The 57,671-nt window shown below is 38.1% G+C and carries 32 protein-coding genes, 2 tRNA genes, 3 rRNA genes and 1 other annotated feature (2 of these 38 running past the window's edge); of the genes, 3 read left to right on the top strand and 34 right to left on the bottom strand.

The window, feature by feature from the left end; genetic code table 11:
• The 5 genes from AC3B5D_RS08900 to AC3B5D_RS08880 all read right to left on the bottom strand — a co-directional run.
• On the bottom strand, window positions 1–9,290 hold the 5' portion of the coding sequence (locus tag AC3B5D_RS08900; protein ID WP_489840380.1) for a DUF1542 domain-containing protein. The gene continues 1,987 nt to the left of window position 1, outside the view; the window shows 9,290 of its 11,277 coding nt (coding positions 1–9,290); the start codon lies at window positions 9,288–9,290; the stop codon falls past the left edge of the window.
• Window positions 9,291–9,874: 584 nt separating this feature from the next.
• A complete protein-coding gene (locus AC3B5D_RS08895; RefSeq protein ID WP_489840381.1) occupies window positions 9,875–15,664 on the bottom strand; it encodes a MucBP domain-containing protein in 5,790 nt (1,929 codons plus the stop codon).
• Between the two features lie 367 nt (window positions 15,665–16,031).
• Window positions 16,032–17,375 carry an LCP family protein gene (locus AC3B5D_RS08890; RefSeq protein WP_489840382.1) on the bottom strand — a complete coding sequence of 448 codons (1,344 nt, stop codon included), beginning with the start codon at window positions 17,373–17,375 and terminating at the stop codon, window positions 16,032–16,034.
• A 182-nt stretch (window positions 17,376–17,557) separates the two neighbouring features.
• Window positions 17,558–18,514 (bottom strand): thymidylate synthase, encoded by a 957-nt coding sequence (locus AC3B5D_RS08885; RefSeq protein WP_489840383.1) that lies wholly within the window; start codon window positions 18,512–18,514, stop codon window positions 17,558–17,560.
• 15 nt (window positions 18,515–18,529) lie between these two features.
• Complete coding sequence (locus AC3B5D_RS08880) at window positions 18,530–19,003, bottom strand: deoxycytidylate deaminase (protein WP_489840384.1); 474 nt, start codon at window positions 19,001–19,003, stop codon at window positions 18,530–18,532.
• A gap of 336 nt (window positions 19,004–19,339) precedes the next feature.
• Between AC3B5D_RS08880 and AC3B5D_RS08875 the strand changes: the two genes are divergently transcribed.
• Window positions 19,340–19,573 (top strand): Veg family protein, encoded by a 234-nt coding sequence (locus tag AC3B5D_RS08875; RefSeq protein ID WP_489840608.1) that lies wholly within the window; start codon window positions 19,340–19,342, stop codon window positions 19,571–19,573.
• A gap of 56 nt (window positions 19,574–19,629) precedes the next feature.
• Here the strand turns inward: AC3B5D_RS08875 and AC3B5D_RS08870 are convergent, their stop codons facing one another.
• From AC3B5D_RS08870 to metG, 7 genes are all read right to left on the bottom strand, one after another.
• Window positions 19,630–20,991 carry a hemolysin family protein gene (locus tag AC3B5D_RS08870; protein WP_489840385.1) on the bottom strand — a complete coding sequence of 454 codons (1,362 nt, stop codon included), beginning with the start codon at window positions 20,989–20,991 and terminating at the stop codon, window positions 19,630–19,632.
• Between the two features lie 228 nt (window positions 20,992–21,219).
• Window positions 21,220–22,602, bottom strand: a complete 1,383-nt coding sequence (locus AC3B5D_RS08865; protein WP_489840386.1) for a hemolysin family protein — start codon at window positions 22,600–22,602, stop codon at window positions 21,220–21,222.
• A 50-nt stretch (window positions 22,603–22,652) separates the two neighbouring features.
• A complete protein-coding gene (gene rsmA / locus AC3B5D_RS08860) occupies window positions 22,653–23,549 on the bottom strand; it encodes a 16S rRNA (adenine(1518)-N(6)/adenine(1519)-N(6))-dimethyltransferase RsmA (RefSeq protein WP_489840387.1) in 897 nt (298 codons plus the stop codon).
• Window positions 23,549–24,106, bottom strand: coding sequence for a ribonuclease M5 (gene rnmV, locus AC3B5D_RS08855; RefSeq protein ID WP_489840388.1), 558 nt, complete (start codon window positions 24,104–24,106; stop codon window positions 23,549–23,551). The genes rsmA and rnmV overlap by 1 nt, the downstream gene beginning before the upstream one ends.
• Complete coding sequence (locus AC3B5D_RS08850) at window positions 24,096–24,917, bottom strand: TatD family hydrolase (RefSeq protein WP_489840389.1); 822 nt, start codon at window positions 24,915–24,917, stop codon at window positions 24,096–24,098. Before AC3B5D_RS08850 ends, rnmV begins: the two co-directional genes overlap by 11 nt.
• Window positions 24,918–25,075: 158 nt before the next feature.
• A complete protein-coding gene (locus AC3B5D_RS08845) occupies window positions 25,076–27,025 on the bottom strand; it encodes a cation:proton antiporter (protein ID WP_489840390.1) in 1,950 nt (649 codons plus the stop codon).
• An 88-nt stretch (window positions 27,026–27,113) separates the two neighbouring features.
• A complete protein-coding gene (metG, locus tag AC3B5D_RS08840; protein ID WP_489840391.1) occupies window positions 27,114–29,114 on the bottom strand; it encodes a methionine--tRNA ligase in 2,001 nt (666 codons plus the stop codon).
• Between the two features lie 243 nt (window positions 29,115–29,357).
• Between metG and AC3B5D_RS08835 the strand changes: the two genes are divergently transcribed.
• Entirely contained in the window at window positions 29,358–29,957 is a 600-nt protein-coding gene (locus AC3B5D_RS08835; protein ID WP_489840392.1) for a MarR family winged helix-turn-helix transcriptional regulator, read from the top strand.
• Window positions 29,958–30,172: 215 nt separating this feature from the next.
• On the opposite strand, the gene rrf is transcribed toward AC3B5D_RS08835, so the two are convergent.
• From rrf to AC3B5D_RS08785, 10 genes are all read right to left on the bottom strand, one after another.
• Window positions 30,173–30,289 (bottom strand): 5S ribosomal RNA (rrf, locus tag AC3B5D_RS08830).
• A 74-nt stretch (window positions 30,290–30,363) separates the two neighbouring features.
• Window positions 30,364–33,279, bottom strand: a 23S ribosomal RNA gene (locus AC3B5D_RS08825).
• Between the two features lie 202 nt (window positions 33,280–33,481).
• Window positions 33,482–33,554 (bottom strand) — tRNA-Ala (locus AC3B5D_RS08820).
• 6 nt (window positions 33,555–33,560) lie between these two features.
• Window positions 33,561–33,634, bottom strand: a tRNA-Ile gene (locus AC3B5D_RS08815).
• Between the two features lie 78 nt (window positions 33,635–33,712).
• Window positions 33,713–35,287: ribosomal RNA gene (locus AC3B5D_RS08810) — 16S ribosomal RNA — on the bottom strand.
• Together the 16S, 23S and 5S rRNA genes with 2 tRNA genes alongside form the textbook arrangement of a ribosomal RNA operon.
• A gap of 598 nt (window positions 35,288–35,885) precedes the next feature.
• Window positions 35,886–36,587: an NAD-dependent protein deacylase gene (locus tag AC3B5D_RS08805; RefSeq protein ID WP_489840393.1), complete on the bottom strand. Its 702-nt coding sequence runs from the start codon at window positions 36,585–36,587 to the stop codon at window positions 35,886–35,888.
• 9 nt (window positions 36,588–36,596) lie between these two features.
• The gene (locus tag AC3B5D_RS08800; protein WP_489840394.1) at window positions 36,597–37,547 is read right to left on the bottom strand and encodes an IpaB/EvcA family protein; all 951 of its coding nucleotides are present in this window, start codon (window positions 37,545–37,547) and stop codon (window positions 36,597–36,599) included.
• Window positions 37,548–37,562: 15 nt separating this feature from the next.
• Window positions 37,563–38,828, bottom strand: a complete 1,266-nt coding sequence (locus tag AC3B5D_RS08795) for a hydroxymethylglutaryl-CoA reductase, degradative (protein WP_489840395.1) — start codon at window positions 38,826–38,828, stop codon at window positions 37,563–37,565.
• A gap of 197 nt (window positions 38,829–39,025) precedes the next feature.
• On the bottom strand, window positions 39,026–39,496 hold the full coding sequence (locus tag AC3B5D_RS08790; protein ID WP_489840396.1) for a MerR family transcriptional regulator: 471 nt from the start codon (window positions 39,494–39,496) through the stop codon (window positions 39,026–39,028).
• 138 nt (window positions 39,497–39,634) lie between these two features.
• Complete coding sequence (locus AC3B5D_RS08785) at window positions 39,635–41,806, bottom strand: LTA synthase family protein (RefSeq protein WP_489840609.1); 2,172 nt, start codon at window positions 41,804–41,806, stop codon at window positions 39,635–39,637.
• 156 nt (window positions 41,807–41,962) lie between these two features.
• Here AC3B5D_RS08785 and AC3B5D_RS08780 point away from each other — a divergent pair, with 156 nt between their 5' ends.
• Window positions 41,963–42,412, top strand: coding sequence for a GNAT family N-acetyltransferase (locus AC3B5D_RS08780; RefSeq protein WP_489840397.1), 450 nt, complete (start codon window positions 41,963–41,965; stop codon window positions 42,410–42,412).
• A 189-nt stretch (window positions 42,413–42,601) separates the two neighbouring features.
• Here the strand turns inward: AC3B5D_RS08780 and AC3B5D_RS08775 are convergent, their stop codons facing one another.
• The 12 genes from AC3B5D_RS08775 to dnaN all read right to left on the bottom strand — a co-directional run.
• Window positions 42,602–43,375, bottom strand: coding sequence for an acetoin reductase (locus tag AC3B5D_RS08775; RefSeq protein WP_489840398.1), 774 nt, complete (start codon window positions 43,373–43,375; stop codon window positions 42,602–42,604).
• Between the two features lie 261 nt (window positions 43,376–43,636).
• Window positions 43,637–44,608 (bottom strand): helix-turn-helix domain-containing protein, encoded by a 972-nt coding sequence (locus tag AC3B5D_RS08770; protein ID WP_489840399.1) that lies wholly within the window; start codon window positions 44,606–44,608, stop codon window positions 43,637–43,639.
• 106 nt (window positions 44,609–44,714) lie between these two features.
• The gene (locus AC3B5D_RS08765; RefSeq protein ID WP_489840400.1) at window positions 44,715–45,947 is read right to left on the bottom strand and encodes a polysaccharide deacetylase family protein; all 1,233 of its coding nucleotides are present in this window, start codon (window positions 45,945–45,947) and stop codon (window positions 44,715–44,717) included.
• 188 nt (window positions 45,948–46,135) lie between these two features.
• The gene (locus tag AC3B5D_RS08760) at window positions 46,136–46,999 is read right to left on the bottom strand and encodes a MetQ/NlpA family ABC transporter substrate-binding protein (protein WP_489840401.1); all 864 of its coding nucleotides are present in this window, start codon (window positions 46,997–46,999) and stop codon (window positions 46,136–46,138) included.
• 46 nt (window positions 47,000–47,045) lie between these two features.
• Window positions 47,046–47,720 carry a methionine ABC transporter permease gene (locus AC3B5D_RS08755; protein ID WP_489840402.1) on the bottom strand — a complete coding sequence of 225 codons (675 nt, stop codon included), beginning with the start codon at window positions 47,718–47,720 and terminating at the stop codon, window positions 47,046–47,048.
• Window positions 47,710–48,792, bottom strand: coding sequence for a methionine ABC transporter ATP-binding protein (locus AC3B5D_RS08750; RefSeq protein WP_489840403.1), 1,083 nt, complete (start codon window positions 48,790–48,792; stop codon window positions 47,710–47,712). The genes AC3B5D_RS08755 and AC3B5D_RS08750 overlap by 11 nt, the downstream gene beginning before the upstream one ends.
• Window positions 48,793–48,851: 59 nt before the next feature.
• Complete coding sequence (locus AC3B5D_RS08745) at window positions 48,852–49,622, bottom strand: acetoin reductase (RefSeq protein WP_489840404.1); 771 nt, start codon at window positions 49,620–49,622, stop codon at window positions 48,852–48,854.
• Window positions 49,623–49,981: 359 nt separating this feature from the next.
• Window positions 49,982–50,203, bottom strand: a binding site (T-box leader).
• Window positions 50,204–50,507: 304 nt separating this feature from the next.
• Entirely contained in the window at window positions 50,508–53,075 is a 2,568-nt protein-coding gene (gene gyrA / locus AC3B5D_RS08740) for a DNA gyrase subunit A (RefSeq protein ID WP_489840405.1), read from the bottom strand.
• 44 nt (window positions 53,076–53,119) lie between these two features.
• Window positions 53,120–55,066, bottom strand: a complete 1,947-nt coding sequence (gene gyrB / locus AC3B5D_RS08735; protein ID WP_489840406.1) for a DNA topoisomerase (ATP-hydrolyzing) subunit B — start codon at window positions 55,064–55,066, stop codon at window positions 53,120–53,122.
• A 23-nt stretch (window positions 55,067–55,089) separates the two neighbouring features.
• Window positions 55,090–56,241, bottom strand: coding sequence for a DNA replication/repair protein RecF (gene recF / locus AC3B5D_RS08730; protein ID WP_489840407.1), 1,152 nt, complete (start codon window positions 56,239–56,241; stop codon window positions 55,090–55,092).
• The gene (gene yaaA / locus AC3B5D_RS08725; protein WP_489840408.1) at window positions 56,241–56,474 is read right to left on the bottom strand and encodes a S4 domain-containing protein YaaA; all 234 of its coding nucleotides are present in this window, start codon (window positions 56,472–56,474) and stop codon (window positions 56,241–56,243) included. The genes recF and yaaA overlap by 1 nt, the downstream gene beginning before the upstream one ends.
• Before the next feature lie 196 nt (window positions 56,475–56,670).
• Window positions 56,671–57,671 carry the 3' portion of a DNA polymerase III subunit beta gene (gene dnaN, locus AC3B5D_RS08720; protein ID WP_489840409.1) on the bottom strand. Its footprint extends 130 nt past the window's final position, so 1,001 of the gene's 1,131 nt are visible here — the last part of the coding sequence; the start codon falls outside the window, past its right edge; it ends in the stop codon at window positions 56,671–56,673.

The raw sequence follows: 57,671 nt of genomic DNA, 5'->3' as shown, positions 1-57,671 counted from the left end.
GCGACATTAATTGTTGCCGTTAATGCCGTTTTCCCATTAGCTTCTGCTTGATTAATTGTTACCACATCTGTATCTGCATTTACTGCATCTTTTGCAGTAGCTAACGCTTGCGCCACTTCAGTCTTATATGCTGCTTTCTCTGCAGCTGTTAAGTTTGCATCTGCTTCTATCGCTGCATTCGCTGTATCAGCGGCTTCATCCAGTCTACTGTTAGCAGCATTCTTTGCATCTTGTAGTGCAGCAGTATCTATTATGTTATTAAGTGTTATTTCACCGATTATATTTGCTTGATCAATCGTTGCCGTATCTGTACCTGCATTTATTGCATTTTTTGCAGTGGCTAACGCTTGGGCAACTTCAGTTTTATACGCTGCTTTCTCTGTAACTGTTAAGTTTGCATCTGCTTCTATCGCTGCATTTGCTGTATCAGCAACTTCATCCAATCTATCATTAGCCGCATTTTTCGATTCCTGTAATGCTGCACTTTCTGTTGTTAAGTCATCTAATATTGCGTAGATCGCGGTTTGTCCTTCAGTGCCAGCTATTGTCGTTGCTGCCATAGTCGTTGCACTGTCAACATTATTAATCGCTGTATTGTATGCATCAGTGACTTCGGCAACTAATGCTGATTTACGTTCATCACTCAATGCTGAATTTTGAATTTGATCAACCACATCTGTGTGTGCAACTGCCAATGCTTTCATTGCTGCATTCTTTGTATCTTGTAACCTTGCATCACCAATTATTCCAGTAAATGTCGTTTTACCGTTAGCTTCTGTTTGATTGATTGTTGTCGTATCTGTATCTGTATTAATTGCATCCTTTGCAGTCGTCAACGCTTGCGTCACTTTTGCCTTATAAGATGACTTTTCATCAACCGTCAAATTAGTGTCTGCTTCAATCGCCGCATTCGCTGCAGTTGCGGCTTCATCTAACCTATTGTTAGCTTCATTTTTCGCGTCTTGTAACGCTGCAGTATGAATTGTCCCAGTAAATGTTGTTTTACCATTAGCTTCTGCCTGGTTAATTTCATTTATATCTGTACCCATATTAACTGTTTCTTGGGCTGTTGCTAGCGCTTGCGCCACTTCTGCCTTATAAGCTATCTTTTCGTCAACTGTCAAATTAGCATCTGCTTCAATCGCTGCATTTGCTACCGTTGCAGCGTCATCTAACCTGCTGTTGGCCGCATTTTTCGCATCTTGTAATGCTGCAGCATCAATTATTCCAGTAAACGTTGTTTCACCATTGGCTGCGTCTTGATTAACTGCATCAACTTCTGTACCCGCATTAACTGCTGCTTGAGCCGTTGCTAATGCTTGCGCTACTTCTGCCTTATAAGACGTCTTTTCATCAGCCGTCAAATTAGTGTCTGCTTCAATCGCTGCATTCGCTGCTGTGGCCGCTGTATCTAACTGACTATTAGCTGCATCTTTGGTTTCTTGTAGTATGGTACTTTCTGTCGTTAATTTATTCAAAACCGCATCAATGTCTGTTTGTCCCGCATTACCAGCTTTTGCTACCGCAGATATTGTTTTTGCAGCAGTGACATTGTTTTCAGCTGCATTATAGGCATCAGTCACTTCTTTAATCAAGGCTGTTTTACGGTCATCACTCAATGCTGATTTTTGAATTTGATTAACCACATTCGTGCGTTCGGTAGCCAATGCTGCTGTTGTAGCACTCTTTGCATTTTGTAACGCTGCTGTACCAACTATTGTATTAATAGTTGTTGTGCCATCAGTTATTACTTGATTAATGGTGTCTGAATCTGTACCTGCATTAACTTTATCCTGTGCACTGGTTAATGTCTGCGCCACTTCTTCCTTATAAGTTGTCTTTTCTGCATCTGATAAGTTTGTATCTGCATCTATCGCTGCATTTGCTACCGTTGCAGCGTCATCTAACCTGCTGTTGGCCGCATTTTTCGCATCTTGTAATGCTGCAGCATCAACTATTGTATTAATGGTTGTTGTGCCATCAGTTATTACTTGATTAATGGCGTCTGCATCTGTACCTGCATTAACTTTATCCTGTGCACTGGTTAATGTCTGCGCCACTTCTTCCTTATAAGTTGTCTTTTCTGCATCTGATAAGTTTGTATCTGCATCTATCACTGCGTTCGCTGCCGTTGCAGCTTCATTTAACTTGCTATTAGCAGCATTCTTCGCATCCTGCAACCCTGCAGCATCAACTATTGTATTAATGGTTGTTGTGCCATCAGTTATTACTTGATTAATGGTGTCTGCATCTGTACCTGCATTAACTTTATCCTGTGCACTGGTTAATGTCTGCGCCACTTCTTCCTTATAAGTTGTCTTTTCTGCATCTGATAAGTTTGTATCTGCATCTATCGCTGCGTTCGCTGCCGTTGCAGCTTCATTTAACTTGCTATTAGCAGCATTCTTCGCATCCTGCAATGCAGTACTTTCTGCTGTTAATTTATCAGCTACCGCATAAATTGCCGTTTTACCGTCACTACCAGCTGTTGCAATTGCTTCAGTTGTCGTTGCAGCAGTGACATTGTTTTCAGCTACATTATAAGCATCCGTCACTTCTTTAATCAAGGCTGTTTTACGATCATCACTTAATGCTGATTTTTGAATTTGATTAACCACATCTGTACGTGCGACTTTCAATTCTTTCAAAACTATATTTTTAGCATCTTGTAATGCTGCAGCGTCAACTATTCCAGTAAACGTTATTTTACCATTTGCTTCCGCTTGATTAATAGCAGCTGCTTCTGTACCCGCATTAACTGCTGCTTGAGCTGTTGCTAATGCCTGCGCCACTTCTGCCTTATAAGACATCTTCTCATCAGCTGTTAAATCAGCATCTGCTTCTATCGCTGCGTTCGCTGTCGTTGCAGCTTCATTTAATTTGCTATTAGCAGCATTCTTCGCATCTTGCAATGCAGCACTTTCTGCTGTTAATTTATCAGCTACCGCATAAATTGCCGTTTTACCGTCACTACCAGCCGTTGCAACTGCTTTAGTCGTTGTTGCAGCAGTGACATTATTTTCAGTTGCATGATAAGCATCAGTTACTTCTTTAATCAAGGCTGTTTTGCGATCATCACTTAATGCTGATTTTTGAATTTGATTAACTACATCTGTACGAGCATCCGTTAATGATTTCATTGTGGCATTCTTTGTATCTTGTAACACTGCAGCTTCTACCGTTTCAGTAAATGTAGTTGTCCCATCAGCTATTACTTGATTGATAGCATCTGCATCTGTACCCGCATTAACTTTATCCTGTGCATTAGCTAATGCTTGCGCCACTTCTGTCTTATAAGCTACCTTTTCCTCAGATGTTAAATTATGATTTGCTTCAATTGCCTTATTGGCTTGTGATGCTTCTGCAGCTAATTTGCTATTCGCTGCATTCTTCGCATCTTGTAATGCTGCGGATCCAACGATTGACGTAAAGGTTGTTTCGCCATTAGCTTCAGCTTGATTAATCGTTTCTGCATCTGTACCCGCATTGACTTTATCTTGTGCACTAGCTAATGCTTGCGCCACTTCTGCCTTATAAGACGTCTTCTCGTCAGCTGTTAAATTAGCATCTGCTTCAATCGCCACATTCGTTGCTGTTGCTACTGCAGCTAACTTGCTATTCGCTGCATTCTTTGCATCTTGTAATGCAGCGGACCCAATGACTGAAGTAAAGGTTGTTTCACCATTGGCTTCAGCTTGATCAATCATTTCTGCATCTGTACCTGCATTAACTTTATCCTGTGCACTGGCTAATGCCTTCGCCACTTCTGCCTTATAAGCTGTCTTTTCGTCAGTTGTCAAGTTTGCATCTGCCTCAATCACGGCATTAGCCGCCGTAGCTGCTGCAGCTAATTTACTATTCGCTGCATTCTTTTTATCTTGTAATGCTGCAACACCAACTGTTTCAGAAAACGATGTTGTTCCAGAGGCCAACGCTTGATTAATACCGTCTACATCCATACTTGCATTGACTTTATCTTGTGCACTAGCTAGTGTTTGCGCCACTTCCGCCTTATAAGACGTTTTCTCGTCAGCTGTCAAATTAGTATCTGCATCAATCATTGTATTCGCTGTGGCAGCTGCTGTCGCTAATTTACTATTCGCTGCATTTTTCGTATCTTGTAATTTTGCATCACTAACAGTTGTTGTAATTGCTGTTTTACCACTTGCTTCCGCTTGATTAATCGTTTCTGCATCTGTACCTGCATTAACTTTATCCTGTGCACTGGCTAATGCCTTCGCCACTTCTGCTTTATAAGACGTCTTCTCGTCAGCTGTCAAATTAGCATCTGCTTCAATCGCTGTATCTGCTACTGTTGCCGCTGCTTCCAACCTACTATTTGCTGCATCTTTGGCTCCTTGCAATGCAGCACTTTCTGTTGTTAAATCATCCAATACTGCATAAATTGCTGTTCGCCCTTCACTACCAGCTGTCGCAACCGCTTTAGTCGTTGTTGCAGCAGTGACATTGTTTTCAGCTGTAGTATAAGCATCAGTCACTTCTTCAATCAACGCTGCTTTACGGTCATCACTTAATGTTGAACTTTGAATTTGATCAATAACATCTGTACGTGCCGTTGCCAATGCTTTAATGGCTGCGTTCTTTGTCCCTTGTAAAACAGCGACATTAACAGTTGTAGTAAAGGTTGTTTTACCATTTGCTTCTGCTTGATTAATTGCATCAACATCTGTACTTGCATTCACTGCTGCTTGAGCCGTTGCTAATTTTTGTGCTATTTCAGTCTTATAAGCGATTTTTTCATCATCTGTTAAATTGGTATCTGCTTCAATCGCTGCATTCGCTGCACTTGCTGCATCATCTAACTGATTATTTGCCACATTTTTCGCATCTTGTAACATTGCTGCACTAACGACTGTAGCAAGTGCTGTTTCACCATTTCCTTCCGCTTGATTAATCGTTTCTGCGTCCGTACCCGCATTAATTTTACCTTGGGCTGCCGCTAATGCTTGTGCCACTGCTGATTTATAAGTTGTCTTTTCGTCAGCTGTCAAATTAGCATCTGCTTCAATTGTTGCGCTTGCTGTGGCAGCTGCCGCAGATAATTTGCTATTAGCTGCATTCTTCGCATCTTGTAATGCTGCAGATCCAACAATTGACGTAAATGTTGTTTCACCATTCGCTTCTGCTTGATTAATCGTTTCTGCATCTGTACCCGCATTAATCTTGTCTTGTGCCGTGGCTAATGCTTGGGTCACTTCTGCCTTATAAGACGTTTTTTCGTCAGCTGTCAAATTAGCATCTGCTTCAATCGTTGCATTCGCTGTGGCAGCCGCTATCGTTAATTTACTGTTGGCGGCATTCTTCGCATCTTGCAACGCTGCTGCACCCACAATTGACGTAAATGTTGTTTCACCATTTGCTTCCGCTTGATTAACTGTTTTAACGTCGGTACCGGCATTAATCTTGTCTTGTGCCGTGGCTAATGCCTGAGTCACTTTTGCCTTATAAGACGTTTTCTCGTCAGCTGTCAAATTAGTATCTGCTTCAATCGTTGCATTCGCTGTGGCAGCTGCTGCATCTAACTTGCTATTTGCCGCATCCTTCGCATCTTGTAATGCAACACTCTCTATCGTTAACTTATCTAACACTGCATCAATGGCTGCTTGACCATCAGTACCAGTTGTTGCAACGGTTGTTGTTGTCGTTGCATTATTAACATTATTAACTGCTGTATTATAAGCAGTAGTCACTTCATCTATCAAGGCTGTTTTACGTTCATCGCTTAATGATGCATTTTGAATTTGACTAATCGCATCTGTACGTGCTGTTGTCAATGCCGCTATAGCCGCATTCTTTGCATTTTGTAACGTTGCAACATCAACTGTTCCAGTAATCGCCGTTTCAGCATTTGTTTCTGCTTGTGAAATGATATCATTATCGATTGCATTATTAATTGTCGTTGTTGCGTTCGTTACTGAAGATTCTATTTGTGCAACGTACATTGCCTTTTCATCTGCCGTTAAATTAGCATCATTCGCAATAGCTTCTTTTGCTGTTTCACTCGTTGCTTTAATTTTTGATATTGCATTCGTTTTAGCTGCTTGCAACGTTGTATCTGCAATTTTCTGTGTCCCCGCTATTTTTGCTGTATCAATACTATCTTCGTCGACAGCACTATTAATAGACGTTGTCGTATCTGTTACAATTTTTTCAATTTCAGCATTATACTGTGCTTTTTCTTCATCACTTAGACTAGTATTATTAGCTATTGTTTCCTTAGAATTTTTTGCTGCTGTTTCAACTTCTATGATTGCATTTGCCTTACTTGCTTCCAATGCAACAGCCGTGACTGTTTCTTTACCATTAGTAATGGCTTGATTTAAACTATCTGTATCTTTCGCGTTAGCTATTTGTACATTAACAGCATTAACTGATTCATCAATCTGTGCTTTATAAGCATTTTTAACATCATCTGTCAAATTAACATTAGCGTCGATGGCATCTTTTGCTGCTGTTGCTGCTTGATTTAGTGCACTAGTATCTGCATCTTTATTACTTGTTAATTCATTAAAATCAGTAATATCATTATGCCATACATCATATGATTGACTAGCATCTGTATTACCCGTAGCATCATCAATATTTGCAGCAGCTTGTTTTGCAAGTTCATCTAATTGATTATTAAGGATGTTTCTCTGTTCATCTGTCAAATTGGTTAATTGTGACATTTGATTTTGCGCATCGACTTTTTCTTGTTCAATCTTTTCCTTAAGTTGATCTTTTGTTAGAATTTCCAGATCTTGACTAGCCACGTCACTATCAATAAAGTTTCTTGTTGCTAATAAATTAATATCTGATCCTGGTGTCAAATCACTAACTTCATCTGTTGGAATTGTAAAAGTGAACTTATAACCCTTACCAGAATCATCAGCTACTGTTGCTGATTGTGCGGCATATACAACAGTAGAATCGACACCATTTTCACGCCAATATGGACTCTCTAGTGCATTACCTTTTATCTCATCACCATTAACATCAGCATGAATATATGCACCTGCAACATCGGTATAACCTGTAATTGTTTTTGACCCATCCGAGTTAGTTGTGATCGTTATATCATCAGAAAGTGAAACAAAATCATTAGCCGCTACGAATTCTAGTTTTGCGGCACTTTCAGCTGTTCCCAAAGCATTCAATTTTGAAATTAAAGCTTGCTCATCGGCTTGTGTCAATCCAATAATTTTATCTTGATCTGTTGTTGATACTGTAATTTTACCATTTGATCCAGTAAAACTAATCGTCTTAAAGGGTCCAGTAATCCCTGTATCATCTTTTAAACGAGACTTACTAATAACAAATGATGCATCCTTTATCCATTGTGCATTTGTATTAGTCCCCGTATATAGTAAGAAATCATTTGGGTTATCAATTTCAACATTCTTACCCGTATCTAATAAAATAATTTTACCTGTTCCACTTGTAGCATCATCTAATGAGACTTTAAAGATACTACCAGTCAAAACAGCATTCCCGTTGATATGTACCAGTGTACCAGCAAAATCAGCCATATCATGCCCTAAGACATTAAATTCAGCATTTTTACCGATATTTAATTTACCATTAATATATATAGCTGTATTTGCTTCTTGACCCCAAGATCCATTTTTACTAATATTTCCCGTCACATTAATATTGACTTTAGCTCCATCTTCAATATTAACAACGGTATTAACATCTGTAATACTAATAGCTGCAATAGCATTTTTACTTGTTTCATCAGCATTAATATTAAGAGTACCACCAGATTCTACTGTCAGCGTACCACTTCCAGACATATAAATACCATTTGCTTTACTACTTCCTTCAGCATTTCCAGTAGTAAATGTGCCATTATCATGTGGTATCAAAGTAACCACCGCACCATCTTTAACGGTTATACTACTGTTTGCCCCAGTCATTTTAATAACATTGTCTTTATACGTCGAACCCTCAAATTGAGAATCCGTATCAAAAATTACGTGACTATTAGCAGCTGTAAATTCCATGACTTGCTGTGCATTTGCAACTGACACTGTTGTACCGTCTGGACTAGTGTACTCATTAACCGTATTAACGACATTATGTCCTTGGAAAATAGCGGTTGTATTCGCATTGGCATAGAATAACTGTGCACCAGTATATGTCATATCAATAAAAGTTAATGTTGCTGACTTACCTGCATTATTTTCATTTAATACTCCATAATAAGAAGTACTATAGATATCAATATTTTTATAAGTTAAATCTGTCTTTCCGGTAATATAATGACCACTAAAATCAACTTTATAACGACCATTATCATTTGAGCGAATAATTAAACCTGTATTAGCTGATGGAATATTTATAGAACCCGACCCTGTTCCAACAATATCATTATCTACAATGATCTCGTGTGTTGCTGCATTTGTTACAGCATTAGTAAATTCTTGCCATGTTGTCACATGTGTCGCTGTGGTATCATCATCTGCCTTTGTTAGATTATCAGTTGCTTTTGCACTCTGTACACGCTCATCATAGACTTCATGTTGATTTGCTTCATTCGTTTCAGAAACACTATCTATTGCTTGTGTAATTTCTACACCTGATTGATTGTCTGAATCACTTGTTGATTGATTTGAATCCGTATCACTACTTTCAACAGCAGTCTCATTATTTTCTAGACTAGAATCACTACTATCGTTTGGATTTACTGCAGTATTTGCTGATGAATCTATCGCAACACTAGTTGTCTGATTACCTGTTACTAAAATTTCATCAGTTGATGATGTATCAGTTTCCGATTTTGAATCTGTTGTGTTACTTTCCAACCCTGTTGGTACTGTATCTACATTATGTATCTCTGTTGTCACAACATTTTCTGCTGATGAAGATATGTCACTACTTGCTGAACTTGATAGTTCTGTTGAAGTAGCAGTATCTACTTTAGATTCATCATTGACATCATTCTTGTTAGATTCACTTGCCACTTCACTGTCATTAGATGACGAAATTACTTCGGTTGGTGTTGTATCTTCATTAGGGACTACCATACTAGATTCAGTACTGGTATTCTTGTCATTTTGTTCATTATTAGTACTCGTTACTGTCGAACTTTGCTGATTCTCCGATTCACTCTGATTATTATCAGATGTTGTACTACTATTTGATTTAATAACAGTGACATTACTGTTATTACCATCAGCATGTACTTCTCCCGTTAATGACATACCTGCCATCATAACTGCTATGGTTGAAATAGATGCAAAAACCCATTTTTTACCATCTTTATACATTTTATAGTGTTGTTTCATTGCCCATTTCTCCTTATGATAACCACATCTATTTGATCTAAAAATTTAACAAATTAAATTTTACTATTTAATCATATCATGACAATACATAGTTAGAAACTATAATATATATTAAGTATAATAATTCACTAACATATTATCAAATGTTGAAATTGAATTTATCAATTAAATGAATTTTAATATATTAATTTAAAATATTTTTTAAATATTAAAGATATCATCCAAAAAATAGATTTAAATTAAATAACTTTTAAATATATGAACTCATTACCCTTCGTGAAAAAATTACACTAACTTAATTAAAAAATTAAATGTCAATATATCATTTTTATTCTAATCAACTAGATACCAACAAAGTTTCAATTAGTTTCTTCTCTAATCACTAATATTTTCATTAAACTGTCGATTTTTAAATGTTGATTTATACATAAAAATCACCTTTAAAGACTATTTTTATTCACAAAGATATAAACAAAAAGCAACTAAATTTTTTAAAAATCCAGTTGCCTAAAACCATTCACTTAAATATTTGATACTATCAATATAATTAAATACTTATCGAATAATTATATGTTTATTAACGTTTAATTTTTATTTCCTTTCTTATTATATATACCCAAAATACTCAATAAACTACTTAATGCAACAAACAAACTGGCTACGATAACACCCATCAATTTATTCTGATTATCATTTACATTCGTTTGAGGTAATAGCGCTTTCTTATTATTAATATTTGAATGGTGAGCTTTATTATCTATAGCATCATTCGATATGCTAATATCATTAATATTTGCACCTTGGTCATCTACATTAACGTTATTATTTATAGTATTTTGATTATCATTCACACCTGTAACATCATTATTCGTTTGATCAGTATTTTGTACTAAATGATAAATATAAGTGATATCAATGTTGTTAGTTGCAAATTGCCCCTTAGCAGTATTTGGCACTTTGGTCAAAATATAACCTGGTATTTGCTTGCCTTGTGTTGTGTACATAGATCCTATATAGCCTGTTAAAATATCATCAGCTGCAATTGTATTACCATTTTGATCAACGTAATGAATGGTTACTTGACCGATAGTTTTATCCAATATGAAATTAATTATTGTATCCTTCGTTGGATTCGTTGGTGTTATGACCGTTCCTGACGCTAACTCATGGCCATCACTATCAACTGCCGTATAACCTGGTACTGCTGGCACTGTAACTGTTCCTACCTGGGTTGGATCATTGTCATCATTTGGATAAGTGACTGGCGTTTGCGCAGGGAAGTTAGGATCATCTGATGTTGCTACTAAGGCTCCAACTGGGGCATACGTATACGTCACATCTGTCTGACCTGTTGTCACTGTTCCCGTACTATTGGCAGGTGTCTCGACTAAGACATAACCATTGATAACTGGGGCTGTTGTCGTATAGTCGTCACCTTGATTGCTTGTCATTGTTGTACTTGGTGCTAACTCATTACCTGTAGCATCAACATAGTGCGTTACCACTTGCCCTGTATTAGTAACTGGTACGTAATTAATCGTGGTATCCTTCGTTGGATCCGTTGGTGTTATGGCCGTTCCTGGCGCTAACTCATGGCCATCACTATCAACTGCCGTATAACCTGGTACTGCTGGCACTGTGACTGTTCCTACCTGGGTTGGATCACTATCATCATTTGGATAAGTGACTGGCGTTTGCGCAGGGAAGTTAGGATCATCTGATGTTGCTACTAAAGCTCCAACTGGGGCATACGTATACGTTACATCTGTCTGATCTGTTGTCACTGTTCCCGTACTATTGGCAGGTGTCTCAACTAAGACATAACCATTGATAACTGGGGCTGTTGTCGTATAGTTGTCACCTTGATTGCTTGTCATTGTTGTACTTGGTGCTAACTCATTACCTGTAGCATCAACATAATGCGTTACCACTTGCCCTGTCTTAGTAACTGGTACGTAATTAATCGTGGTATCCTTCGTTGGATCCGTTGGTGTTATGACCGTTCCTGGCGCTAACTCATGGCCATCACTATCAACTGCCGTATAACCTGATACTGCTGGTACTGTGACTGTCCCTACCTGGGTTGGATCACTGTCATCATTTGGATAAGTGACTGGCGTTTGCGCAGGGAAATTAGGATCATCTGATGTTGCTACTAAGGCTCCAACTGGGGCATACGTATACGTCACATCTGTCTGACCTGTTGTCACTGTTCCCGTACTATTGGCAGGTGTCTCGACTAAGACATAACCATTGATAACTGGGGCTGTTGTCGTATAGTCGTCACCTTGATTGCTTGTCATTGTTGTACTTGGTGCTAACTCATTACCTGTAGCATCAACATAGTGCGTTACCACTTGCCCTGTCTTAGCAACTGGTACGTAATTAATCGTGGTATCCTTCGTTGGATTCGTTGGTGTTATGACCGTTCCTGACGCTAACTCATGGCCATCACTATCAACTGCCGTATAACCTGGTACTGCTGGCACTGTAACTGTTCCTACCTGGGTTGGATCATTGTCATCATTTGGATAAGTGACTGGCGTTTGCGCAGGGAAGTTAGGATCATCTGATGTTGCTACTAAGGCTCCAACTGGGGCATACGTATACGTTACATCTGTCTGACCTGTTGTCACTGTTCCCGTACTATTGGCAGGTGTCTCGACTAAGACATAGCCATTGATAACTGGGGCTGTTGTCGTATAGTCGTCACCCAAAACGCCATTAGTCGTCGTACTATTTTCAATTTCACTGCCATTTTCATCAACATAATGCGTCACCACAGTACCATCTGCTTTAACATAAGTTAATGGTGTATCCTCACCTGGATTATCAATCGCTACTACGGTACCTGGCGCTACTACGGTACCATTATGATCAATAGCAATGTAACCTGGTACATCCGGTACGGTCACTGACAACACCTTACTTGGATCATTTGGGTCATTTTCGTACGTCATGTCACCCGGATTTGGAAAATCAGAATCTGTTGAACTAATGATTACATGGCCAACTGGTTCATAAATATAGTTAACATCAACATTACCATTTTCAAACTTACCAGTACTGTTTGCAGGTATTGCTTTTAACACATAACCATTAATAACTTTAGCATCACTAGTGTATGCATCACCAGTTCCTCCTGTTGTCATATCTGAATCAGACAATTCATCACCATTTTCATCAACATAATGAACTGTCATTGTACCAGTATCACGTTGATAAATAATTGGTGTATTAACAGCTGCATCAGCTGGCGTAATAACCGTTCCTGGTGCTAATTTACTGCCATCGACATCATAAGCTGTGTAACCTGGTACTTCTGGTACCGTAACTGTACCAACCTGAGTTGGATCATTATCATCATTTGGATAAACAACATTATCTATATTTGGAAAATTAGGATCCGTTGAACTAGGCACCAATGCACCAACGGGCTCGTATACATATGTCACATCTGTTTCATCATTAGTAATTGATCCTGTGGCATTTTCAGGAACAGAATCTAAGACATAACCATTAATAACTTTAGAATCAGATTGATAATTGTCACCAGTATTCCCTTCGATAATGACAGAATTGTCAATACTATTGCCTGCTTTGTCTACGTAATGAACAGTCACTTTACCTGTATCTCGCACATAATGTATGTTCGTATTTTCACCACGATTTGCTGGTGTAATGACAGTACCTGGATCTAATTTATTACCATCAACACCATACGCTGTGTAACCTGGTACTTCTGGTATCGTGACTGTGCCAACTTTTGTTGGATCACTAGCATCATTAGGATATGGTACTGCGTCAACTCCTGGGAAATCAGGATCATCTGATGTGGCAACTAATGAACCAACAAGTGCATACTTATAGGTGACCGTTGTCCCCGCCTTATCAATAACACCAGTTGCATTTCCCGGCTGAGCCGTTAAATAATAGCCATTAATAACCGGAGATTGTGTTTCATAATTATCACCCGTATTTCCATTAATAATGGTTTGATCTTTTAATGAATTATCATCTTGATCGACATAGTTAACCGTGACTGTACCAGTATCACGTCGATAAATTATATTTGTATTTTCACCCGGATTAGTTGGTGTAATAACCGTTCCCGGTAGCATTTCATTACCATCAGCATCAAATGCTGTATAACCTGGTACTTCTGGCAACGTCACTGAACCGACAGTCGTAGCATAATTGGGATTATTTGGATAAGTAATTGTCCCTGCATTAGGAAAATCATCATCAGGTGAACTAATGACAACTTGACCAATTGGTTCATAAGTAACCACTTGGTTAGAGTCTTGACTATCCTCTGTCAAATCATTAACCGCATCAATCTTACTAGTATCCGCATAATAACCATCTACTACAGGAGATGATACTTCATCAAAAGAAGTATCATCATTAACTGCTTGCCAATCTCCTGTTGATAATATTTCTCCCGTAACTTTATCAACAACAACATCACGATTAAACGTCACAGCATCTTTAGCAGCAGGTGCTGCCGTCGTCCCATCAGCAAATTGATAGTTAATTGTCTGTGAAACATTATGGGATACAGAATTAAAATCCGTCCCAGAAGGATAAACTGGACTATTAGGATCATCCGTATTAATTGGATTACCAGGGACCACCGGATTAGCTGCATTAATTGTCACTTGTCCGTGAACTAAAGTAATATTAAATTCCTGATCTTCTAATTCATTATTATCATAAACTGTATCAGGTGTTAACTCGTTATTTTGCAATTCATATCCTTGATTAATATAATTATTAATTTTTTCACTTGCATCATAATTAATTAACTCATCTGGCAAACCACTAATTTCTTCAGTTTCTAATTCTTTACCTGTTGTACCATCTATAAAATGAACAAGTGCATCCTCACTACCATAATAGTCAAAACTAGTTATTTTAAATAAATGTAAATTTTTTGCCCAACCAGTTGAAGCAGACATCATAAAGGCTGCTAAATTATTATCATAATTATTAATGTCAATTGTTTTACGCCACGTCAAAACATTACTATTAGTATCATAGGTTATAACTAGTTCATGTGTTGTACCGTCATAATTCATTGTAAAATCATGATATTGTCCATCAACAGCATCATTACCAATGACTTGATATCCATCTTCACCTTCATTTTGGGCTGTTTCTGGCCACCATACTTCAGGATAAGCATCATTATCGTTTGGATGCTTATATGTTGTCGTAACAAAGCCACCAAATGGTTCACCATTCGTATTAGGATCTGCTGATGTTCCAAATTGATCTGAAGCAGAGGTAGCATCAGGATTAGGATCTGCAGCATCATTATGCCAAGTATCTAATTTAAACCCAACTGCATGTTCTAGATTTCCCATACCATTACTACCACCAGATATACCAATATCTGAGGTATTACCATTATGAAATGCCATACCGATTCCATCAGCACCATCAGAATCATCGCCCAAGTTAACTTGACCTACTAATTGAAAACTTTGATTTAAATCAATTTTATTCTTTAATGTGAAATTTCCAACCTTATCATTTTCATCTGGTACAAGAGTAACAACACCCGTTTCCGCATCATAGGTGGCATCCCCATCTAAATCAAAATAATCCAAAAAATTTTCTTTAGTCACATGTGTTATTTCATTAGCTCTAACACCCACTCTTTTTAAAAAGTCTTGGTATGAAACTGAAACTGACTTATTTCTTGAATTCGTTGGATTATTTTGTTTTACAACTGTCGTTGATACCGGATCTTGATTATCTTCACTCACAACTTCACTTGTTGCTGTTGATGATTCTGCTGACTGATTACTCTCACTCACGGCTTCACTTGTTGCCGTTGATGATTCTGCTGACTGATCACTCTCACTCACGGCTTCACTTGTTGCCGTTGATGATTCTGCTGACTGATTACTCTCACTCACGGCTTCACTTGTTGCCGTTGATGATTCTGCTGACTGATCACTCTCACTCACGGCTTCACTTGTTACCGTTGATGATTCTGCTGACTGATCACTCTCACTCACGGCTTCACTTGTTGCCGTTGATGATTCTGCTGACTGATTACTCTCACTCACGGCTTCACTTGTTGCCGTTGATGATTCTGCTGACTGATTACTCTCACTCACGGCTTCACTTGTTGCCGTTGATGATTCTGCTGACTGATTACTCTCACTCACAACACTATCAGAAATTAATATGTTATCTTGTCTATTTGAAAGATTACTAGTTTCATTTATCGATATATTAGCGTCTGCCTCAACATTACTATCTATCGTTATAATACCTATGCCCATGGACGCTGTCATAATAGCACCAAAAAACCAACGTTTACCAGCTTTATACATCTTATAATGTAGTTTTGTGTTCATTATCTACCCCTCCAAAAATCATAAGAATACGTATTACCTTAACTACAGCTTAAATATAACACTTTTCATTAATAAATAATACTTTAATGACTTAAATCACATCATGAAAGCGTATAACAAACAGTTAAACAAAATAATCTAAATATACAAATGCATATTAATAAAAATAAGTAAATAAATTTAATTGTTTTAAAACACATACTTTAAAATATCAAAATAATAACATTTATATTTTTAATTACACTATCAAAAAAGCAACCAAATCCATAGTGAATTCAGTTGCTTAATGCTTAAGTTATTCAATTAAATAATTTTGCTATTAGTAATATTTAGCAATGGTATTAAAATCGCTTTATTTAAAATCTTCCTAATAACCAACACCTGCGCCTGCACCACCATTTGGATCCATAGTCGCACCACCGCCATAATTGCCAGCACCAGTACCAGTACCAGTAGTACCATATGTACTATCACTAGTTGTGCCATACGTACCCGCAGTACTAGTTGTTGTATTCGTTGAAGAAGACGTATTTTCTGACGGTAATCCATTTGCCGTTAATGTTGATTCTGCAACATGACCACCATAAAGTGATCCTGTTTTCTTATGCTTTAGGCCTAATGATGACCTCAAAACATTTGTGACACGTTGCTTTTCACTTTGTGTAATTAACTCTGAAGAACCTGATGTTAAGGTCACCTCAGTCCCTTGTGCATGATCTGTTTTGATTGTTTTTGTCGCACTGAGATACTTTGACGCAATCGTCAACATATCACCAAAAGTTAAGTCTGTTTTGGTTGAGTCCGAAATGGTACTCAAGAACTTTTGGTTAACCAAAGTTGTTGGATTACTCTTTGCTTTTTTCACAATTGCTTGCAAAACCAATCGTTGTCGTGCTTGACGACCATAATCACCTTGTGGATCATCATAACGCATTCGTGAAAATGCTAACGCAGCGGCACCATTCATCTTTGTATAAGTCTTTGTTGATCCACTCTTTGTTAATGTAAACGTAGAAGATCCTTTAGTAAAGTTATAAATAACATCACCCGTATTATGTGCAGTATATGGATTATAACCAAATGTTAATGGTGACTTGACCTGTACACCACCAATCTGATTAATAACTTTCTCCAAACCACCCATATTAACCAAGGCATAATAATCAATTGGGACATTCAACCACTTTTGAATCGTTTGAATGGTTGTCTTTGCTGATCCAAACTCATAAGCTGCATTTAGCTTTTGTGGGAATTGATTTTCATAGCCAATTGGTGCAATAACAGAATCACGTGGTAACGACATGATCGTTACTTTTTCCTTTTTGGGATTAACTGTCACTAACATCAAAGAATCAGTACGTCCTTTATATGTTCGATCGAGTTCTCCGGTATCGGTCCCCAACAATAAAATAGAAAATGGCTTACCATTTTTTATGACGCTAGAAACATTTCGTGATTTCGTTAATCCTGTTCCTTGATAAGAACTATCAATTGCACTTTTTGTGTTATTGTAAGCAATACCAAACATCACCCCAACAGCTAACACAATCAACGCAATGACTAGTAAAATAGCATTACGGATTGGATGCTTACGTGGTCCCCCCGATTGTGGCGCTTTATTGCCACGTGGTCCGCCTGTGCGTTTCCGCCGCTTAATTTCTTTATTCTCAGCTTCACGACGAGCCGATCGAGTTTGTGGCTCATTATCCATGAGCATCTCCTCTCTTAACTTCAATAATTGATTATATGTTACACTCTAAAAAAATAACCCTTATGAGTTTACAAAAATTTCCTTTGACAAAGCTTATAGTAACTTGTCTATCATACCATAATTTTAAATTTGGTAGATATAATCATCAATCAAAATTAAGAAGTCAATTCTAATTTATCTTTTTAAACGGCCACTGGCGCTTTAATGCTGGCATGTGGATCATAGTCGTGCAATTTAATATCCGCCATCGTGTAGTCAGCAATGTCTTTAACATCAGGATTTAATGTTATTGTTGGTAATGGTCGCATATCACGTTGCAACTGTTCGTTCACTTGTTCAATGTGATTTGAATAGATGTGCGTGTCACCAAAAGTATGAATAAATTCACCTGGTTCTAATCCTGTTTGTGCAGCGATCATATGAAGTAGCAGTGAATACGAGGCAATATTAAATGGCACACCTAAAAAAACATCTGCTGAACGTTGATACAATTGTAAACTCAATTTACCGTCTGCAACATAAAATTGGAACAACGTATGACAAGGTGGCAAAGCTTGGGTGGGGACATCTTCAGGATTCCATGCTGTCACAATCAATCGCCGTGAATTCGGATTTTGTTTTATTTGTGTGATAACATCCTGAATTTGATCAATAAATCCACCTTGTACCCGACGCCAATGGCGCCACTGTGCACCATAAACATCACCTAATTCACCATATTTTTGCGCAAATTCATCATCATTTAAAATGCGATCAACAAAGATCGTGTGTTGTTCGTCATACTGTGCTTTAAAATCCTTATCCACCAACGAGCGACGACCAAAATCAGTCATATCAGGGCCATCATATTCAACAGACTCGATCCAATTCTTAAACGCCCATTCATCCCAGATATGATTTTTATGTTCTAATAAAAATTTGATATTTGTATCACCGCGCAAAAACCACAATAATTCGCTCTTAATCAATCCAAAAGGCACTCGTTTTGTTGTCAGTAAAGGAAAGCCCTCGTTCATATCAAAACGTAACTGACGACCAAAAACTGATCGCGTGCCAGTCCCTGTACGATCTTCTTTGATAGCACCATTGTTCAATATATCCTGTGCTAAATCTAAATAACCCTGTTCATTTTTACTCATACGATGATATCCTTTCTATAAATATGATTCGAAATCAATTTTCTGTAAGTCACTTGATCCGACTTTAATTTGTTCAATCTCAACTTGTTTTGCTTGTAATAAATCTGCGACAAAATCATCATTATGATAGTTTCGTAAATAATTAATCTTCACAATACCTGCTTGAAGCAATAATTTTGTGCAATGCACACATGGAAAATCGGTCACAAATACTTGCGCACCATCAGCACTAATTCCCATCTTTGCTAATTGAATTAACGCATTTTGTTCAGCATGTACCGCTCGAATACAATGGCCATCGACAATTAGATCACCAACTTCCGTACAATGGGGCGTACCCGACACAGAACCATTATAACCACTTGCAATGATGCGTCCATCTTTCACAGCTACTGCGCCGACATGTAGTCGGGTACAAGTACTACGTGCAGCTAAGATGATCGCCTGAAGCATAAAATATTTATCCCAAGTAATACGTTCATCTTTCATTTTTTTAACCCCTCTTCATATGTCCTAGTTGTTCCTAATATTAGCAAGGATACCTTCCAATGAAAAGGCTTGAATTTTACGAAATACCGAAAATATCTAATAGCGCCTACTACATTTATTTAATGACATTTTTATATACCAAAAACATGTTAAAATAGCTACTATTTTTTTGAATTTACTGTTGCAAAAAGTAGACATAGGCAAGATTGATTTTAAATTTCATTTATGTTAAAATAATAATAACTTTGGTTTATCTATTTTTAGAATAACATTCACGATTCACGCAGCGATTTCATTTGTCGCTGGCTATGGGGGTGCCCCATGAGAGGAGTTCTTATGCCTGCAGCATTAGCAGAAATTAAGCAACAATTAGATGCACACATCGGTGAACAAATTACTTTGACAACCCACGAAAGTCGTCACCGCACCATTGAACACCAAGCAATCGTTCGCAATACCTTCCGTTCAGTTTTCGTTCTTGATTTAGAACAAGATGGTCACGAATTTGATCGTGCTTCATTTAGCTACACCGACATTTTGACAGAAAACATTGAAATTGATTTCGATTAATATATTAAAAGCGCTGATTATAATGACATCACATTATTATAATCAGCGCTTTTATTTTATGATTCATTCGTATGTTGATCTTGCTTTGCTAAACGCACCACTTCAAATTCGTTAATATATGCATCCTTAAAATCTAATGGTGTAATCGCAAAATTTTCTAATTCTATCGTATCGCCTGCATTAATATCAGGGAACTGTTCAATAATAAATCCTGTCAATGTCACCATATCTGATTTATCAAAAGCATGGATATCTGTTTTAAAATATCGTTCAAAATCATAAACGGTCATTTTACCAGATACTTTATAATGCATCTGTTGCTTATCATCAGAACCAAGCTTTTCAACTAAGTCATCAACCACCCAGTCAACTTCATCACGCACTGAACCAAATAATTCCTCGTAAATATCCTTATCCGTTACGATGCCTGATGTACCACCATACTCATCTTTCACAACAATCATAGGGGTCCGCTTTGAAATCATTAATTTCAAAACATCTTGAATTGGCATATTTTCTGGAACTGTTGGCATATTACGAATAATCTTACGAATCGATGCTGTCCGGTCGACTTCTACTTGGCGCATAATATCATAATTAAAAATATAACCCAATATTTTATCTTTATCTCCATCAGCAACGACAGGGAATCGTGAATGTTTTGTTTCAAAATAAGCATGTAGTGCATCTTCAATACTATCCGTCACATCGACAACTAACAGCTGCGTACGATCAATCATAATATCGTTAACAACTTTATCATTCATTTCAAAAGCACGTTCCATAAAGACATAATCTTCATTTTGTAACTGACCAAATCTAGCTGCATTACGTGATAAGCTCAATATTTCGGCTTCTGAATAAACTTCATTATCTTCAGACGCTGTCCGCAAACCCATTAAATGAGTTGCACCAGTCGCTGACTTGTTGAGTAACCAGACAAATGGGTAAAACAAAACGTGAAATAGTCGTAAAGGACCAGAAACGAACAGTGCCACTTTAACTGGAAATTCAATCGAAACATTTTTAGGTACCAACTCAGTTAATACCACTTCAATATACGTCAACAGAATCAACGCCACAATTGATGCAATCGCTGCAGCACTCGTTCCTGTCATTTCTTTCAAAACACCACCTGCCAATAACAGGTGCGCAATTGTTTCTTCACCCATCCAACCTAAGACTAAACCGGTGACCGTAATACCAACCTGGGTTGTTGAGAGATATTCATTTAGATTATCAACCATATGAATGGTTGCAGCAATTTTACGTGATGGCTTTTCACGAGCTTCTTGTAATTCAACTAAGGCACTACGACGCACTTTAACCAAAGCAAATTCAGCAGAAACACATAATGCTGCAAACATTAATACTAAAATTATTACAATGATTGATATAATCAATCTTCCTTCACTCAAATTAATTTCCTACTTTCAAATATAATGACACCAATTAAACATATTATATCAAATTTTTTATATTTAGAGACATACCTAATCAGTCTCATCTAATTTGAGTTACTTCGATATATCATGCTTAGCAACCGTTTTTATTTTAAAAGGCATCAAATCCTCCAAAACATTGGAATTTGATACCTTTCTTGTATTTTATTTATTAGACCTAACGAATGATACAATCAAACGAGGTTAATGTTTATTCTCTTTATCATTATTATCAGCATCGTCTGATGTATCAATTTCCGTAGCAGGTAGAGCAACCACCTCAAACTCTTCGATATAAGCATCTTTAAAATCAAGCGCTGTGATTTCAAAATTAGCAATGTGAATTGCTTGGCCAACATGGAAATCTGGGTGTTCATCCAAGACATAACCAGTTAACGTGACTTTTTCCGACTCTTCAAAAGATTTAATTTCTGTCTTAAAGAAACGTTCAAAGTCATATAACGTCATCTTACCAGATACTTTATAGTGCATATTACCAGCAGTATCTGAACCCATTTTTTCGACTAAATCATCAGCGACATCGTCAATTTCATCTCGAACTGACCCAAATAATTCTTCATAAATATCTTTATCAGTCACAATACCAGATGTCCCACCAAACTCATCCTTTACAACAACGATTGGTGCACGATGTTCAATCATCTCTTGTAAGACTTCTGTGATTGGTTGCGTTTCAGAAACCGTTGGTAAGTTACGTAATACGGTACGAATTGACGCATTTGGACTGATTCGTCCTTGACGAACCAAATCATATGAAAAGACATAGCCAAGAATCTTATCTTTATCATTATCTGCAACAACTGGCATTCGTGAAAACTTTTCTTCTAAATACAAATTCAAAGCATCTGCAATAGAATCTGTGACATTCACAACCGTCAGTTGCGTACGATCAATCATAATATCAATTGCTTCTTTGTCATTCATGGCAAATGCACGCGTCATAAACGTTAAATCTTCTTCATCAAGTTCCCCTGCATCAGCAGCATCTCTGGATAAAGATAAAATTTCAGCCTCGGAATAAATATCTTCATTAGGATGGGCGTCAAATCCCAAAACCTTAGTAAAGAAAGCGGCCGCACGATCAAACAACCAAATTAATGGGTATAAAATCACATGAAAAAACATAACAGGTCGAACGATCGCTAATAATATTTTGACAGGCTGATCAATGGCGATATTTTTAGGTACCAAATCAGTAAATACAGCATGTATAAACGTAAAAATTAAAATAGCAGCGATTGATGCGACACTATGTGCAATAGCAGCTGGCAAAATATTTGCATTGATAATCAAAGTGGCGATAAAGTTTTCACCTAACCAACCTAAAATCAATGATGTTAATGTAATACCAACTTGTGCTGTTGATAGATATTCTGATAGATGGTCCAACATATTCAATGCATGAGAAATCTTACCTGAAGGCTTCTCACGTGCTTCTTGTAGCGCACGCAAAGAACTAGGACGTACTTTAACCAATGAATACTCCGTTAAAGTGAACAAAACAGCTAACAACAAAATAACAATGATAATCACCAGATTAGTGATAATAGACGGACCGGAATCCATGACATACCTTCTTTCAAAATTGGTTATAATTTTAATTATACCAAATGGCGTTACTTACTGTACACACCTGATTCAACTAAAGCATTATGCAATATGATAAATTGTTCCAACGATAATTTTTCTGCACGAATCCGTGGATCTAAGTCAATCAACGTTAATGCGTTAGTTAACTTCACTTTCATTTCATCATCTTTACCAAAAGCTGTCATTAAATTATTCCACAATGTCTTACGACGCATCGTAAAACCAATTTTGAATAAATTAAATAATTGCTTTTCGTTATGTGGCAATGTTTGTAAAGGTTCGCGTGGTGTTAATGAAATAATCGCTGAATCAACATTTGGGTTTGGCACAAATGCCGTTCGTGAGACCGTAAACGCTAAGGTCGCATGCATACGGTATTGCACAGCTAATGTTAATGCACCGTAATCTTTTGTCCCCACCTCTGCAGACAAGCGATTGGCCACTTCTTTTTGCATCATCACAACGATATTTGCAAATGTTACTTCTGATTGCAGTACCTGCATTAAAATTGGTGTTGTGATGTAATAAGGTAAGTTTGCAACTAATTTCAACGGAGCATCTGGATCACTAAAATGTTGCTGAATCGCCTCTGCCAAATTTACTTTTAAAATGTCTTGATTAATAACTTTGACATTATCATAAGGTGCCATAGTATGTTCTAGCACTGGTATCAAACGATCATCAATTTCAAATGCTAAGACTTCCTTTGCTGCCCGAGCCAGCTGCTCAGTTAAAGCACCAATACCTGGTCCGATTTCAATCACATTATCTGTTGGTTGAACATCTCCAGCGGCAACAATATTTTTCAAAATATTAATATCTGTCAAAAAATTTTGACCCAAAGATTTTTTTGTATTAATACCAAAACTATTCATAATGGCCTGCGTCCGCATCGGCGTCGCAATATCTGGCACATCTGTCATTATTTTTCCTCATCTATTTTCCATAAAACTTGTAAGACTTCTTGTTTCTTAATACCAAACATCGTTAGGCGTTTCATTAATTGTTTACCGTTAACGTAACCTAAGCCCATTTTTTCAGCCACATATTCCCGTCGTTTTGCTGCATCACGGCCTGACATTAAGCCCCATTGCCGTAAATCCGACAACGAAATATCTGATTGCACGGTTTTAGTTGGTGCTGTGTAGACTGACTGAAGTGCCATACGCAACACTGCCGGTGTCGCATACTCAATACCTAAACTATGATGTTTAATCTGACGCCCTGCTTCATCTTTCGTTAAAAAAGCATGCTTGGCATCCGGGACAGCTGTACTAATTAATTTTCTTAATCGCTCACCATTAAAATCAGGATCAGTAAAAACAATGATGCCCCGTGTTTTTGCTGCTTGTTTAATCGCTGCAATCGTTTGTTCACTCAATGCTGAACCATTTGTTTCAATTGTATCCGCTATCACCGCATGCCGTAAGGCTTCCGTATCTGCCCGTCCTTCGACAACAATCACTTCTTTAATTTTCATTAGTCTGTTGATCTAAATGCCATAAGCGATGGGCATTATTTGTTGTTATTTCAGCAATTTCGTTATAGGTTTTTCCCAATAAATCAGCAATATGTTCTATTGTATAATGAACATACATTGGCTCGTTTGGCTTGCCCCGCATTGGTGTTGGTGCCAAGTAAGGCGCATCCGTTTCAACCAATAATTTATCTAGTGGCACTGATTTCACGGTCTCTTGTACTTCTTTGGCATTCTTAAAAGTTGCGATCCCTGAAAATGAAATATACATCCCCAAGTCAATAAATTGCTGTGCTTCTTCGGGCGTACCCGTAAATGAATGCATCACGCCACCAAATTCTTCAACATGAGCTTCTTTCAGCAAATGATACGTATCCTTGATTGCGCTGCGTGTATGCACCGTTACTGGTAATTTAAATTCGTGTGCTAAATCCAATTGTTGTTGAAAAGCACGCTTTTGATCTGTTGATGATGGATTTTCATCCCAATAGTAATCTAATCCCGTTTCTCCAACACCAATCACGGCATCATCTTTTAATTGTTCACGATAAATTGCTAGTGCTTTATCATTGATTTGCGCAATATCTTCCGGTTGCCAACCAATAATAGCGTGCATCCCCTCAAATTCATGTGCCAATTGAATAGCCCGTTCATTAGATTGGATATCAAAACCAACAATGTTCATCTCAACAATCCGAAACTCACGCGCACGAGCCCAATAAGCTGCGACATCATGCCAAAACGTATCATCATTTAAATGTGTATGCGTATCATAACCGTTTGATGGTCGTTTTCCTGAATTATAAATTGACATGTTCAGTCCTCTTTTATCCTTATTATTTATGCATTATTTTTTTATTTTAATTTTTATTATTTTAGCAAGTATTTTTTAAAAACACCAAAAGAACTCATTAATACCAGTATATTAAGCATAACATGCAAACACACAGATTACCTATGATTAAACAAATATTATTCTTCTATATTATTTGCTAAAGTAATCCCCTGTGCACTAATGACTTCATCATATAACGACTTTAATAAACTAGGATGGTAATCACCTTGTAAACGACGTTCTTGTATATAATTCAGTTCAACTTGTAAGGCAGCTAATAAGACCGTTTGCTCATCTGCAGAATTTGCTTTTTGATGTTGTAAAAGTGCCTGTTGCTGCGTATATGCATTCCGCAAAGCAATCAATTGTCGTGGCTGATCATTTTCTTTTGGTAAATGATTCATATACTCCGTCATTGCTACATTAATAATCGACAAAATTTCATCAACAGCAGCAACATGATTCCGTGGTTGCATTTTTTTAACATGCAACGACTGTCTCTGAAATAAACGTTTTACCAGGCGTTGCCAAACTCGAAAGCGCTGCTTACCAATTTTACCAAACCCATTTTGGAATGACTGCATCCGATTATAAATCGTCAATGCTTCATTAGAAACCTCACCACTATCAATAGCTGTAATCATCGCCTGATCCGCCACTTCATACAAGGTACGATAAGCTTGTTTACGTGTGGCATCATCTAATTGTGCATCACCATAGCCAAGCTGGTCTTTTAATTGTTGCATCACGTTATGTTTTGTCATCTCAGATGAATCAGAATCACCGACATAAGCGATTGCTGCATTCACCATGCTGGTGTGTGCTTGATTATATGTTGCATCGTCATAATCAGGCATTATCCGCTTTAATACTTTCGGTAACCCAATAACAGGTACTAACAAACTCATAATAATGACTGTTGCTGCAATTAATAACAACGCATCTCTTTCTGTGAAAGCTGCGCCATTAGTTAAAGTTAGCGGTAGAGAAAATGCCATCGACATCGTCACAGCACCATGAACACCACCAATTGCAAAGACAAAACTATCACGTTTGACACGTTGTGGACTATCCAAATGCTTACTATATTGCATCGCAAAGTACCGGAAGATTGTCATCACAATATATAGCAACACACCAATACCTAGTAATACCAGCCAAGTTCTCATTGGCTGCCGAACATAAACTTTTGCCACACGCACCAAAGATGTTCCTAATAAGACAAACACCACACCATTCAAAATTTGTGAAATAATATCTGTCAGTTCTATGGTTAAATGATTTAACTTTGGTGCCATAAACTGTGTATGCTGTTGTTCTACATTAGATAGAACGCCCATAACGACAACAGCAATAATTCCTGATACACCAAAGCCATGCTCGGCAATGCCATAAACAATAATTGGCGTCAAGAAGTATAGTAATATATGGGATACCGTGTCATCAAATTCTGCTTTCAATAAATGCTGGCGTAAATAGATAAATATAAATCCTGCCACACCACCAGCAATAACGCCTCCTAAAGCAACAATTATAAATTCGCCGAAACCATGAAGAAATGAAAATTTACCAGTATTCATCCATAAAATGGCCAACTCTAAAATCACTAAACCCGTTGCATCATTAAATAATGATTCCAAGTTCAATGATCTTTTAATGTTTTTTGGCATAGCCAAGCCATTCGTCACTGATTCTAATGCTGTTGCATCTGTTGGCGTCACAATGGCTGCTAACGCTAATGCAAATGGTAATGCCCAACCAATCACAACATGACCAAAAATCATCAAAACAACCACCGTTAACACTGCTAAAACACCAGCTAATGCAACAATTGATCGAAAATGTTTTGAAATTAGTCGTGCTTGTGTACGTTGCCCTTCATAAAATAATAGCGGTGCAATAACCAACATCATAAACCATTCTGGATTTAACATAATGACATATTTATTCACCACCGGTAAACTAGCTAACAAAATACCGCCAGCAATTTGCCACAAAGCTTGTGGTATTTTTGGAAAAGCTTGTGTCAAAAAATTAGCAATAATAATTGTGGCACAAATATATGCTAATGCATAAAAAATCGTCATACGACCTCCTCCTCGCCGCCTGTCTTCTTCAATAAATAAGGGATTGAGAATATCTTCCCAATCCCTTAACACTGTTCATGTTGAACCATTAACCTAGCTCTGAACCTGCTTCAATCTCATCTGGCAATATTGATAAGGTCACTTTACCATCTTTTTCAGCGGAAAGTAACATTCCTTCAGATAATTCCCCCATCATCTTACGTGGCTTCAAATTAGCAACGTAAGCAACTTTCTTACCAACTAGTTCACCATATTCTGGATAAAACTTTTTAATACCTGACAAAATTGTTCGCCCATCAGCTGAACCATCATCTAACTTAAAACGTAATAATTTATTAGACTTCTCAACTTCAGAAACTTCTTTGATCTCAGCGACACGTAATTCGACCTTATCGAAATCATCAAAAACGATTTCTTCTTTTGTCATGACCTTCTTAGGTGCCTTAGGATTAGTACTTGAACGTGTCTGTTTACCACCTTGACCCGTCATGTTATCACGAATATAAGCAACTTCAGCTTCAACATCTACTCGTGGGAAAATTGGCTGTCCCTTTTCAACAACTTTGCCACCAGTTGGCAAATCTTCAAAGCGTAGATCAACAATTTGAACATTTGATTCTGTCAGTCCTAATTGTTGGAAAATTTTGCGAGGTGCTTGTGTCAGAATTGGTTGCAGTAGAATGGCTACAACTCGTAATGCTGCTGCTAAATGAGCCATAACTGATGCCAACACATCTGCTTTACTATCATCCTTTGCCAATGTCCATGGTGTTGTCTCATCAATATACTTATTTGCTCGTGAAATCAATTGCCAAATTGCAGCTAATGCATCTGCTGTATGCATTGATTGCATATTCGCATTGTACGTTGCAATCGTATCTTGTGCTGTTTGTACTAACTCGCGATCAAAATCAGTCAATCCAGTATGTAATTCTGGAATCACACCACCTTCATATTTATTAATCATCGCAACTGTACGATTTAACAAATTACCCAGATCATTTGCTAAGTCATAATTTAACTTTGACACAAAGTCTTCAGGTGTAAAAATACCATCGTTCCCAAATGGCATTGCACGTAGTAGATAGTAACGAACCGCATCAATCCCATAGCGATCTGCCAACGTATCAGGGTAAACAACATTTCCCTTTGACTTTGACATCTTACCATCACGCATCGTTAACCAACCGTGGCCAACAATTGTTTCAGGTAATGGCAGCCCTAATGCATGCAACATAATTGGCCAATAAATTGTATGGAAACGAACAATTTCCTTACCAACTAAATGAACATTTGCTGGCCAGTACTTATCAAACATTGTTGTATCATCTGACATATAACCGAGCTTTGTAATATAGTTAGATAGCGCATCAATCCAAACATAGACCACATGATCTGGATCTGAAGCAACTGGCACACCCCAATTGAATGCTGTACGGGTGACTGCCAAATCTTCTAACCCCGGTTCGATAAAATTCTTAATCATTTCATTCATCCGCGCAGCAGGTTGAATGAAATTAGGATGTGACTTGTAATAATCAAGTAGCCAGTCAGCATACTTACTCATCTTGAAAAAATATGACTCTTCTTTAACCAGTTCAACTTCATGGCCTGAAGGCGCTTTGCCACCAATGACATGACCGTCATCATCACGATAAACCTCTGCTAATTGTGATTCAGTAAAATATTCTTCATCATCAACAGAGTACCAACCTTCATACTGACCTTTATAAATATCACCTTGATCTAAAAATTTTTGAAAGATCTTTTGAACTGCTTTTTCATGATAGTCATCTGTTGTACGAATAAAACCATCATTACTAATCTCAAGTTCAGACCACAATTTTTTAATATCTGCAGCCATCTTATCAACGTATTCTTGTGGTGAAACGTTTAGTTTTTCGGCCTTTTGTTCAATTTTTAGACCGTGTTCATCGGTTCCTGTTAGAAAATACACATCTTCATTCAACAATCGGTGATAGCGTGCAGCAGCGTCAGCAAGTACAGTTGTGTATGTATTACCAATGTGCAATTTACCAGATGGATAGTAGATTGGTGTTGTGATGTAAAAAGTCTTTTGTTCTGCCATTAATTATTACCTCCCATCCTACAGATGAGTAGAATGTATATTTTAGTATCTATATTGTTTGTCTGACAATAATTATAGCAAAATTTAGCGTTTCTCGCTGAAAAATCAAAAATATCAGCAGTTTCTGATAAATAGTTATATTTAGTTAGTTTAAAATTTGACAAACTAACGATATAAGTTTATTATTTAGTAAGTTGATATATTAACTAACTAAATAATAAATATTAATTGGAGGATTACACAATGCATAAAGACACAATTATTAAAAATATTTTGATGATTTCTCGTCATCCATACATCATCTTTTCTACAAAAATCGCACAACATCATGATAAATCATTTGCTACCTTAAAAATTTTGTCAACAACAGAAAATGTCACAGCAAGCTATCTATCAGAGGCTTTTGATATTAAACCTTCTAGTGTGACACAAATTATTAAAAAGTTAGAAGAAGGTGGCCTGGTGAATCGAGAAAAGTCTGATGAAGATTCGCGCATTAGTTATCTCAGATTAACTGATAAAGGTCGTGAAAACCTCAAAGAAAGTGATGTCACGAGTGATTCACTACAAAATCTCTTATTTAAAGACTTTACAGAAGACGAGCTCGTTAATTTTAACGACTACTTAACACGTCTTGTTAAGAACAGTGAAAGTGATGAATTTAAGAAACAACTACAAGAAGTTTTTGGTGATGACGAACGTTGGGCTCACTTTGATAAGATGAGTACCCGTTTTGGGCGTGCTCGCTCTCATATGTTAGAAGCTGAACACGCACATCGACATGGTCATCCACATCATTTCCGTGAACGATTTAACAATGAATCACGATCTTTTTTTAATTAAAAAATCTACACATAACATATAAGTGCTTAAAAAATAAAGCAGGTTAGAAAATTTGGAAAATTTTCTAACCTGCTTTTCAATTTAATAAAATTAATTTTATTTCAATTGTCTGATTATTATCAGTAAGCCAACCGTCTTTTGAAAGGCATTGAAATAGTTTATCACTTCTTATCGACAAAAAAAGAACCCACAATTGGTTGTGGGTTCTTTCGTTTGCATCGCAATGTCCTATCCTCGCAGGAGGCGATCCTCCAACTACTTTCGGCGTAACTGAGCTTAACTGCTGTGTTCGGTATGGGAACAGGTGTGACCTCAGTGCCATCATCACGACACGTTTCTAATTGAGTGAACTTAGTTCCCTCAAAACTGAATCATAATTGCTTTTTTGCCTTACACCACTTGCTACTTGGTTAAGTCCTCGAACCATTAGTACTAGTCCGCTCCATGCGTCACCGCACGTCCACTTCTAGCCTATCTACCTCATCATCTTTGAGGGGTCTTACTTCATTACTGAATGGGAAATCTCATCTCGAGGCGAGTTTCACACTTAGATGCTTTCAGCGTTTATCTCATCCGTACATAGCTACTCAGCGATGCTCCTGGCGGAACAACTGATACACCAGTGGTACGTCCACCCCGGTCCTCTCGTACTAAGGGCAGCTCCTCTCAAATTTCCTACGCCCGCGACGGATAGGGACCGAACTGTCTCACGACGTTCTGAACCCAGCTCGCGTACCGCTTTAATGGGCGAACAGCCCAACCCTTGGGACCGACTACAGCCCCAGGATGCGATGAGCCGACATCGAGGTGCCAAACCTCCCCGTCGATGTGGACTCTTGGGGGAGATAAGCCTGTTATCCCCAGGGTAGCTTTTGTCCGTTGAGCGATGGCCCTTCCATGCGGAACCACCGGATCACTAAGCCCTACTTTCGTACCTGCTCGACTGGTAAGTCTCACAGTCAAGCTCCCTTGTGCCTTTACACTCTGCGAATGATTTCCAACCATTCTGAGGGAACCTTTGGGCGCCTCCGTTACCTTTTAGGAGGCGACCGCCCCAGTCAAACTGCCTGCCAGACACTGTCTTCCACCACGCTTAGTGGTGTGAGTTAGAGTGTTCATACAACGAGGGTAGTATCCCACGTTTGCCTCCATCGAAACTAGCGTCCCGATTTCTACGGCTCCTACCTATGCTGTACAAGCTGCACAAACACTCAATATCAAGCTACAGTAAAGCTCCATGGGGTCTTTCCGTCCTGTCGCGGGTAACCCGCATCTTCACGGGTCTTTAAATTTCACCGAGTCTCTCGTTGAGACAGCGCCCAGATCGTTACGCCTTTCGTGCGGGTCGGAACTTACCCGACAAGGAATTTCGCTACCTTAGGACCGTTATAGTTACGGCCGCCGTTTACTGGGGCTTCAATTCGTACCTTCGCCGAAGCTAAGCACTCCTTTTAACCTTCCAGCACCGGGCAGGCGTCAGCCCCTATACGTCATCTTACGATTTTGCAGAAACCTGTGTTTTTGATAAACAGTCGCCTGGGCCTATTCACTGCGGCTCAGCTTGCGCTGAGCACCCCTTCTCCCGAAGTTACGGGGTCATTTTGCCGAGTTCCTTAACGAGAGTTCACTCGCTCACCTTAGGATGCTCTCCTCGACTACCTGTGTCGGTTTGCGGTACGGGCAGGTAAACACTAACTAGAAGCTTTTCTCGGCAGCGTGACATCACAGACTTCCCTACTTGATTTCGGTCCTCATCACAACTTGTCCTTATGACAGCAAGCATTTGACTCACTCTCAGACTCATTGCTTGACCCAGCTTTTCCAACTGCTGGGTTCTGTTAGCCTTCTGCGTCCCTCCATTGTTCAAACATGTTCACCTGGTACAGGAATCTCAACCTGTTAGCCATCGACTACGCCTTTCGGCCTCGCCTTAGGTCCCGACTAACCCTGGGAGGACGAGCCTTCCCCAGGAAACCTTAGTCATACGGTGGACAGGATTCTCACCTGTCTTTCGCTACTCATACCGGCATTCTCACTTCTAAGCGCTCCACCAGTCCTCACGGTCTGACTTCATCGCCCTTAGAACGCTCTCCTATCGCGCCACTGATGTGGCACCCGTAGTTTCGGTGGTGTGTTTAGCCCCGGTACATTTTCGGCGCAGAATCACTCGACTAGTGAGCTATTACGCACTCTTTAAATGGTGGCTGCTTCTGAGCCAACATCCTAGTTGTCTATGCAACTTCACATCCTTTTCCACTTAACACACACTTAGGGACCTTAACTGACGATCTGGGCTGTTCCCCTTTCGACAATGGATCTTATCACTCACTGTCTGACTCCCGGACATACGTGATTGGCATTCGGAGTTTATCTTAATTTAGTAACCCGAGATGAGCCCCGCACCAAAACAGTGCTCTACCTCCAACACGCTATCTTCCGAGGCTAGCCCTAAAGCTATTTCGGAGAGAACCAGCTATCTCCAAGTTCGATTGGAATTTCACCGCTACCCACACCTCATCCCAACATTTTTCAACATGTACGGGTTCGGGCCTCCAGTGCGTTTTACCGCACCTTCACCCTGGACATGGGTAGGTCACCTGGTTTCGGGTCTACAACAACATACTCGAACGCCCATTTCAGACTCGCTTTCGCTACGGCTCCGGTCTTTCCACCTTAACCTTGCATGTTATCGTAACTCGCCGGTTCATTCTACAAAAGGCACGCTATCACCCATTAACGGGCTCTAACTTGTTGTAGGCACATGGTTTCAGGAACTTTTTCACTCCCCTTCCGGGGTGCTTTTCACCTTTCCCTCACGGTACTGGTTCACTATCGGTCACTAGGGAGTATTTAGCCTTACGAGATGGTCCTCGCAGTTTCCGACCGGATTTCACGTGTCCGGCCGTACTCAGGATCCTACACGGGAGTTTGCTTACTTTCGCATACGGGGCTATCACCCTGTTTCGCTCAGCTTCCCAGCTGCTTCTGCTAATAAACAAATTTGTAACTCCACAACGGTAGTCCTACAACCCCAGTGTGCAAGCACACTGGTTTGGGCTCCTCCGCGTTCGCTCGCCGCTACTGACGGAATCGATTTTTCTTTCTTCTCCTGTTGCTAATGAGATGTTTCAGTTCACAACGTCTACCTTCGTTCAACTATGTATTCATTGAACGATAACTTGCATCACAAGTTGGGTTCCCCCATTCGGAAATCCCCGGATCATAGCTTACTTACAGCTCCCCGAGGCATATCGGTGTTAGTCCCGTCCTTCATCGGCTCCTAGTGCCAAGGCATTCACCATGCGCCCTTAATAACTTAACCGATCAACTCTCGTTGATGATTTCGTTTGAGTATTGTGACTCAATGGTCACAAGCGATTTTAAACTGATTTAAAAAACTCAAAAAATTACGCGGTGTATTTTTTCGGCTCAATTTAATTGATTAATATCAATTGAAATGAATTTAAAAATTTACAATTATGATTCAGTTTTCAAAGAACTAATAAGCAACCGTTTGGTTGCGATGGAGAATATCGGGATCGAACCGATGACCTCCTGCTTGCAAAGCAGGCGCTCTCCCAGCTGAGCTAATTCCCCATATCATGGGACTGAGAGGACTCGAACCTCCGACCTCACCCTTATCAGGGGTGCGCTCTAACCAGCTGAGCTACAGTCCCAGGTCGAATCTTATGAGTGTTAATCACTCAAAACTAAATATCGTTTCGTTGATTGTGTAGGTTTCCGATTTTCCTTAGAAAGGAGGTGATCCAGCCGCAGGTTCTCCTACGGCTACCTTGTTACGACTTCACCCTAATCATCTGTCCCACCTTAGACGGCTGGCTCCTAAAAGGTTACCCCACCGGCTTTGGGTGTTACAAACTCTCATGGTGTGACGGGCGGTGTGTACAAGACCCGGGAACGTATTCACCGCGGCGTGCTGATCCGCGATTACTAGCGATTCCGACTTCATGTAGGCGAGTTGCAGCCTACAATCCGAACTGAGACATACTTTAAGAGATTAGCGCACCCTCGCGGGTTGGCGACTCGTTGTATATGCCATTGTAGCACGTGTGTAGCCCAGGTCATAAGGGGCATGATGATTTGACGTCATCCCCACCTTCCTCCGGTTTGTCACCGGCAGTCTCACTAGAGTGCCCAACTAAATGCTGGCAACTAATAATAAGGGTTGCGCTCGTTGCGGGACTTAACCCAACATCTCACGACACGAGCTGACGACAACCATGCACCACCTGTCACCTTGTCCCCGAAGGGAACGTCCTATTTCTAGGATTAGCAAGGGATGTCAAGACCTGGTAAGGTTCTTCGCGTTGCTTCGAATTAAACCACATGCTCCACCGCTTGTGCGGGTCCCCGTCAATTCCTTTGAGTTTCAACCTTGCGGTCGTACTCCCCAGGCGGAGTGCTTAATGCGTTAGCTGCGACACTCAAGGGCGGAAACCCTCGAACATCTAGCACTCATCGTTTACGGTGTGGACTACCAGGGTATCTAATCCTGTTTGCTACCCACACTTTCGAGCCTCAACGTCAGTTACAGTCCAGAAAGCCGCCTTCGCCACTGGTGTTCTTCCATATATCTACGCATTTCACCGCTACACATGGAGTTCCACTTTCCTCTACTGCACTCAAGTCATCCAGTTTCCAAAGCCATTCCTCAGTTGAGCTGAGGGCTTTCACTTCAGACTTAAATAACCGTCTGCGCTCGCTTTACGCCCAATAAATCCGGATAACGCTTGGAACATACGTATTACCGCGGCTGCTGGCACGTATTTAGCCGTTCCTTTCTGGTAAGATACCGTCACACACTGAACAGTTACTCTCAGTGCCGTTCTTCTCTTATAACAGTGTTTTACGAGCCGAAACCCTTCATCACACACGCGGCGTTGCTCCATCAGGCTTGCGCCCATTGTGGAAGATTCCCTACTGCTGCCTCCCGTAGGAGTATGGGCCGTGTCTCAGTCCCATTGTGGCCGATCAGTCTCTCAACTCGGCTATGCATCATGGCCTTGGTAAGCCTTTACCTTACCAACTAGCTAATGCACCGCGGGTCCATCTCTTAGTGATAGCAGAACCATCTTTCAACCAACAACCATGCGGTTGTTGGTATTATACGGTATTAGCACTTGTTTCCAAATGTTATCCCCTGCTAAGAGGTAGGTTACCCACGTGTTACTCACCCGTTCGCCACTCTTTGTCAGATAAAATCAAATCTGAGCAAGCTCGTCATTTCATTTAAAGACAAAGCGTTCGACTTGCATGTATTAGGCACGCCGCCAGCGTTCATCCTGAGCCAGGATCAAACTCTCATTTTAAAAGCTTGAGTATAACTCATTGTTTTTTGTTGTTTAACAGAAGTTAAACGAATTTACTAGCGAATTGACTTCGCAAATGTTTTTGTATCAAGCAAATTGCTTGATGACCCTACACATTTGTTTCATCGAAACGATATTCAGTTTTCAATGATCTACGTTGTCTCGCTGACAACTTAATTTATATTACAGTATATTCAAATCATTGTCAACAACTAATTAAATTAATTATTAATTGATTTAAACTGTAAATCCGTTATCTCACGCGACCACTTAAATATGATAGCAGTAATCCTAACGTTCGTCAACAAGTAATTATTTATAATTTTTTACGAACATTCTTATTCACCAATTAGTATAGAAAATTATCTGGCAAATAAATCTATTATGTACAATAAAAAATCGTGAATCCACCAGATTAGAATGGTGGATTCACGACTTTTTAACCGACTTAAATCATTCTTCTCCTCTGCCAATAAGTTTGCCTAACTCTCACTAAGATATAACCAAATCTACAATATAAATGTTTAACATCATCTTACTAGCGATTAAACAGCCATCATACCTATCAGCTTATTTAATAATATAGAAAGAACATTGATTATATTTTGAGATCAGTGAAAAATTCCCGTGCATCACCAACAATTTGTTTAACGTTCGCTGGTGCTGGAATTTTTTCTAAATTAACTGCTAATACTGGTACATTTGGACTCACGTATTGTAATAAACCAGCAAATGGATAGACCACAAAGCTTGTTCCCACGATCACAACAAAGTCTGCTTGTGCAACCCATTGTACTGCTTCATCGACCCGAAATGGCACTTCACCATATAAAGTGATTGCTGGTCGTAATAATGCACCATCTTCACGATAAAGTGAATGTAAATATGATTTCACATCACTTGGTTGACCATCTTTAGGTGCATAAATATTATATAGTGACCCATGGAATTCAATAACATGTTCAGCCCCTGCCTTCAAATGTAAACCATCAACATTTTGGGTAATAATTCGTGCACGTTGTTGTTGCGTTAAAGCTGCCATCTTTTGATGAATAATATTTGGTTGTGCATCTGGGAAATACATATTTTCCTTTGCAAATTCATACATCTTTTCAGGTTCTTTTGCTAAGGCTTCTGTGCTTAATAAATATTCTGGTGGTAATGAGACGCCATCATAAATACCTCCCTTAGATCGATAATCAGGAATACCTGATGCTGTTGACACGCCAGCACCAGTTAAAAACACAATATTTTTCGCCTGATTAAATAATTGTTGGATGTCCGACGTTATTAATGTCATTTTCTCCTCCTAACGAACTGCAAAAGGTTGACCTAATTTTGTCAATACTTCTTTAACGGGTGTTTGATAAAGTTCCTTGAAAAAATCAGCAAGTTGATCATCCGGTGCTGAAAGCACAAAACTATTCTGACCCGATGTTTTTAATAAACCAGCATAAGCTGATTTACCAGTATTACGGTCTGTCATCGTCATATGTTTGATATCAAATACTTGTGCCAGCGGTAACCTCAATTGACGTTCTGATAGTACTGGTGTCAATGTCGCAAACTCATCAGCATGAATTTCAGGTAAATGCCAAGCAGCCATTTGTTCATCAAACATAGAAAAAGCTGTCACGAGAGCACGATGAACTGTAAATGGATTTTTAATATCATCAATTCGCATAGCTGTTACAATCTTTTCTGCTGCCGCCCATGCTTTTGGATATAACGCAATCATCGTTTCAACAATTGCTGTCGTTTCCTGTGGTACATTATTTAAAAATACTTGTAAGTCTAGTAACGTTAGTAACCGTAATGCTGCTTCTCCCTGATTATTTTCAGTTTCTTTCGTCAATGTCTTTTGAACACCCGCAACCATCCCCTTAACAACATCATCTGTCAACAAGCCATGTGCTGCCTGTTCCCGATAAACAATTGCTCGCAAAGCTGGTTGATATAAGTAAGTCGCCATAACCATCAATTGATCAGTTAATGACACATCATCATCATTCAATTGAAAATAAATTTGTGGATAACCATTTAATGTCAATAGCATCATTAATAATTCTGAAGTTGCTAGAAAATTTGGTGCGGTTGCATCATTTACTTCAACCATCAATCGTGTCCCTAACATTGCTGTGGTTACTTGATCATGCGTAATAATCCCACTCGCTTCCTCATTACCTCGTAAAACAACGGACCCGGGATATACCTTATTGACCTGATCTAATAATGTGATTGTTTCTTTTGCAAATTTCATTTATTTTTCCTACTTTTATTTTTTAGATATCATGGCACGTATTTCTACTAACAATTGCCGTGCAGTGGTTGCATTTATTTGCGTTGCTTGATTTAATTTTTCAACGAGTTGTGGTAATTCTTCTTCTGTTGCACCGACTTGAAGAGCAAGTGACTTCGCTTGCAATGCCATATGACCTGCTTGGATACCTGTCGAAACCAAGGCGCGTAATGCCGCCAAATTTTGTGCCAAACCTGTCGCAATAATAATGCTAGCCAATTGTTCAACATTTGGATTATTCATAATATGATGATTTAATTTAACAGCTGGTACAATCCCAATCGACCCACCAACAACGCCAATTGATAATGGCATCACGGTTCGACCAACCAATTGTTGTTGTTCAACTTGCCATGAAATTAATCCTTGATACTGACCATGACGTGCAGCATATGCATGTAATGATGCATTAACAGCCCGTGTATCGTTGCCACTTGCTAAAACCACCGCCTCGATACCATTTAAGATACCTTTATTAGCAGTTACTGCCCGATGTGGTGACAAAGTTTCCAGATGACTGGCCAAAGCAATTTTTTCTGCAACAAGTTCACCTGACAATCCTTGTTTGGTTGCCAATGCATCAACTGGTATCGCAACTTCAGCTTCAACCAAAGATTCTGTGCCATAGTTTGATAAGATCGCCATTAATACCTGGTATCCTTGCTGACGAAGCTGATTTGCAACAGCTTCAGCCATTGTATTGACTGTATTCGCACCCATCGCCTCTTTTGTATCAACCAAGACATTGACCGCCACATTAGTTTCATCTAGTAGTTCGACTGTTATTTTCTGCGCACCGCCACCTCTATCTAACATCGATGGATGTGCATCATTCGCACACTGTAATAGTTGTTCTGTATTATCGATAATATAAGATTGTAAGCCATCTACATCTTGCACATTAACCAATAATACTTGCCCACGCATAAAATGTTGTCGGCGTCTTGTTTTGACACCCAAACCTTGACGCATCATACGTGCACCATTATTGGCTGCTGCAATCACGCTAGGTTCTTCTGTTGCCATTGGTACGATCACTTTTTGACCATCAACTGGCAATTGTAACAATAATCCCGTCGGTACACCAAAATTATAAATATAATTTTCAACTTGCTGTGCCCCAATCTTATCATATTGCTGTTGCATCAGTGTTTGTTCCGCAACTGTTAACTTTTGATTATCAACTAATACTGCCAGCCGTTCTGACCATGATCGTTTATAAAAATTATGCCAATCTGCCATTCATTTTTCCTCGTTGTTCTATCTATTTATTAGTTTAACAGTTCTTTACTTATTTTTGCGATTAGAAGAGCATTATTTAAAAAAATTCGTAAAATGAAAAAGACTGACATTTAACCATATGCAATGGTAAATTGTCAGTCTTGTCATATATTAAGAATCAAAAAATTTTTGCTAACACATGTCATGAAAGCTTATTTTTAATCAATCTGTTTTGAGTTATCTGGCCAGGATTGCACAATATATTTTACTTGATGATTTTCATCAATGCGAGCATATAGACGTTGCGTTTCTTGTTCATCAAAGAATCCTAAATCAACAGTTGGTATACCCTCTAATAACACAACCCCTTTAACACCATTATGCATAACTTCATGTAATACACGCCAGTTTTCTTGGTATTCTTTTGTTTTTTTGACGGCACCTTTTAGTGTATAACCATCATCTAAAAACTCTTTAATTGCGGCAACTGTTACATATGTCGTGTAATTATAGACACGTGCATCTTGTTCACCTTCTCGATTTAATGAAGAGATAATGCCTTTGCTTTCCCAATAACGCAATTGACGTGTTGACACACCCGTCATTGTTGCTAATTCACCGATTCGAAATTGAAATAAATCAGATGCCAAAGCCTTCATACGAAAGTGATGTTCTCCTGAAAATGCCATAACCCCGCTCCTTCAAATATTGTCGCTTTTATTGTCAGGTCATTTAACAAATTTGTCAACTTCGTTAAATGTAGCACAAGAAAATATCGACAAATCACAGATTATCCTGTGACCAAATCTCATATCGATATCGCCACATTATGGATTTGGTGTGTCATCACCACCATCTGTATCATCACCACCATCTGGATTAACTTGTTGAATACGTGAAGTATCTGACTTTGGTTTATCCTTTTCTGGTGCATCTGTTTCATACAATGTTTGTGATTTTTTATCATTACGTTGATGCCACAAAGATGTTGAGTTTGTACCTAATTGTTTATCAAGCTTTAATAGCTTTGCTAACCCATTCGAATAGTTATACTTTGATGCATCGACTCGTTGATAACCTTTTGGTTTGTAGAAACGTAATAAATCTTTTTGATTAAGATTATCGGATACTTTTAATTGTTTTTTAACGATTTCCTGATCTTTTTCAAATTTTGCCTTGATTTTCTTTGAAGGTGCTTTGATTGCTTCACCTGTCGCATTATCGTACAAGACATGATTAGTGTACGTATATTCTGGTGTCACGAAATCTTTGTCACGGAAGGCGACCACTTGTTGTCGGTTAGTACTTAACAAGTCTTGCCCTAATTGCACATATTTCTTTGAATCAACACCCAATAAATGTAAGATCGTTGGCATCACATCAATTTCACCACCATAAGTATGGTTGATACCACCACCATGCCAACCAGGAATATTAATCATAAATGGCACACGTTGCATTTGTGCATTATCAAAATCACCCCAATCACTGGCATCTTTACCTAAGACGGAAGCTAATTGTTTATTTTCTGAATTTGAAATACCATAATGATCACCGTATAGCACAATAATTGATTTGTTATATAGTCCTGATTTCTTCAAATAGTTAAAGAATTCACCGATTGATTGATCCAAATAATGGTTTGTTTCAAAATAACCGTTAACAACATCAGAATCTGTATCCGTCGTCGTAAAGTTTGGATCTTTATCTTCATCATCTAGACTATAAGGGAAATGATTCGTTACCGTAATATACTTTGCATAAAATGGTTGTTGCATTTTTTCTAAGTACGGAATTGAATCATAAAATAATAACTTATCCTTTAAGCCATAACCCATGGCTTTGTCCCCAGATGTATCATAATAACTGGCATCAAAGAAATATTGATAACCCATATTTTTATAGACGTTATTACGATTCCAGAAACTAGCATTATTACCATGGAAAACAGCTGATGAATAGCCACCCGTTTGTTTTAATATTGACGGCATAGCTTCAAAGGTTTGATCATTACCTTGTGTCGCAAATAATGATCCTTGTGGTAAGCCAAAGGTTGATGTTTCTAACATATTTTCCGCATCGGAAGTTTTTCCTTGGCCAACTTGGTGAAAGAAGTTATCAAATGCAATCGTTGAATCTGAATGATAGATATTATTCAAATTAGGTGTCACTTCTTGGTCATTGACCTTTAAATCAAGTGAAAATTGTTGGAATGATTCCAAGTGAATCACAAAAACGTTCTTACCTTTTGCAATACCTGCATATTTAGCATTTGCATCTGCATAATGTTTATTCACATATGACAAAACATTATCAATATCAGATTTCTTCGCTGTTTTTCGCATCTCAGTTACGCCGTGTGTTTTAATACCATCCAACACAGTATAGGCATCAATACCAAGATACTTAACCATCATTTTACTATCAAATTGACGTGTAATTAGTTGTGGTCGATCAGCCTCACCTAACACAAGCATTGTCATGAACCCAAATAACGCAAAGGTTGTCATCGTAAAGCCCATAAATTTTGATGTTTCACGCTTGTCAAAACGCATCTTTTTTAATAGAAATAAGATAATAAAAATTGGAATATCAATCCAATAAAGTAAATCATGAATATTTGTCAGGGCAAATCCTGAAGCGCCTAATCCTTGATTTACTTTGTCATAGCCCAACATCGTTGCTACGGACATAAAGTCTGTAAATTCACGATAATAAATAACATTTAAATGCACCATTAATGTATTAATGATGTACATAATAATCGCCACTGGGTAAAATAACTTAGACTTTCGAAAATAAAAAGCTATCCCGATGAGTAACGTTGCAATCGGTATTGGATTAAGCAACAAGGTGATTACTTGAACAATGGACGCACCTGAATAAAGATGGAAATCCATTATATTTGCTAATTGTGTTTTTGCCCAGACTAATATGATCAAGATTAAGACAAAACCTAATCGTGTATTCATCCAAGCAAAACGACCCTTATGCGCCATAGTTGTTTGCTCTCTTCTTTCTAAATCTTGTAACTCTGATTTTAAAAGTAATATCTGTCCCATTATAGCGCAAAATCGCTTATGGCACCTTAGTCTTTTTTCTAAAATGATAAATATGCGGTAAAATAGTAAAAACATCATTAATGAGGCAATAATATGATAGAAAAAGGTTTCCAAATTAAACATGAATATGGCATTGGCACAATTCGTGATGCTGCCATTATGATTCGTAAAGCTGTTTTCATAAAAGAACAAGGTGTGCCCGCAGAGATTGAATTAGACGAACTTGATCCTGAGACAATCCATTATGTTGGTTTTTTAGCAGATAAACCAATCACAACAGCACGTGTCGCTAACAATGATGAACAACATCATTGGCACGTTCAGCGTGTTGCTACAATAAAAACGGCACGTGGTAACGGTTATGCAGCTGCTTTATTGCAGCAAATCATTGCTGATGCAACACAAGCAAATGTCGAAATTTTGGATTTAGGTGCTCAAGTTACAGCCATTGGTTTTTATGAAAAACTAGGTTTTAAAGCTGAAGGTCTTATCTTTAAAGAAGCTAATATCAACCATCGTCATATGGTATTGCACTTAAAGTAATTATAATGGCGATAAATCTATACAATAGGGATTGGCACATCAGTCGTTATGACCAGCTAAAAAGGGCGTCGATCTATCAATTTGAAATTGGTAGATTGACGTCCTTAAATGTATTCCAAAAGACCGAAACCTTGCTATAACAATCGGCTTCAGAACGCCTTTTGTTTCTCTCTGTTTATTGACTTTATATTAATTATAAACTAACCCACCATCAACTAAGATTGCTTGACCAGTAATGTAGTCAGAATCTTCAGAAGCTAAGAAGTGAACAAGGTTGGCAACATCAGTTGGTGTCTCATAACGTCCCAAAGCAATTTCACCAGAGAACTTTGCAAATGGCTCACCTGGCTTCAATGAAGGATCGGCCTTGACCATTTCGACATCAATACGATCCCACATCTTTGTCTTCGCAACACCAGGGCAGTATGCATTGACAGTGATGTGCTTTGAAGCTAATTCTTTAGCAGCAACATGTGTAAATGCCTTAACTGCATGCTTTGAAGCTGAGTAGGTACCCAAAACTTCATAAGCTTCATGTCCAGCAATTGAACAAGCGTTGATAATCTTACCAGGTGTTCCCTGCTTGATAAATTGTTCAGCCGCTGCTTGTGTCCCATAAACCGTTCCAAACACATTAATCTTAAAAGTGCGCTCAAGCTCATCTTCATCAATCTTCAAGAACGGCGTAACAGCTTCAACACCAGCGTTATTAACAAAAACATTTAATTGACCAAACTTGTCAACAGCTGCAGCCACTAATGCTTCTTGATCTGCCTTTTTAGAAACATCCCCCACGAAGCTAGCAACTTCACCAAATGCCTTTAATTCTGTCTCAGTCTTAGTCAAAGCATCTTGGTTAATATCATGAATCATGACACTAAACCCATCTTTAAGTAATCGTTCAGCGATACCTTTACCTAATCCCCCAGCTGATCCAGTAACTACGGCAACCTTCTTTGACATAATCATACCTCCCAAGTATAAACCAATATAGAAACAACATTATGTTAGCGCTTCCACAATTCCATTGTAACGCTTTCTTTTTCTTTAAGACACACTTTTTTCATATTTACTCGCATTTTTTTGAAATAAAATAAAAGGGTCTGAGACATCAGTCGTTATGATCAGCTGAAAAAGGCGCTAATCTATCAATTTTGATTGGTAGATTAGCGCCTTTAAACGCGTTTCAAAAGACTGAAGCCTTTTGTCACACTCTCATTATCATCAAATGATTTCATTAATAATGTTCCGATAGTCTGTCACTGGTTTGATAAATTCTTGATATGACTGTTGTGATAGATACGTAAAACTTGGCCAGAAACGATCATCAACCATAAACTTCAGCGCATTCACTGTTGATTCCCAAAGTTTTTCTGCCTCCTCTGGTTGATCATTTAACGTTAATTTAACAACTTCTGTCAATTTTTTAACAAAAGTAAAATAACTACCAAAATCAGGCAACGTACATACTTCAATAAAATGAAGTGTCTTTGCAACTGTCTCTTGATCCCCATTTTCCAAGGCCAATAATAATAATTGGAAGTTTAACAAACCAACATTCCAAACTGCTGCTGGCAAAAAGTTATCCATTTCGACCAAACCATAGCCTTCTAGTGAGGCGATTTGTTGTACCTGATCAGACATTTTTTTAACCATTGTTTTGACCGTACTATACTGCTCATGACGAATAATATTAGCAAATAATAACATATCCGTCGATGAGTATGAATCACGATGATCTAAAATTTTAACAATGGTTGGTCGTGCAATCTCCACTAAACGATAGCGTTGTGCAAAATTAACGACTTGGGCATTGATTGCACGAACGACATTTAATAACAAACGTGTGTCTTGTGTTTCCTCAAATAATGATAATACTTGATACACCATGTCTTCATTAGGTGTTTGTGTATACGAATTTGGATCTAGTCCTAATTCTTTAATCGTTGAATCAACCAATTCCGGTTGTGTTAAATAAATGTGCAATAACAATTCGTCATATGAAACCCCAATTGTACTCAGTAAATTCACAAATGTTGTTGCACTAACACGACCATTTCCTTTTAGATAGTCATATAAACGTGATCTTGAAATATCGACAGATTTTAAAATAATTGGAATGGAAATATTACGTTTCTTAATAAAATGTATTAACGCATTTCGAACTGCTTCAGCAGGGACGCGATTTTTACCCATGATAAATTATTCCTCCACCACTTGTTGTATTGCGTACTATTATAACGCGAATTAGTCAATCAATAGTAAAACTTGTCTATTTTTATCTATTATTTATCAGACGGTTTTAATTGTCACGATGATAAACTGTCTTCGTATCAAAAAAATCATTCAAAACAACATTTTGCCCAGTCATCGTTTCATGTAACCGAATACCATCTACATTTATCCGCGCGTTGCGATAATAATCATCTGTCAACTGACCCCAAGAAGTTTGTGATGCATCAACATTATCAAAAATATGAAAACCAACGCTCTTCAGATAAGTGTATTTTTCATTATCATTCGTATAATTAGTGAAAGAACCAATGTCTGCACCAAATGGATAGATTAGCACAGGGGTTTTACCAACAATTGGTTGTACTTCTTGCTGCCAAAGCTTTGTATCCGCTTTGATATTGTCGATATTTGATTCTGTCATATTAATATGTCCCCATGAATGGGATGCAAACTGCCAACCTTCTTTTTTCATCGCATCAGCGACTTTTGTTGCACGTTTTGCTTCTTGGTGTGTCTTTTTTGTATGACCATATTGACTGACTGATGAACGATAACCTAACGTACCGTTATAACCTGTTTCAGCAACAATACCCTTTGACCCACCATAAGAAAAATCAGGATGTTTTTTAATAAATGTATCAATAATTGGCACCATATCATAGTCGCCAATCTTTTTTTGACCATTTACGGTATATTGATTTTTAACAGCACCATTTTTATTCAGTAATAATTTATCGGCAAACCCAGAATCTTTCATATACTCATAGTAATTAACATCATCCTGAGAAATAATTAGTGGTTTTTTCCCTACTGGTAACTGAATTGGTTTAAATTTTAACTTGCCTTGCTGATTAATCGAAATAATATCCTTAAAATTAATTAACACATAGCCTCTATCATATAACTGACTAAGCATTGGCTTAAACTCATCAATTGTAACCATGTAATCTTTATACCCTTGAGCTTGTTTAGATGAAAATGCCTGCTTAGGATCAACAATTAATGAATGATAAAAAAGATGTGAAATCTTTGTTGGGTCATCCCACGTGACCAATTTTGATTGTTGGTTATTGATATTCTTTTTTAGCTGATTGACGGTTGCACCTTTATGCCCAGATAGCAGCGCTTTTGCTTTTTTATATTGATATTGTTGACTTAATATTTTTGCCTGTTTCACTGCTTTAGACGTATGACTATCATTTTTTTCAGCCCTCACATCATCATTGATATCCCCGTAAAGACCTAAACTTGCCCCTAAAACCAGTCCGATGAAAAGATTCGTCTTTTTTATTTTCAACACGTCTATCCCCCTGTAACTTATATGAATATTAAATACCAAGTTAGGCCCATTTTATATCTTGTAATCAGAAAAATACAATTATTTGCATTACCTTAGCCATTTAAAAGCGATCACATAAAAAAAGAGTGACCAGAATCACCCTTTTAAAAAAATTATTTTCACATCATGGCAGTTTTACCTATTCAGATTTATTTCAAATAAGCAACTGGTTTTTGTACGTCAATCTTGGTACCTTGATATTTATCTTTCACATATTTTTGAATCGCCGGTTCATGATAAAGTTTGACTAATTTTTGATAAGTCTGTTTATCTTTATGCGAAACATCAGCTGCTGTCGCTAAAATATTAACATTTTGACGGGTGCTTTGATTGATTTTCTCATGATAAAGTGAATCTTTCAGCACATTAAGGTGTCCTTCTAAGGCGACAGTATTTGAAATTAATGCAGCATCAACACTATTCAAGACACGTGGACCAGTTGTATCATCAATCTTTTTAAATTTTAACTGACGCGGATTTGATACGATGTCATCCACATTGCCCAATGAGTTAAAACCTGCTTTCAATTTGATCAACCCCGCATCTTGTAATAATAACAACCCGCGTGCGGTATTTGCTGGATTATCTGCAATAGCAATAGTTGCCCCAGTCCCAATATCTTTGATTGACTGATACTTATCTGAATATATGCCCATTGGCTCTAAGTAAGTGGTTCCTAACACGGTTAACTGATGTTTCGGATTTTCGTGATTATAAGCCTCATAATATGCATACGATTGAAAAGCATTAACATTCACATTATGCTCTGACGTTGCATTATTCATTTGCACACCATCGTTGATCTGCTTCACATGAATTTTCAAATTAAGCGCCTTAGCTTCTTTACTTTTGGCAATATATTGCCAAACTTGATAATCACTTCCCATTGATCCGACTGTGATTTGATCAGGCGCATTCGCTATTTTGTAAGTATTGACCACATGTAAGCCAACCGCAACAACACCAAGTATCACGAAGCTGCTGATTAATATCAACCAATTTTTTAACTTCACTTTTTAGCCTCCCTTATGTCGATGCCTAAATATGAATTGTTTGCCATCAAAATCGTTCAACTCTACGGGCAATCCAGTCACCAATGATTTGTGTCATAAATACCAACACTAAAATCACTAATAATGCCGCAATCGTTACATCATTCTCAAAACGGGCATAGCCAACACTAATCGCAATATCACCAAGACCCCCTGATCCAATCGCACCTGCCATTGTTGTCAACCCAAGCAAACTAATAATCGTAACAACTGAAACACGAATAATATCAGGCAAACACTCTCGTAAATAAATACGAAAAATAATTTCAGCAGTACTCGATCCCATGGCTTGGGCAGCTTCAATGACTGATGGTTCAATACTTAATAATGCATTTTGAATTTGGCGCGCATAAAACGGGAAAATACCAATAATTAATGGCACTAAGGCAGCTGGTGTCCCAACCGTCGTGCCAACAATGTACTTTGTGACTGGTGCAATAACTGCTAGTAAAATAATAAATGGTATTGATCGTAATAAGTTAACGACTTTATCTAAAAAAAGATAAAATGGTGGGTCAGCATCAATACCACCTGGTTGCGTCACAACAAGGAAAATGCCTGTTCCAAGCCCCAACACACCTGCAATCAATGCTGACCAGAACGTCATATATAGTGTTTCCCAAGTGGATTGAACAAATTGTGGCCAGATACTAACAACGTTTGGAAACAAATTAGCTAACATAAATTTCTCCTTTCGCCTGTGGTACATCAGAAAAATCAGTGACCTTGACACCTGCTCCCTCTAAATAGCGCAACACTTGATCAAATTGATCACTTGGGGTTGATAAAATAACTAACATGTACCCTAATGATAATTGCGCAACTTTTTGTACGTTGGCAAAAATAATATTAGCCTTCACACCATACTGAATAGCTAATTCTGAAATAACTGACTCACTAGTTGCTTGACTAGAAAATCTTAAATATAATAGGTGTTCATTCGGTTGCAATTTCTCTACTAGTTTATCTTCTATGATTTGTTGGCGCATTTCAGTCACATTTGCTGCCGACTCAACAAATTTTTTTGTTAGTGGTTGTTGTGGATTCGTAAATAATTCACCAACTGAACCACGTTCAATAATTTGCCCTTTTTCTATCACGGCAACTTCCTGACAAATTGACTTAATGACTTGCATTTCATGCGTAATCAAAACAATAGTGAGCCCCAATTGATCGTTCAGTTTCTTCAATAATTTTAAAATCGCTTCAGTTGTTTGCGGATCCAAAGCACTGGTTGCCTCATCACTAATTAAAATATCTGGGTCATTTGCCAAAGCACGGGCAATGGCAACACGTTGTTTTTGCCCACCTGATAATTCGTCTGGATATGATTGTGCATATTCCTCTAATCCCACTAATTGCAACAACTTTAAAGCCTTAGCCTCACGATCTTTGCGTGATATTTTTTGACTCAATAACGGATATGCAACATTGTTTAAAACTGTACGTGAACGTAGCAAATTAAAATGTTGAAAAATCATACCAATCTTTTGTCTAACACTACGCAACTTTTTATCAGTTAATTGTTGTAAATTTTTGCCAGACACCATGACCTGACCACTGGTAGGCCGTTGTAATAAATTAATCACTCGTACCAAAGTACTTTTACCAGCACCTGAATAACCAATAATGCCATAGATGCTGCCTTTTTTTACTTGTAATGAGACATTATCTACAGCTGTTACTAATTCATCGTTTCGCTTAAAAGTTACCTTGATATCTTGCAAATCAATCGCAATATCCGTTACACCCATTGCATGCTCCTCCCTTTATTTTCTTTTTCTGTAGTACTGATAATAAAAAAGACGATTTATCAACTAAAGTGCATTCCACCATCAATTAACAATGATTGACCAGTAATATAGGCTGCACTCGGTGAAGCAAACCAAGCAATAATTTCTGCAACATCTTCAGCAGTTGCCTCACGACCTAAACCAATTTCCGTTAAACAATTGGCTTGTTGTTGCGGAACAGAAATTCCTTTAATTTGAGCCGTTTTCGCATCAATTGCATCACGTAATGGGGTGCGGACAATACCAGGACAATATGCATTAACCGTAATTTGATCAGGTGCCAATTCCTTTGCAGCAGCTTGCGTTAAGCCCCGAACACCAAATTTGGAAGCTGAGTAAGCACTCTGTAAGGCTGATGCCTCAATACCAGCAAGTGAAGCAGCATTAATAATGCGACCACCATGACCTTGTTGTTTAAATTTCTTGGCAGCAGCCTGAATGCCCCAATAAGTGCCTTTCAGATTAACATCAAACAATCTAGTAATTTTTTCTGGATCTGAATCAATCACTGAATCAATAAAAGCAATACCAGCATTATTTATGAATACCGCTAATTCACCAAAATCATTGACCGCTTCATCGACTAGGTGAAAGACAGCTTGACGATCGGCAACATCCAATACATAAGCCTTTGCCTCAAAACCTTGATCACGTAAATTTTGAACAACTTTTGTCACGGTTTGTTGATTAATATCGGCGGCTGCAATATTAAAGCCATCCTTTGCTAAACGATAAGCAGCTGCTTCACCGATTCCTTGACCTGCCCCTGTAATAATTGCTGTTTTTCTCATGTGTATATCTCCTTTTCAATCTCATTTTTATACTAAATTAAAACCCCCACTTCTGTGTTATACAGAAGTGAGGGCATCACGTTACCATTCTGATTTGTTTGTCGATTACTCAGACAAACCTCATTAACCGAAATATAGGTAAATTTTGCCTATATTTCGGTTTGTCCAATAACGGAGACAACCCGAACAATGCTAACATTATTGCTCACATTGCTTAATCATCGGCCATTTTTCGTTTACTAACACAATTACGACTCTCAACAGTTATCGTTTCTCTGTAAATTTGTTTTGTAACTACTTTCCGAATCACATTATTTTACTTATTGCTTAATAAAAAAATCCTTAGGAAAGATATCTTTCCTAAGGACGTTTTGAACGCGGTACCACCTTAATTCCTGGTAAAAACCAGCTTATTATGTTGCCATAATTAACTTGATATTGGTAGTCAACCATCGACAGCTCACTGACGCTCGCCAATCTTTCGCTCAAAGACCATCTTCAAATTGCTTAGCTACTTGTTCACACCCATCACAAGCTCTCTGAGAACGCCACAATTTTACTCATCTCTTCATCGCTTTTTAATCTTATTTTAATCTGGTGTAAATTTTAAACTCATTAATTTGAGATGTCAAGATTAAATATATCCGTATTAAGTGTTTTTAAACGAAAAAATGGTGGCGTATCTTATCTCTCATCATGCGCATTAATATCACGTATAATAAAAAAATCTAAACTGTACATTTGGTCTAATCTGCCGCTAAAAAAAAGAGCGAGTAATCTAACCACTTTAAGTTGGTAAATTGCTTGCTCCTAAAATGGGTTACAAAAAATTGCAATTAAAGCTGTTTTTTGTCTCACGCCCTTTGATTATTTATTTAAATAATACTACTCTTGCTCATTGTCATCATTTTCTGCACGACGTTGTAATTCAACAACTTCTGCTGGTTGTTGACCATCGGTTGATGAATTTGGTAAGTCTGTCGTTGTTTCTTCTTCGTCAGCTGACTCCGGTATAATATGCTCAACTTTCGCAAATGTTGCAACTGAAGAATCATCATCCAAACGAATGACACGAACACCTTGTGTCGCACGCCCCGTTTCAGAAATTGAATCAACTGTGAAACGGATCATAACACCTTTATTCGTTGTCAACATAATATCTTCGCTACCATCAACAACCTTCAAACCAGCTAATGGCCCATTCTTTTCAGTCACTTGTGCAGTCTTGATACCTTTACCACCACGACCCTTAATTGGGTATTGGTCAACGGGCGTTTGCTTACCATAACCTTTTTCAGTAATAATTAGCACGCGTCCATCCTTGGTCAATACTTGTGCACTAACGACATAATCTGATGGACGCAATGTAATACCACGAACACCAGCAGCAGAACGACCCATTGAACGAACCGCTTCACTATTGAATGATACTGCGTAACCACCATGGGTACCAATAATAATGTTTTGATCACCATCAGTAACCAAGACATTAATTAATTGATCATCATCACGTAAGTTAATTGCCTTCAAACCATGAGCACGGATATTACCAAATTCATTAACTGGTGTCCGTTTTACAACACCTTGACGAGTTGTAAAGAATAGATAATCTTCACTTTCACTGGCATCACCACGAACGTTGATAACGGTTTGAACACTCTCACCAGCTTCAATGCCTAGTAAGTTAACAACCGGGATTCCTTTCGCTGTACGACCATATTCTGGTATCTCATAACCCTTCATCTTGTAAACTTTACCTGAATTCGTAAAGAACAATAATGTATCATGTGTTGATGTCCCAATTAATTCATCGATAAAGTCATCATCATTGACCCCCATACCTTGAATACCACGACCACCACGATTTTGTGCACGGAATTCTGTTTGTGCCATTCGCTTAATGTAGCCAGCATGTGTCAATGAAACAATAATGTCTTCTTCTTCAATTAAGTCTTCATCTTCAATACTTGTTACATCACCAATTTGCAATTCTGTTCGACGATCATCGCCATATTTCGATTGCACTTCGAGTAACTCAGTATAGATAATTTCATCAATTCGTTCAGGTTTAGCTAGAATATCTTGGAAATCGGCAATTGATGCTAACAATCCTTGGTACTCATTTTCAATCTTATCGCGTTCCAAACCAGTCAAACGAACCAGACGCATGTCTAGAATGGCCTGTGCTTGTTTATCTGATAAAGCATAATCGGACATCAACTTCTGCTTAGCAATTTCTGAAGTCTCTGAACTACGAATAATATGAATAATCGCATCAATATGATCTAAAGCAATCCGTAATCCTTCAAGAATATGAGCACGTGCTTGCGCTTTACGTAAATCAAATTCTGTACGACGACGAACAACCTTTTGCTGGTGTTCTAGATAAGCAACCAACATATCCTTTAATCCCAAAAGTTTTGGTCGGCCATCTTGCACCGCCAACATATTGAAACTAAAACTTGTTTGCATCAACGTGTTCTTGTACAGATTATTTAAAACAACAGATGCCGAAACATCGCGACGAATCTCGATTGCAATTCGCGTTCCTTCTTGATCGGATTCATCATTGACACCAGTAATTCCTTCAATGCGTTTATCACGACCTAATTCAGCAATGCGTTCAATTAACTTGGCCTTATTGACCATATAAGGTAGTTCAGTCACAATAATGTGTTCTTTACCAGATTTTTCAGTTTCAATTTCAGTCTTTGCTCGGACTGTAACAACACCCTTACCCGTTTCATAAGCTTTACGAATACCGGATTTTCCCATCACAATAGCACCTGTTGGAAAATCTGGTCCCGGAATTGCTTCCATCAATTCCGTTGTGGTAATATCTGGATTCTTCATCAACATATGAAGACCGGAAATAACTTCGCCTAAATTATGTGGTGGAATATTAGTTGCCATTCCAACCGCAATACCATTCGCACCATTGACTAGTAGATTAGGAAAACGAGCTGGTAAAACAACCGGTTCACGATCAGTACCATCATAGTTATCTTGAAAATCAATCGTATCCTTGTTGATATCACGTAACATTTCGGTCGCAATTTTACTTAAACGCGCTTCAGTATAACGCATGGCAGCAGCTGGATCACCATCAACTGATCCAAAGTTACCATGTCCATCAACCAACATATAACGATACGAAAAGTCTTGCGCCATACGCACCATAGAATCATAAATTGCCGAATCCCCATGTGGATGGTACTTTCCCATAACATCCCCAACAATACGGGCTGACTTTTTATGTTGCTTATCTGGTGTTACCCCTAATTCATTCATGCCATATAAAATACGACGATGAACTGGTTTCAACCCATCTCGTACATCTGGTAACGCACGTGCCACAATAACTGACATGGCATAATCCAAGAAAGATGTTCGCATTTGCTCACCAAGTTTAGCGGGCTTAATACGGCTGTTTTTTTGTTCTTCTTCAGCCATTTGACTTCCTTTCTCTTACTTTAAGTGTTAACACGTCGATAATACTAAACGTCTAGTTCTGCGTATTGGGCATTGTCTTCAATGAACTTACGACGTGGTTCAACCTTATCACCCATCAACATTGAAAATACCATATCTGCTTCAACGGCATCATCCATTTCAACACGTAACAAACGACGAACTGATGGATCCATTGTTGTTTCCCATAATTGACTAGCATCCATTTCACCAAGTCCCTTGTATCGTTGAATAACTGGTTTTGGTGAAGCTGGCAAAGTTGGTAATAATGCTTCCAATTCTTCATCAGCATCTAAATACTTAATAAACTTACCTTGGCGTACTTGATATAGCGGTGGTTGGGCAATATAAATATAACCTGCTTCTAATAGTGGACGCATGTAACGATAAATTAAAGTTAATAATAGCGTTCGAATATGCGCACCATCGACATCGGCATCAGTCATAATAATTAATTTATGATATTTTGCTTTTGTTACATCAAATTCTGAACCAAATCCAGTCCCCATTGCTGTAAATAATGACCGGATCTCATCATTGGCTAAAATCTTTTCCATTGATGCTTTCTCAACGTTCAAGATTTTTCCACGGATTGGTAAGATAGCTTGCGTTAGCCGTTCACGTCCTTGCTTAGCCGAACCACCAGCAGAATCGCCCTCGACAATAAATAATTCTGAAATTTCTGGATCTTTTGAGGTATTATCTGCAAGCTTTCCTGGTAAATTAGCAATTTCTAGTCCTGACTTCTTACGTGTTGCTTCACGCGCACGCTTTGCAGCTAAACGAGCCTTTCCAGCTAGAATCCCCTTTTCAACAATTTGCTTTGCAGTTGTTGGATTTTCCATCATAAAACGAGCAAACGTATCTGAAAACATGCGATCAACTGCTGTTCGAGCATCAGAATTACCTAATTTCGTCTTTGTTTGACCCTCAAACTGTGGATCCGGATGCTTAACTGAAACAATCGCTGTTAATCCTTCACGAACATCATCTCCAGAAAGTGCATCATCATTGTCTTTTAATATTTTATTTTTACGTGCATAGTCATTGATAACACGTGTCAAAGCTGATTTAAAGCCAGTTTCGTGTGTACCACCTTCATATGTGTGAATATTATTTGTAAATGACAATAAATTACTGTGGAAATCATCCGTATATTGTAGTGATACTTCTACAGCAATATCATTTTCCATACCTTCAACATAGATTGGTTCATTGAAAATCACATCTTTATTGACATTCAAGAAATCAACGTATTCTTTGATACCACCCTCGTAGTGGAATGATTCAACAATTGGCTCCTCTGGACGCATATCAGTAATTGAAATGCGAAGTCCCTTATTCAAAAACGCCAATTCACGGACACGATTCATCAATGTCTTATAGTCAAATTTGGTTGTTTCACGAAAGATATCTGGATCTGGTGAAAAATGAACAATTGTTCCACGTGAAACAGGCTCATTCTCAATTGAAACTTGATGCATTTCTGTCTTTACGTGACCACGTTCAAAGTCCATTGCATAACCTTTACCGTCACGTACAACTAGAACATCTAAAGTTGTTGATAGCGCATTAACAACCGAAGCACCAACACCGTGTAACCCACCAGAAACTTTATATCCGCCGCCACCGAATTTACCACCAGCATGTAGAATTGTAAAAACTGTTTCTAAAGCTGGCTTACCAGTTTTTGCTTGAATATCGACTGGGATACCACGACCGTTATCAATAACAGTAATTGAGTTATCTTTTTCAATGGTTACTGTAATATGATCAGCAAACCCTGCTAGGGCTTCATCAATACCATTATCGACAATTTCCCACACTAAATGGTGTAGTCCTTGACTTGATGTCGATCCAATATACATACCCGGACGCTTACGAACAGCTTCCAATCCTTCCAAAACTTGAATTTGACTGGCATCGTAATCATCTGCTTGTGTATGCATTTGTGATACATCTTCTTCAGCCATGTTTCCCTCCTTAAACTTAACAACTAGTAATTTTCGCTAGTATTTTCTACTGCAACATTTTCATCTACCACTAAATGTCCTGAATTGACATGGAATATTTTGGGTTCATGTATCAACTGACGTGCGACATCACTTAATGACGGTGTCGTAATAAATGTTTGAACCTTATCTTGCATAGCAGCTAACAAATGGGTTTGACGACTACTATCTAATTCAGAAAGCACATCATCCAATAGTAATATTGGATATTCGCCCGTTTCTTCTTTCATTAGATCAATCTCTGCTAACTTCACCGCCAATGCAGTTGTTCGTTGTTGTCCTTGTGAACCAAAATTAGCAACATCATGCCCATTCACATCAAAACGCAAATCATCTCGATGAGGTCCTAATAATGTCGTCCCTATCATCATTTCACGTTCAACTAATCGTTCAAAGCGTGCGAACATTGCTTGTTTAACAGTTGCCACATCTTTTAGTGCCTCTGTTTCAAGTTGTGAAACATAATGAACATGTAATTGTTCATTATCTTGCGTAATTGCCGCTTGAATTGGTTGTGCTGCCGCATCTAATTTTTCAATGAGTGTCACTCGCCGCATGATTAATTCACTTGCAAAATTAATCAATTGTTCCGTTAGAACATCTAAATATAATTTGTCAGTTGCTTGTTTACTTTGTAACTGTTTCAGATAACGATTACGTTGTTTCAATACTTCTTTATACTGATTAGCTGTGTATAAATATTTCGCACTCATTTGGCTAAATTCACGATCAATAAAATTACGACGTACGGTTGGTGCACCTTTTACTAAATCCAAATCCTCAGGTGCAAATAAAATCACATTTAATTGGCCAATATAGTTCGCTAATTTTGCTTGATCTAAATGATTGATTCGTGCTTTTTTACCTTTATTTGTGAATTTTAATGATAGTGGTACATCACTATATTGTCGTGCAACAGTCCCTGCAACCAATGCTTCTTTTGCTTGCCAACTAATTAATTCTTTATCAGTTGATGTGCGGTGTGACCGTGTTAAAGCTAAAACATAGATGGCTTCCAGTAAATTGGTTTTGCCTTGCGCATTCGGTCCTAAAAAGACATTGACACCCGATGAAAAAGTGACATCTAATTTTTCATAGTTCCGAAAGTTGTTTAGTTTTAACGACAATAATTCCATTAGTTTGTACTAGCACCTGTTCCATTAATAACGAAACGTTCACCAGATGGGACAGCAACCACGTCTCCTGGATATAGTTTCCGACCACGACGATCATCAGGTTCTTCATTGACTAAGACCGTATTTTCATGTAAATACCACTTTGCCTGACCACCAGTTGCAATAATGCTCTCTTCTTTTAACAATTGCCCTAACGTTATAAAGGGTGCTTGAATTTGCACTTCTGTTGCCAATATTCCATCCTCTCTACCGCTTGTTAAAACGGCTTTTACTCGGTTCCATATTGCTTATATTATACGCCTTTTTTTACCTTTCCACAATCTTATTAAGGCGTCATAGCCTGTCTCAGGTTGTTTAACCTAATTTAAATAAAAAAGCCGAAAAATACTGTTTTGTCGTCAAATAGCATTTTTCGGCTTTTTAAATGTTTTAGTAAGTTCTAACTGGTGTAATTAATTGGATGAAATTTGTCTCATTATTGGTTGGCACTAATGTAAATGGATCTAATGCTGTCTTAAATCCGATTTGAATTTGCTCATCACCAAATGAACGTAATGCTTCACGCATATAATCAGGATTAAATGAAATAGTTAAATCATCCCCGGCTGTTTCAGCAGCAAAAATTTGCTCTTCAACGCGACCGACTTCAGGTGAGTTTGATGAAATCAATGATTTATCACTATTAATTGTAAATTGGATAACATTTGAACGACCTTCATGACTTAACAAAGCTGCACGTTCGATCGTTTGTAGTAAATCACGTGCATTAATCGTCAACGTTGTTCTTTTTTCTGTTGGAATTAAACGTGATGCATCAGGATAATTACCTTCTAACAAGCGTGAATAGAAAGTTGTGTTCTCCCCTAATTGAAAAATAACTTGATTTTCAGCAACACGAACGTCAACTTTTTCAACTTCATCCAACATTGCTTGTAATTGGTTTAGTGATGTTCCTGGCACAATAATGTCTGCATTAACATCAGAATCATCGAAACCAACAGTACGTTGTGCAAGACGATGACGATCAGTTGCAACAGCTGTTAAATTACCACTTGCCAAAATAAAATGAACACCTGTCAAAATTGGTTGGCTAAGTTGTTTTGAAACCGCAATCACAGTTTGTCCAATAATTTCATTTAATGTGTCTGCAGATAATGTCAAATTATTACGAACTTCAATTTCTGGTAAATGTGGATAATTATTCGCATCTTGCCCATTAATATCAAATTCTGCATTTTCAGACGTAATTTTTGTTTGTAAACCTGCTGAATTTGTTAATTTAAAGTTTTCGCCTGGTAGTCGTTTGACAATATTTGAAAAAAAGGTTGCTGGTAAAACAATGGCTCCTGAATCAACAATTTGTAATTTTGCTTCATCATCATTAACTGGAATTAAGATTTCAATTGAAATATCAGTGTTTGATCCTGTTA

The organism is Weissella sp. ESL1177 (genome assembly GCF_058107185.1).
This window is presented reverse-complemented; position numbering and strand designations above follow the sequence as displayed.

Coding starts and splice junctions, on each gene's coding strand:
- AC3B5D_RS08895 (WP_489840381.1), bottom strand. CDS start 15,664: ATGAACACAAAACTACATTATAAGATGTATAAAGCTGGTAAACGTTGG.
- AC3B5D_RS08890 (WP_489840382.1), bottom strand. CDS start 17,375: ATGGATAATGAGCCACAAACTCGATCGGCTCGTCGTGAAGCTGAGAAT.
- AC3B5D_RS08885 (WP_489840383.1), bottom strand. CDS start 18,514: ATGAGTAAAAATGAACAGGGTTATTTAGATTTAGCACAGGATATATTG.
- AC3B5D_RS08880 (WP_489840384.1), bottom strand. CDS start 19,003: ATGAAAGATGAACGTATTACTTGGGATAAATATTTTATGCTTCAGGCG.
- AC3B5D_RS08875 (WP_489840608.1), top strand. CDS start 19,340: ATGCCTGCAGCATTAGCAGAAATTAAGCAACAATTAGATGCACACATC.
- AC3B5D_RS08865 (WP_489840386.1), bottom strand. CDS start 22,602: ATGGATTCCGGTCCGTCTATTATCACTAATCTGGTGATTATCATTGTT.
- rsmA (WP_489840387.1), bottom strand. CDS start 23,549: ATGACAGATGTGCCAGATATTGCGACGCCGATGCGGACGCAGGCCATT.
- rnmV (WP_489840388.1), bottom strand. CDS start 24,106: ATGAAAATTAAAGAAGTGATTGTTGTCGAAGGACGGGCAGATACGGAA.
- AC3B5D_RS08850 (WP_489840389.1), bottom strand. CDS start 24,917: ATGTCAATTTATAATTCAGGAAAACGACCATCAAACGGTTATGATACG.
- AC3B5D_RS08845 (WP_489840390.1), bottom strand. CDS start 27,025: ATGACGATTTTTTATGCATTAGCATATATTTGTGCCACAATTATTATT.
- metG (WP_489840391.1), bottom strand. CDS start 29,114: ATGGCAGAACAAAAGACTTTTTACATCACAACACCAATCTACTATCCA.
- AC3B5D_RS08835 (WP_489840392.1), top strand. CDS start 29,358: ATGCATAAAGACACAATTATTAAAAATATTTTGATGATTTCTCGTCAT.
- AC3B5D_RS08805 (WP_489840393.1), bottom strand. CDS start 36,587: ATGACATTAATAACGTCGGACATCCAACAATTATTTAATCAGGCGAAA.
- AC3B5D_RS08800 (WP_489840394.1), bottom strand. CDS start 37,547: ATGAAATTTGCAAAAGAAACAATCACATTATTAGATCAGGTCAATAAG.
- AC3B5D_RS08795 (WP_489840395.1), bottom strand. CDS start 38,828: ATGGCAGATTGGCATAATTTTTATAAACGATCATGGTCAGAACGGCTG.
- AC3B5D_RS08790 (WP_489840396.1), bottom strand. CDS start 39,496: ATGGCATTTTCAGGAGAACATCACTTTCGTATGAAGGCTTTGGCATCT.
- AC3B5D_RS08785 (WP_489840609.1), bottom strand. CDS start 41,806: ATGGCGCATAAGGGTCGTTTTGCTTGGATGAATACACGATTAGGTTTT.
- AC3B5D_RS08780 (WP_489840397.1), top strand. CDS start 41,963: ATGATAGAAAAAGGTTTCCAAATTAAACATGAATATGGCATTGGCACA.
- AC3B5D_RS08775 (WP_489840398.1), bottom strand. CDS start 43,375: ATGTCAAAGAAGGTTGCCGTAGTTACTGGATCAGCTGGGGGATTAGGT.
- AC3B5D_RS08770 (WP_489840399.1), bottom strand. CDS start 44,608: ATGGGTAAAAATCGCGTCCCTGCTGAAGCAGTTCGAAATGCGTTAATA.
- AC3B5D_RS08755 (WP_489840402.1), bottom strand. CDS start 47,720: ATGTTAGCTAATTTGTTTCCAAACGTTGTTAGTATCTGGCCACAATTT.
- AC3B5D_RS08750 (WP_489840403.1), bottom strand. CDS start 48,792: ATGGGTGTAACGGATATTGCGATTGATTTGCAAGATATCAAGGTAACT.
- AC3B5D_RS08745 (WP_489840404.1), bottom strand. CDS start 49,622: ATGAGAAAAACAGCAATTATTACAGGGGCAGGTCAAGGAATCGGTGAA.
- gyrA (WP_489840405.1), bottom strand. CDS start 53,075: ATGGCTGAAGAAGAACAAAAAAACAGCCGTATTAAGCCCGCTAAACTT.
- gyrB (WP_489840406.1), bottom strand. CDS start 55,066: ATGGCTGAAGAAGATGTATCACAAATGCATACACAAGCAGATGATTAC.
- recF (WP_489840407.1), bottom strand. CDS start 56,241: ATGGAATTATTGTCGTTAAAACTAAACAACTTTCGGAACTATGAAAAA.